Source organism: Pseudostreptobacillus hongkongensis, assembly GCF_001559795.1.
GTDB classification, from domain to species: domain Bacteria; phylum Fusobacteriota; class Fusobacteriia; order Fusobacteriales; family Leptotrichiaceae; genus Pseudostreptobacillus; species Pseudostreptobacillus hongkongensis.
In genome coordinates, this window is record NZ_LOHY01000143.1 from 1 (window position 1) to 45,023 (window position 45,023).

General features: G+C 25.2%; 41 protein-coding genes, 1 other RNA gene, 1 pseudogene and 1 riboswitch. Of the genes and pseudogenes, 35 read left to right on the forward strand and 8 right to left on the reverse strand.

All coding sequences use genetic code 11. The annotated features are described in order from the left end of the window. The first annotated feature begins 120 nt into the window (after positions 1-120). From AYC59_RS06740 to AYC59_RS06760, 5 genes are all read left to right on the forward strand, one after another. The gene (locus AYC59_RS06740; protein ID WP_066896738.1) at positions 121-744 is read left to right on the forward strand and encodes an MGDG synthase family glycosyltransferase; all 624 of its coding nucleotides are present in this window, start codon (positions 121-123) and stop codon (positions 742-744) included. Then, positions 726-1,214, forward strand: a complete 489-nt coding sequence (locus AYC59_RS06745; RefSeq protein ID WP_066896741.1) for a glycosyltransferase — start codon at positions 726-728, stop codon at positions 1,212-1,214. The genes AYC59_RS06740 and AYC59_RS06745 overlap by 19 nt, the downstream gene beginning before the upstream one ends. A 39-nt stretch (positions 1,215-1,253) precedes the next feature. Beyond that, an RNA gene (ffs, locus tag AYC59_RS06750) (signal recognition particle sRNA large type) lies at positions 1,254-1,517 on the forward strand. A gap of 46 nt (positions 1,518-1,563) precedes the next feature. Next, positions 1,564-2,790, forward strand: a complete 1,227-nt coding sequence (locus AYC59_RS06755; RefSeq protein WP_066896743.1) for a GNAT family N-acetyltransferase — start codon at positions 1,564-1,566, stop codon at positions 2,788-2,790. A 9-nt stretch (positions 2,791-2,799) separates the two neighbouring features. Continuing rightward, positions 2,800-4,971 carry a peptidase U32 family protein gene (locus tag AYC59_RS06760; protein ID WP_066896746.1) on the forward strand — a complete coding sequence of 724 codons (2,172 nt, stop codon included), beginning with the start codon at positions 2,800-2,802 and terminating at the stop codon, positions 4,969-4,971. Positions 4,972-5,169: 198 nt separating this feature from the next. On the opposite strand, the gene AYC59_RS06765 is transcribed toward AYC59_RS06760, so the two are convergent. The 5 genes and pseudogenes from AYC59_RS06765 to AYC59_RS06785 form a co-directional block, all read right to left on the reverse strand. Beyond that, the gene (locus AYC59_RS06765) at positions 5,170-5,907 is read right to left on the reverse strand and encodes an ABC transporter ATP-binding protein (RefSeq protein WP_066896749.1); all 738 of its coding nucleotides are present in this window, start codon (positions 5,905-5,907) and stop codon (positions 5,170-5,172) included. Position 5,908: 1 nt separating this feature from the next. After that, positions 5,909-6,892 carry an ABC transporter substrate-binding protein gene (locus tag AYC59_RS06770; protein WP_082752738.1) on the reverse strand — a complete coding sequence of 328 codons (984 nt, stop codon included), beginning with the start codon at positions 6,890-6,892 and terminating at the stop codon, positions 5,909-5,911. After that, positions 6,889-7,638 carry an ABC transporter permease gene (locus AYC59_RS06775; protein WP_066896753.1) on the reverse strand — a complete coding sequence of 250 codons (750 nt, stop codon included), beginning with the start codon at positions 7,636-7,638 and terminating at the stop codon, positions 6,889-6,891. Before AYC59_RS06775 ends, AYC59_RS06770 begins: the two co-directional genes overlap by 4 nt. A gap of 37 nt (positions 7,639-7,675) precedes the next feature. After that, a riboswitch (TPP riboswitch) is annotated at positions 7,676-7,765 on the reverse strand. A 1-nt stretch (position 7,766) separates the two neighbouring features. Then, a complete protein-coding gene (locus AYC59_RS06780; RefSeq protein ID WP_066896755.1) occupies positions 7,767-8,666 on the reverse strand; it encodes a LysR family transcriptional regulator in 900 nt (299 codons plus the stop codon). Positions 8,667-8,976: 310 nt separating this feature from the next. After that, a pseudogene (locus tag AYC59_RS06785) lies at positions 8,977-9,174 on the reverse strand (PTS transporter subunit EIIC); the annotation flags it as partial. Positions 9,175-9,361: 187 nt separating this feature from the next. Between AYC59_RS06785 and efp the strand changes: the two are divergent. The 10 genes from efp to AYC59_RS06835 are packed head-to-tail and all read left to right on the forward strand — an operon-like array spanning position 9,362 to position 19,384. After that, the gene (gene efp / locus AYC59_RS06790; RefSeq protein WP_066896759.1) at positions 9,362-9,934 is read left to right on the forward strand and encodes an elongation factor P; all 573 of its coding nucleotides are present in this window, start codon (positions 9,362-9,364) and stop codon (positions 9,932-9,934) included. Positions 9,935-9,954: 20 nt separating this feature from the next. Then, positions 9,955-10,782, forward strand: a complete 828-nt coding sequence (locus AYC59_RS06795; protein ID WP_066896761.1) for an endonuclease/exonuclease/phosphatase family protein — start codon at positions 9,955-9,957, stop codon at positions 10,780-10,782. Then, the gene (locus AYC59_RS06800; RefSeq protein ID WP_066896763.1) at positions 10,775-12,115 is read left to right on the forward strand and encodes an MATE family efflux transporter; all 1,341 of its coding nucleotides are present in this window, start codon (positions 10,775-10,777) and stop codon (positions 12,113-12,115) included. Before AYC59_RS06795 ends, AYC59_RS06800 begins: the two co-directional genes overlap by 8 nt. A gap of 16 nt (positions 12,116-12,131) precedes the next feature. After that, complete coding sequence (locus tag AYC59_RS06805; RefSeq protein ID WP_066896775.1) at positions 12,132-13,658, forward strand: deoxyguanosinetriphosphate triphosphohydrolase; 1,527 nt, start codon at positions 12,132-12,134, stop codon at positions 13,656-13,658. After that, positions 13,658-14,287, forward strand: coding sequence for a TrmB family transcriptional regulator (locus tag AYC59_RS06810; protein WP_066896778.1), 630 nt, complete (start codon positions 13,658-13,660; stop codon positions 14,285-14,287). Before AYC59_RS06805 ends, AYC59_RS06810 begins: the two co-directional genes overlap by 1 nt. Beyond that, positions 14,287-15,072 (forward strand): site-2 protease family protein, encoded by a 786-nt coding sequence (locus AYC59_RS06815; protein ID WP_066896781.1) that lies wholly within the window; start codon positions 14,287-14,289, stop codon positions 15,070-15,072. Before AYC59_RS06810 ends, AYC59_RS06815 begins: the two co-directional genes overlap by 1 nt. Before the next feature lie 9 nt (positions 15,073-15,081). Continuing rightward, the gene (locus AYC59_RS06820) at positions 15,082-15,600 is read left to right on the forward strand and encodes a tRNA (cytidine(34)-2'-O)-methyltransferase (RefSeq protein ID WP_066896784.1); all 519 of its coding nucleotides are present in this window, start codon (positions 15,082-15,084) and stop codon (positions 15,598-15,600) included. A gap of 59 nt (positions 15,601-15,659) precedes the next feature. Further along, positions 15,660-17,543, forward strand: a complete 1,884-nt coding sequence (gene metG, locus AYC59_RS06825) for a methionine--tRNA ligase (protein ID WP_066896788.1) — start codon at positions 15,660-15,662, stop codon at positions 17,541-17,543. 9 nt (positions 17,544-17,552) lie between these two features. Further along, a complete protein-coding gene (locus AYC59_RS06830) occupies positions 17,553-18,908 on the forward strand; it encodes a tetratricopeptide repeat protein (protein WP_066896791.1) in 1,356 nt (451 codons plus the stop codon). Positions 18,909-18,916: 8 nt separating this feature from the next. Beyond that, entirely contained in the window at positions 18,917-19,384 is a 468-nt protein-coding gene (locus AYC59_RS06835; protein ID WP_066896793.1) for a TlpA family protein disulfide reductase, read from the forward strand. A 173-nt stretch (positions 19,385-19,557) separates the two neighbouring features. On the opposite strand, the gene AYC59_RS06840 is transcribed toward AYC59_RS06835, so the two are convergent. From AYC59_RS06840 to AYC59_RS06850, 3 genes are read right to left on the reverse strand one after another with little or no spacing between them, the layout of a single operon-like run. Beyond that, positions 19,558-19,938 (reverse strand): hypothetical protein, encoded by a 381-nt coding sequence (locus AYC59_RS06840; protein ID WP_066896796.1) that lies wholly within the window; start codon positions 19,936-19,938, stop codon positions 19,558-19,560. Between the two features lie 7 nt (positions 19,939-19,945). Next, complete coding sequence (locus tag AYC59_RS06845; protein ID WP_066896798.1) at positions 19,946-20,860, reverse strand: pseudouridine-5'-phosphate glycosidase; 915 nt, start codon at positions 20,858-20,860, stop codon at positions 19,946-19,948. A gap of 11 nt (positions 20,861-20,871) precedes the next feature. Beyond that, the gene (locus tag AYC59_RS06850; protein ID WP_066896800.1) at positions 20,872-21,792 is read right to left on the reverse strand and encodes a carbohydrate kinase family protein; all 921 of its coding nucleotides are present in this window, start codon (positions 21,790-21,792) and stop codon (positions 20,872-20,874) included. A gap of 313 nt (positions 21,793-22,105) precedes the next feature. On the opposite strand from AYC59_RS06850, the gene AYC59_RS06855 reads away from it, so the two are divergent. The 20 genes from AYC59_RS06855 (at position 22,106) to AYC59_RS06950 (ending at position 44,790) form a co-directional block, all read left to right on the forward strand. Continuing rightward, positions 22,106-22,750, forward strand: coding sequence for an O-methyltransferase (locus AYC59_RS06855; protein WP_066896802.1), 645 nt, complete (start codon positions 22,106-22,108; stop codon positions 22,748-22,750). 9 nt (positions 22,751-22,759) lie between these two features. Next, entirely contained in the window at positions 22,760-24,085 is a 1,326-nt protein-coding gene (locus AYC59_RS06860; RefSeq protein ID WP_066896804.1) for a glycoside hydrolase family 10-like protein, read from the forward strand. Between the two features lie 8 nt (positions 24,086-24,093). Then, positions 24,094-26,067 carry an excinuclease ABC subunit UvrB gene (gene uvrB, locus AYC59_RS06865; protein WP_066896806.1) on the forward strand — a complete coding sequence of 658 codons (1,974 nt, stop codon included), beginning with the start codon at positions 24,094-24,096 and terminating at the stop codon, positions 26,065-26,067. Next, positions 26,068-26,421, forward strand: a complete 354-nt coding sequence (locus tag AYC59_RS06870) for a Spx/MgsR family RNA polymerase-binding regulatory protein (RefSeq protein WP_066896808.1) — start codon at positions 26,068-26,070, stop codon at positions 26,419-26,421. Between the two features lie 7 nt (positions 26,422-26,428). Then, positions 26,429-27,757: an exodeoxyribonuclease VII large subunit gene (gene xseA, locus AYC59_RS06875; protein WP_066896810.1), complete on the forward strand. Its 1,329-nt coding sequence runs from the start codon at positions 26,429-26,431 to the stop codon at positions 27,755-27,757. Between the two features lie 11 nt (positions 27,758-27,768). Next, complete coding sequence (locus AYC59_RS06880) at positions 27,769-28,248, forward strand: deoxycytidylate deaminase (RefSeq protein ID WP_066896812.1); 480 nt, start codon at positions 27,769-27,771, stop codon at positions 28,246-28,248. Between the two features lie 11 nt (positions 28,249-28,259). Then, positions 28,260-31,799: a chromosome segregation protein SMC gene (smc, locus tag AYC59_RS06885; protein WP_066896814.1), complete on the forward strand. Its 3,540-nt coding sequence runs from the start codon at positions 28,260-28,262 to the stop codon at positions 31,797-31,799. A 27-nt stretch (positions 31,800-31,826) separates the two neighbouring features. Continuing rightward, a complete protein-coding gene (locus tag AYC59_RS06890; RefSeq protein ID WP_066896816.1) occupies positions 31,827-33,149 on the forward strand; it encodes a L,D-transpeptidase family protein in 1,323 nt (440 codons plus the stop codon). A 133-nt stretch (positions 33,150-33,282) separates the two neighbouring features. Continuing rightward, complete coding sequence (locus AYC59_RS06895; protein WP_211260038.1) at positions 33,283-33,990, forward strand: queuosine precursor transporter; 708 nt, start codon at positions 33,283-33,285, stop codon at positions 33,988-33,990. Position 33,991: 1 nt separating this feature from the next. Further along, a complete protein-coding gene (locus AYC59_RS06900; protein ID WP_066896820.1) occupies positions 33,992-34,696 on the forward strand; it encodes a radical SAM protein in 705 nt (234 codons plus the stop codon). A 14-nt stretch (positions 34,697-34,710) separates the two neighbouring features. Beyond that, positions 34,711-35,580 (forward strand): YitT family protein, encoded by an 870-nt coding sequence (locus AYC59_RS06905; RefSeq protein WP_066896822.1) that lies wholly within the window; start codon positions 34,711-34,713, stop codon positions 35,578-35,580. 129 nt (positions 35,581-35,709) lie between these two features. After that, positions 35,710-36,222: a PTS sugar transporter subunit IIA gene (locus AYC59_RS06910; protein ID WP_066896824.1), complete on the forward strand. Its 513-nt coding sequence runs from the start codon at positions 35,710-35,712 to the stop codon at positions 36,220-36,222. Between the two features lie 55 nt (positions 36,223-36,277). Continuing rightward, entirely contained in the window at positions 36,278-37,636 is a 1,359-nt protein-coding gene (locus AYC59_RS06915; RefSeq protein ID WP_066896827.1) for an MATE family efflux transporter, read from the forward strand. Further along, positions 37,629-38,396 (forward strand): SDR family NAD(P)-dependent oxidoreductase, encoded by a 768-nt coding sequence (locus AYC59_RS06920; protein ID WP_066896829.1) that lies wholly within the window; start codon positions 37,629-37,631, stop codon positions 38,394-38,396. The genes AYC59_RS06915 and AYC59_RS06920 overlap by 8 nt, the downstream gene beginning before the upstream one ends. Position 38,397: 1 nt before the next feature. Beyond that, on the forward strand, positions 38,398-39,108 hold the full coding sequence (dapB, locus tag AYC59_RS06925) for a 4-hydroxy-tetrahydrodipicolinate reductase (protein ID WP_066896831.1): 711 nt from the start codon (positions 38,398-38,400) through the stop codon (positions 39,106-39,108). 47 nt (positions 39,109-39,155) lie between these two features. Next, complete coding sequence (dapD, locus tag AYC59_RS06930; protein ID WP_066896833.1) at positions 39,156-39,848, forward strand: 2,3,4,5-tetrahydropyridine-2,6-dicarboxylate N-acetyltransferase; 693 nt, start codon at positions 39,156-39,158, stop codon at positions 39,846-39,848. A 1-nt stretch (position 39,849) separates the two neighbouring features. Next, entirely contained in the window at positions 39,850-41,022 is a 1,173-nt protein-coding gene (locus AYC59_RS06935; protein WP_156445517.1) for a tetratricopeptide repeat protein, read from the forward strand. A 121-nt stretch (positions 41,023-41,143) separates the two neighbouring features. Beyond that, a complete protein-coding gene (locus AYC59_RS06940; protein ID WP_342666621.1) occupies positions 41,144-41,971 on the forward strand; it encodes an epoxyqueuosine reductase QueH in 828 nt (275 codons plus the stop codon). Further along, the gene (locus AYC59_RS06945) at positions 41,965-43,179 is read left to right on the forward strand and encodes a BaiN/RdsA family NAD(P)/FAD-dependent oxidoreductase (RefSeq protein ID WP_066896837.1); all 1,215 of its coding nucleotides are present in this window, start codon (positions 41,965-41,967) and stop codon (positions 43,177-43,179) included. Before AYC59_RS06940 ends, AYC59_RS06945 begins: the two co-directional genes overlap by 7 nt. Positions 43,180-43,194: 15 nt before the next feature. Then, the gene (locus AYC59_RS06950) at positions 43,195-44,790 is read left to right on the forward strand and encodes an NAD(P)/FAD-dependent oxidoreductase (protein WP_066896839.1); all 1,596 of its coding nucleotides are present in this window, start codon (positions 43,195-43,197) and stop codon (positions 44,788-44,790) included. Positions 44,791-45,023: the final 233 nt, after the last annotated feature.

Sequence of the window (45,023 nt, forward strand, 5' to 3'; positions counted from 1 at the left end):
TGTTTTTTTAATATACAAATTTAAATAAAGTTTATTGTAAAAAAAAGTTTAAAATGGTATTATAAAATGAATGAAGTATTTAACTTCTATATTTATAATAATATATTGGGGGAAATATATATGAAAATATTAATATTTACAGCAACAACTGGAGATGGACATAATCAGGCAGCAAGAAATTTAAAATATGAATTAGAAAAAGATGGTAATGAAGTAAAAGTTGTGGACTTATTTAAAGGTAATACTAAAAAAAGTTTTACAAGTTCATTTTTTGATAAGGGGCAAACATTTTTAGTAAAAAATATGCCACAAACATATTCAATGATATATAATACTGCCCATTATAAACTAACTCAGGATATAATGAGAAAGTTAATGGTGTCAAGTAAAAATAGAATACGTGTTATTTTAAAAGAAGAAAATCCTGATTTAATAATATCAACTCATCCATATTCGGTTCCTTTAGTTTTTTCACAAATTAAGAAATATGGAATGAATATACCTTTTGTGCAAGTTGTTACAGATTTTAATGCACATTATATATACATAGACCAAGAAATAGATGCATATATTACTGGAATTGAATTTACAAATAAAACTTTAATAGAAAAGGGGATAGATAAAGAAAAAATATACTTATATGGTATACCTATAAGAAAAATATTTAGTCAGACAAAAAGAAATAATTTAGATAAATTTAGTGTTCTAATTATGGGGGGGGAGGAATGGGACTTGAAGGAATAAAGGACTGTTCTGAAATAATATTAAATTCTAATTTAGATTTATATTTAAATATAGTTTGTGGTAAAAATGAAGAATTAAAATTAGAATTAGAAAATAAGTATGCTAGTGAGATTTCTGAAGGTAAATTAAAAGTTTATGGGTTTATCGATAAAATAAATGAAATAATGGATAATTCAAGTTTAATAATAACAAAACCAGGTGGTCTAACATCAACTGAAGCAATAACAAAAAGATTACCTATGTTATTGCCATTCTATATACCAGGTCAAGAAAAGGAAAATATTGATATTTTAACTGAAGCTGGACTTGCAATAGAAGTAAAAGAATTAGAAGATCTACCAAATATGTTGTTAAATTTATTAAATAATAAAGAAGAGTATAATAAATTAGTAGAAAATATGGATAAATTAGCAAGTAATTATTCTATGGATAAAGTTATTGAATTAATTCATAAATTAAAAAAGAAATAAAACTTGAAAAAAAAGCTTAAAAATGTTAGAATAATTATGCCATACAAATCGGGGGAGTAGCGGGTCCTTGTACCTGAAGTCCGCTTGAGCAGGGATTATATTAATTTTGAGGGCAATTCTGGTGTTTAAGCCTTGTATCATAGGTGTTGAGAAAATAGTCCTATATTGTAAAAATTCAGCGAATCATGTCAGGTCAGGAATGAAGCAGCATTAAGTTGAGATTTTTAGGTTTATAGGGGTGCTATTTTTGAGCTTGTGGTATAAGAAACCGATGTTGGGAAAGTTCGATTAATTAATGTATGGCATTTGCTAGATTTTCTAGCTTTTTTTATTATAAGGAGGAGGGTATATGAAAATAGAAAAAGTAAATTATGAAGATTTATTTGAATTTAAAAAAGTACCTTTAGGGGAATACATATATTATGCTATTTCATTTGAACATAGAATTTTTGGATATTTAGTCTTTTCAAAAGACAAAGATTTAATAGTGGAAGAAATATACATAAAAAAAGAATTTAGAAATACCGGATATGGATCAAGATTACTTAATTATGCTATTTATGACAGTATAAATTCAGATTTTAAAGATGTAATTGTATTGAACCATAAAAGAATAGATAATTTTTTAGAAAAAAATGATTTTATAAAGATTAATAATAAATATGTTAGATTAGATATAAAAGATGAGATAGAACATATTAATGCAACTATACATGTAAATAAAATATCTATATGTATAAATATAGTTTTATCTATATTTAAATTTATTGCAGGGTATATATTTAATGTTAATTCACTAATGGCAGATGCTATTAACTCATTTTCTGATTTTATTAATAATATTTTGATATTAGTAGGTGCAAAAATTGAAAAAGAACCTAGTGATGAAGATCATCCTTTTGGACATGGTAAGGTTGCTTCTATATTTAGTTTAATAATAGGTATAATAATTATCATATCTTCATTTGATGTTTTAAAATCAGGAGTTTTAAATTTAATAAATATTAAAGAAATTAAATTTAGTGATGATTTTGGAGTATTATTGGTTGTATTAATTTCTTTAGTAATATTAAAACTATTGCAGTATGTATATATTAGATCTTTTCATAAAAGATATAAATCATCGCTTTTAACAACTTTACTTGTGGATTATAAAGTGGATATAGTTTTATCTACTTCAGTAATATTAGGTGTAATATCAAGTAAGTATATAAATAATAGTATAGACTCTGTATTATCTATAATAATAACAGGATATTTGATTATACAGGGATATAATATAGTTAAAGAAAATGCTATGATATTAATGGATTCTCAAAATGAAAATTTATTATTAAATGTAAAGTTATTAACTTTAAAGGTTGAAGGTATAGAAAATATTCATGATGTATATATGACAAGAATAGGAGAAAAGATATATATAATAGCAGATATTAGACTTGATTCAAGTTTAACTTTGGAACAAGCTCATGAAATAGCAGAACAGGCAGAGAAAAAAATAAAATATAGATTTTCTAATATAAAAAAGGTTATATATCATATTGAACCTAATTACAAGGAAGACTATAATGATTAGAGGTGTTATATGAAAATTGTTGGTCCAGCAGGAAATTTTGAAAAATTAGATGCAGCTATTAAAGCAGGTGCAGATGAAGTTTTTCTTGGGTTAAAAGGATTTGGAGCTAGAAGAAATAATGATAATTTTGGTATGGAAGAATTAAAAGCTGGTATAGATTATGCACATAAAAAAGGTGTTAAAGTTTTACTTGCTTTAAATACTATCATGAGAGATATGGAAATAAAATCAGTTTATAAAAATTTTAAACCTATATATGAACATGGGGTTGATGCTGTAATAGTTCAAGATATGGGGTTAATCAAATTTTTAAAAGCTAATTTTCCTGATCTTGTATTACATGGAAGTACACAGATGACGGTAGCTAATTATGTAGAAGCAAATTATTTAAAAGAATTAGGATTATCAAGAGTAGTTCTTGCACGTGAACTTTCTTTTGAAGAGATAAAAGAAATAAGAGAAAATACTGATATAGAATTAGAAGTATTTGTTTCTGGATCTATGTGTATATCTTATTCAGGTAATTGTTATGTTTCTAGTTTTATAGGGGGTAGAAGTGGAAATAGAGGTATGTGTGCATACACTTGTAGAAAAAAATTCAAAGATGAAGAAGGAAAACTTTCATATTTTTTATCACCTAATGATCAGTTATTAGAAAAAGAAGAAATAGATAAATTAAAAGCTATAGGAATAAATGCTATTAAGGTTGAAGGAAGAAAAAAACAACCTGAATATATTTATGAAACAGTTTCGTATTATAAAGACATACTAAATGGAATAGATAGAAAAAGTGAAAGTTATAAGTTATTTAATAGAGGTTATTCTAAGGGTTATTTCTATTTAGATGACAAGTTAATGAATCATAAATATTCATCAAATTTTGGATATTTACTGGGTAGAGTTAACAACAATAATACTATAAAATTATTAGATGAATTGGTATTAGGAGATGGTATACAGTTTGTTAATGAATATTTTGAAAAGTTAGATGGAGAATATGTAAATAAGATACTGTTAAATGGTAGTAAGGTAAATAAAGCTAATAAAAATGATACTATAACATTACCTAATATCCCTAAAAATACTAAGTATATTTATAAAAATTATTCTAAAGATATTAATGATAGAATACATAGTGATATAAAAGTTGTTAAAAGATATAAGGGAATAGATTCTAAGGTTTATGCATATTTGAATGAACCTTTAAAAGTGGAATTCTATACTTTAAATAATTTTAAAAAAGAAATAAAAGCTGAATATATTGGTGATGTATTAACTGAAATTTCTAAAAAAGAAATAAGTATAGAAGATATATCTACTAAGTTAAGTGAAATAGGAGATACTGATTTTAAATTAGAAAATATATCTATAGATTATGATGGAAAAGCTTTTATACCATTTAGTCAAATTAAAAAAATTAAAAGAGAACTAATTAATGAACTAGGTGAAAAATTAGTAGATTCATATAAACATGAAGAAAGAGAATTGATAGAGTTTAAATATCCTAAAATAGAAGAGTGTATACAACCTGTGTTTTCAGCATTAGTTAGGACAAAGGAACAAGAAGATGCTTGTATAAGAAATGGTATAACAAAAATATACAGAGAAGGTTTTGATATAACTAAACAAAAAAATATGGATAATAAATTACTAAATCAAAATACTAATTTAGTTTCAAATCTTTATCAATTAATTAAGGGAAAGGAACTAGGTCTTAAAAATCAAAGTATAAATTGGAATTTTAATGTATTTAATAATATGAGCGTTGATGTATATTCGGAATTTCCTAATATAGAGACTGTATTTTTATCTCCTGAATTAAATCATAAGCAGTTAAAACTTATGACTAATAGATCTTTGAAAAGAGGTCTTGTTATATATGGAAATCTTAAAACTATGTATATAGAACATACAATAGATAAGAAAGAGTATAAAGAAATTCAAGGTGAACATTTTGATAGATATAAAGTTGTGAAAAATAAGCTAGATAATTTAGAGCTATATTTAAATAAGCCTATGAATTTAATACCTAAACTTGATTTGATATATTCGCTTAATCTAGATGAATTAAGATTAGATTTTACATTTGAAGATGCAAATGAAGTAGAAAAAATTATTAAATCAATCAAAACAAAATCAGGTAAATACGTACCTTATGCCTTTGAGATGGGGGTAAGTTAAAAAGAAGCGTTTATTTAGAACATATGCAAAAGAAATGTACGCAATAATTTAAAAAATTTTTATAGAGATTGCTTGTTATTTTATAGGGCAATCTCTTTTTATTGAGAATATCTAAAAAAGTCTGTAAATTAGGAAATGATTAAATAATAAAGAGATTACTCAATTAAGCAATCTCTTTAAAGGGTGTTGTTTAGTTTTTTATTCTATATGCATTAAATTTAAAATTTTTCTTTTAATATTATTAAATTCTGGACTAGTATTATCTCTATTTTCTAGATTAATTTCTATTTCTTTACTAAGAGTTGAATATTCTCCATTTGAAGCTAATATAGATATCTTATCAGAAAGATATATAGCTTCGTCTATATCGTGGGTTATAAGTAAAGTGGTTAAATTAAGTTCTTTACGTATATCCATATACCATTTATGTATATTCTTTTTAGTGATAAAATCAAGTGCTGAAAATGGTTCATCAAGTAATATCATATCACTAGAAAACATATATGTTCTAAGTAATGCAGCTCTTTGCCTTTGCCCACCTGATAATTTATTTGGATATTTAAATTCTTGATTTTTTAATCCAAACTTATCTATATAATTATTAATTTTTTTATATGCTTCTTCTTTATTAACTCCTTTTATTAATAAGGGTAGAGCAATATTATCTATAGTAGTTCTAAAAGGTAGAAGTAAGTCTTTTTGTAACATATAGCTTACTTTGCCCTTTTTATTAACTATATTTTCTTTATTTAAGTAGATATTTCCATACTTAGGTGATATAAGTCCGGCAACAGCATTAAATATAGTACTTTTTCCTGTACCAGAAACACCTACTATACTAACTAGTTCGCCTTTATTAACCTTAAGATTTATATCTTTAACTATGACCTTATTTTCAAATTCTATACATAAATTTTCTATTTCTAATTTTAACATACTAATCCTCTAAATATTGATTTGTAAATCCGTAATCTTTATCTATAGATTTTTTAATTATACCATTATTAAACAACCAGCTATAGAAATTATTCCATCTATTAGAATCAAATTTTCCCCAAGGAACATCTTTGTCAACATATTGATTATTTATCCATGTTTGTGATTTAACTAAAAAATCTCTTTCAAGTTCAGGAGCTTGTTTATGTAAAATATCAACAGCTTCATCTACATGCTCTATAGAATATAGGTAACCTTTTTTAATGGCAGATAATACTTTTTTAGTAACCTCAGGATTTTTTTCTGCAAAATCTGAATTAGCTATAAGTACAGGAGTATAGTAATCAAGTTCGGGAACAACTTTAGCTTCCATAAAATTAAATGGAATATTGTTATATTCTAATGATATTCCATCCCATGCATAAAATATCCAAGTAGAATCAGTTTCAGTTTTTAATGCACGAATAACGTCCCAAGAATAAGGGATTACATTAACTTTAGAAAAATCAGCATCTTCTTTACTCATTAAATATTTAAGCATGGCTTGTTCAATAGGATCTTCCCAAGTTGCATAAGTTTTTCCTTCTAAATCTTTAAAACTAGTAATATTTTTTTCTTTAAGTGAAACAAGTCCTGAAGTATTATGTTGAAGAAGAGCAGCAACTGCAATAACTGGAACTTTTTCATCACTACTAAAATAGTTAGCAAGTGTATCTTGGAAACTTATACCAAATTGAGATTTTCCACTTGCAATTAAAGCTGTAGTACTTCCTTCTGGTGCTTGATCTATAGTAACATCAAGTCCTAAATCTTTAAAGAATCCTTTTTCTTGAGCTACAAATAACCCAGTATGATTTGTATTAGGAGTCCAGTCAAGAACTATATGAATTTTTTCTTTAGACTCCTCATTACTTTTTGTTTCATTCTTATTTCCACAACTAAATACTAAGATTAGCATAAAAATAAATGTTAAAAACTTTTTCATTTTTCCTCCCATTTTATTATATATTTTTCTATTTTAGAAACTAAATAAATTAAAACTAAGCTAATAAGTGATATTAAAAAGATACTTGCAAACATTTTATCATATGCAAATGCCCTTTTTGCTCTCATCATATATACTCCTAGACCATTAAAAGCTCCTATCCATTCAGCAACAACGGCAGAAATTATAGAATAAGAAACAGATATTCTAAGTCCTGCAAAAAAACTAGGTAGGGCACTTGGAAATTTTGCATATATATATTCTTGGAATTTACTTGCCCCCATGGATTCAAGTAATATTATATTATCTTTTGATACAGATCTATAACCATCAAGTAAAGAAATTGTTATAGGGAAAAAAGTTGTTAATGTTATTAAAACTATTTTTGAACTCATACCATAACCAAGCCATAATACTAATAGGGGAGCTATTGCTACAGTAGGTATTGTCTGACTTATTACAAGTACAGGCATAGTTGTTTTGAATATAAAATCAAATCTATCCATAATTATAGATAAAATAAATGCTATAATTAATCCTATAACAAGACCTGCTATAGCTTCAAACATTGTATATTTCATATGGTTAGAGATTAAATTAAAATCTACCTTTAAAGCATTTAATATATCAAATGGGGAAGGTAGTAAAAATTTTGGTATTATTTTTGAACTAGATAATAATTGCCAAAAAACTAGTATTATTATAATTAAGTAATAATTTAAAATTTTATCTAAAAATTTTCGCATAAAAAAAACTTCCTTTCTGGGAAGTTAAAATTTAATTTGTATATTAAAAAATACTTCCCTACGACAGCATTATCTGTATCAGGTTAAACGGGTATAATCTCAGCACGTGGCACCCCGATATTTTTTATTTATTTGTTTTTATTTATCAAGCTTTCAAATTCATAATTAATATTATATTCTCTCATAAATTTCAAGAAATTACTTATCCATTCCTTTTTTTCATTTTCTTTTAAGAATGCTATATAGAATTTATCTTCATTAGTTTCAAACGCATGCACAAGATTCATTTTTCCAGCCTTTATTTCTTCGTATACACAGTAGTAGGGTAAAACACTAAGTCCCATATTGTTCATAATAAGATTTTTTATTGTTTCATTACTACCATTTACTATAGTTTTATTTTCAAAATAATGACCTATAATATCTTCGAATTTATCTAAATATTTAATTGCATTAGGTGTATCTTTTTTTAGTACATTTAATTTCTTTATATCTTCAATATCTTTAATATCAGGGGGAGATATTACAACGAAAGGGTACTCTTCAGATTGAATGAATTTTAAACTTCTATCTTCAAAGAGATCATCTTCCATTAAAGCAACATCTATAGTTCCTTCTTTTAAGTATCTGATTAAAGAATTACTATTTTTGATATATATATCAAATTCTATATTAGGATATTGTTTTACATATTCAGTAATAATTTTAGGTAATACAGGTTCACCTATATTATGAGTTGCACCTATTACTATTTTAGATTTTTTACTGTTTATTAGCTTATTCATTTCATTTTCAACTCTTAAAAATTTATCAAAAATTTCTTCAGTTAATTTGTATAATTCTTGTCCTGTATAAGTAAGTTTGAAATTTTTTGAACTTCTTTCAATTAATTGAGTTTGAAGAGAAGTTTCTAGTTTTTTAATTTGTATTGATACAGCAGATTGACTTATATAGAGTTTTTCTGCAGTTCTTGTAAAGCTTTTATTTTTACATACTTCATAAAATATTCTTAAGTGATGGATATCCATAGTGGTCTCCTTGTCCTTTTTATATTATTATATATTAAATAGCTAAAAAAATCAATAAAATGAGAATAAATATGATATTTATTTATAAATTATCTATAAAAATTTCCTTTTGTTTTATACTGTGATATATTCTTAATAAATCATATATTTAAATTGTGTATAAATTAAATTGGATTTTATATAAAAGCAGTTGTTGATTATGAATGTAAATGGAATTGTAAGGGAACTTAAATGTACTTTAATTAATGCAATATTTTTTTCAAATGGAGAAATATTAGTTTTAGACAATGATAATAATTTTATATTTATCTACATTAGAGAATAAAACTAAAACGTAGTTTAATGGTGTTCCAGGTTCTAAAAATGTAAGGTTATATATTTTAATTAGAACTGGATTTGTAAATGATCCACCAACTCCAATTAAGATACCTGCCATAGGTAAAACAGCTATTGGTAACATAAATGCTCTACCTATTTTTTGTGAAACGAAAAAAATTATATCTTTCATTTTTCGTTCTTCTTAAACAATTTATTTTAGTATATTGTACCACAAAAATTTGATAAAAGTAAATAAATGTTACTGATAAGTTTCAAATGCAATATATTATACACTGAATAAAAATTTGAAAAAAATAACTAAATATAGTATAATTTAGGATGTTAAATTACGCTTTAAATTATAAGGAGGAAAATAAATGAAAGCAGCAATGGAATTAAGACAAGGTAGTACTTATGAAAAAGGAGGAGTACCTTATTTAATTTTAAAAGCAGATAGACACCAATCAACATCTGGTAAAAAAGCTCGTGCAGCAGAAATGAAATTTAAGATTAAAGACTTAATTAGTGGAAAAGTACAAGAAATAACAGTATTATCTACAGAAATGATGAATGACATAGTTCTTGATAGATCTCAAATGCAATTCTTATATCAAATGGATGGTGAATTTTACTTTATGAACCAAGAAACATTTGATCAATTAACTTTAACAGAAGAAGATTTAGGAGATGCTGTTGATTTCTTAGTAGATGAAATGGTTATACAAGTTTTATTATATGAAGAACGTCCAGTAGGGGTTGAATTACCTAATACTGTAATACGTGAAATAACATATACAGAACCTGGATTAAAAGGTGATACAATAGGAAGAGCAACTAAACCTGCGACAATAGAAACTGGTTATCAATTACAAGTACCTTTATTCTGTAATATAGGAGATAAAATTAAAATTGATACAAGAACTGGTGAATATATAGAAAGAGCTAATTAATTATGTGAAGGAGGGGTTAAATGAAAAGGTTGTTTATTATGTTTCTTTTTTTAATTTATTCAGAACTTATTTATTCAAAACCTATACTTGTAGGAAGTTATAATACTATGCGTTTGGGTCAAAATGAAAAAGACCTTAGTGCAGTTGCAAAAATTATATCTAAATTTGATATAGTGGCATTACAAGAGGTTATGAATAGAGAAGGACTTGATAGATTAAAAAATGAAATTGAGAAAAAAACTGGTGAAAAATGGGGATATGTGATATCTGAAAAACCAGTTGGAAGTAAAGAATATAAAGAGTATTATTCTTTTATATATAAAAAGGGGAGTATAGATAAAATTGAAAGTTTAGGTCTTTATCAAGATGGTAAATCAAAAGATTTCATAAGAGAACCTTATGCAGTATATGTTAAATCTAATAACTTTGATTTTGTTTTAATAACAGCTCATTCTATATTTGGTAATAGTAAATCAGAACGTGAAATAGAAGCAAGTAGATATCATAAAGTATATAAATACTTTAAAGATAAAACTCATGAAGAAGATATTATCTTATTAGGTGATTTTAATTTACCCGCTAATTCACATGCGTTTAAATATTTTAAAGATGAATATAAGGTAAAAGAAGTTTTAAATCCTAATGTAGATAAAACAACTATATCTGAATCAAGACTTGCAAATTCTTATGATAATATATTTTTTAATAGAAGTAAATTAAGAGAATGGACTAAGAGATATGGAGTTTATGATTATACAAAAGATAATTATAAAGAAATAAGGAAATATGTTTCAGATCACCTTTTAATTTTTATAGAATTTGAAAATGGAAAGGATCTAGATGACTAAAAATAAAGAAATGTATAAAAGAATTTTAAAAATAGGTATTCCTGTTATGCTTGAAAATTTAGTATATAACTTGGTTAACTTTATAGACAATTTTATGGTTGGAAAAGAAAATGTTTCTTTAGGTTTAGGTACTGTTGCTGTAGCAGGTCTTGGAATTGTTAATCAAATATTTTTTGTTTTTATGGTTTCTTTATTTGGGCTTTTTAGTGGGGCTAGTGTTTTATCAGCTCAGTATTATGGTAATAAGGATTATAAAAATTTAAATAAAATATTAGGTTTCCTATTAATAGCTTCACTTTTAATATCAATACCTTTTGTTCTTATAGGGATATTTAATCCTACTTTTTTAATAGGGTTATATACTAATGATACAAACACATTAATTCAAGCAAATAATTACTTTAGAATATCTTGTTTAACTTTCCCACTTGCTGGGCTTGGTATGGCATTTTCTATGCAATTAAGAGTTATAAATGAATCTAAATATGCTTTTTATTCAAGTTTTATAGGTCTTGGCGTAAACTTTATAGGAAATCTTTTACTTATACCTATATTAGGTGTAAAAGGAGCAGCAATAGCGACTGTAATTGCAAGAATTTTTGCTTTGATATATATGATATACATAGTTAAGAAAAATAAATTTCCTATAGCTTCAAAAAATATTGAAATGTTTAATATAGAAATGAATTTAGTTAAATCTATACTTGTAATATCTTTTCCTACTTTTCTACATGAAGTTTTTTGGGTTTTAGCATATAATACTAAAATGATGATATATAGTAAAACTGGTACAGTAGAATTTGCCTCGATTGTAACAGCAGGGACTATAACATCTATACTATTTAGTATGTTTAGTGGTATTTCAAATGCATCAGCTGTCATAATAGGGAATGAATTAGGGGCAAATGATTTAATAAAGGCAAAAAATGCATCAATAGTTTGTATTAAACTTATGGTATTATTAGGCATATTATCATCAATAATATTAAATATTTTAGCTATACCTTTGCTTAACTTGATGCAAGTAAGTTCTATTCTTAATATACTGACAAGAAAAGTAATATTTGTAGAAAGCTTATTTATTTTATTTAAAGCTTTAAACTTACTATTTGTAGTAGGAATATTAAGAGCAGGTGGAGATATTTATTATGGTGTAGCATGTGATATGGTATCTATGTGGATAATAGCTGTACCTTTAGTATTTCTAGCAAGATATTTAAACTTTGATATACCATATATGTATTTATTTAGCTGTATATCTGAGTTTGTAATATTTTTCCCTTTAATACTAAGATATAGAAAAGAAAAATGGTTAAAAAGAATAGTAGATTAATAAAGGAGGATAAAGTTTGAATTGGAAAGAACTATTATCAACAAACACAATAAGAAAGAGAAGTAGAATAAAAGCAAGTGATGTAAGAAATGATTTTGAAAAAGATTATCATAGAATAATATCATCACCTTCATTTAGAAGACTTCAGGATAAAACTCAAGCATTTCCACTTGAAGAAAATGATTTTGTAAGAACAAGACTTACTCATTCTCTTGAGGTATCTTCTTTTGCTAAATCAATAGCTCAATCTATAGGTAAAAGAATAATAGAAGAAAATCTTGATGATGATTTTGGGTATGAAGAATTAAATGCAATTACAAATATATTATCATCAGCATCTCTTATACATGATATAGGTAATCCACCGTTTGGTCATTTTGGAGAAGATTCTATTAGAATATGGTTTAAAGAGAATCTATTTAAAATAGATGTTAAAAATGAAGAAGGTGAAATTAAAAAACTTGGGGAATGGTTAACACCTCATATGTGTTCAGATTTCATTAATTTTGAAGGTAATGCACAAGCAATACGTGTAGTTGAAAAATTACATTTTGTAGTTGATGAAAATGGAATGAATTTAACATTTGCACTTTTAAATACTTTAATAAAATATCCTGTGTCATCACTTGATATAGATAAGAATAGTGGAAATATTAAAGATAAGAAGATGGGATATTTTTATTCAGAAGAAGATATTTTCTATAAAGTTGTTAAATCAACTGGAACTTATGATGAGCAAAAAAATAAGATATATAGACATCCACTTACATTCTTACTTGAAGCAGCAGATGATATAGCTTATGCAACAGCTGATATAGAAGATGGAATTAAAAAGAGATATATAACTTACTATAACCTTATTAATGAATTAGAAAAAGCTGGATTTAATGAAGGGAATATATTTTATGATAGATTAAAGAAATATAGACAAGATGGTAAAAAGAATGAGTATATATCTTCACATAGCTATGCAGCTACAAGATGGATAATATCTATACAAGGATTAATAATAAAAGATGTTGTTAAGAAATTTATAGACAATTATTCTGATATAATGAGTGGAAACTTTAAAGAAGAATTACTTTCAAATGATGATGATTTAGATATAGTTAAGTTTTTAAAAGCTATGTCAAAAAAATATATATTTGATTCAAGAAACAATAATAAAATGGAAATATCTGGTAATATAATTATAGATTTCTTACTTAATAAATTTGTTAATGCAATAATATATTTTGATACTATATATGAAGATGAAAGTTTACTTCATAGAAAGTATAGAATATTATTAAGTGATAATCAAAAACAAATTTATAGTATATATTCTAAAAAGTATGAAGATAAAATGTTAAAAGAATTAAACCTTAAAATTGAACAAGAACAATTAGAAGGAAACCAAAAAGAAAGACTTGAAAAAGAATATAAGGATAAAATATTTAGCTATAAATTGTACTTAAGATTATTATTTGTAACAGACTATATTTCTGGTATGACTGATACATATATTAAAACAACTTATCAAGAATTGATGGGGATTAAATAATGGATGATAAGGATATTTTGAGATTAAAAAAACTAGGTTTTACTGAAATAGAGTCAAAAATATATTTGCATTTATTAAAATTTCCTGGAGAAAATCCAACTCAAATAGCTAAATTTCTTGATATTTCAAGATCAAGTAGCTACAATAGTATAGATAATTTAGAAAAGCAAGGTATAGTAAAATTATTACCAGCAATAGATGATAGGAAAAATTATAAAGTTATCAATCCTATAGTTTTTCTAGAATTAAAAAGAAAAGAATTAAATGATGAAATAGATAATTTAAAAATAACTTTATCATCTATGTATAATGAATATAATTTTGAAGATATATATAATATAGATAGGATAGATAATATTAGATATATTATTATTGAGATATTAAATAATGTAGAAAATAATATTGTAACATTTGGTAATATAAATGATGAAGTAATAAAAAATAAATTAGATTATGTTATACAAGAAAAAGGTATAGAAGTTTTAAAATTTGATTCATCTGAATTTATATTACTTGTAGATGATAAAGATTTAGTTATTATTGAAGAAGATAATATTATGTATACAAAGAATAAAATGATAATTAATCAGATAAATAGAAGAGTTAAAATAGAAATGGAGAAAAAATAATGATAGTAGTTATAACTTTATTGATATTGGGATTAATAATATTTCTACATGAACTAGGGCATTTTGCTACAGCTAAATATTTTGGTATGCCAGTATCAGAATTTTCTATAGGTATGGGTCCTGTGATATTCAAAAAAACTAAAGGATCAACTCAATATAGTTTAAGATTAATACCTATAGGAGGATTTGTTTCTATAGATGGTATGATAGAAGCAAGTCGTGATGATAAAGACTTTGAAAAATTTACAGATGAAGAAATAGAAGAGTATAACAAAAATGGATTTATGAGTCATCCTAAATATCAAAAGATAATAGTACTTTCAGCAGGAGTTATAATGAATTTTGCTACAGCTTTTATAGCTGCTATACTTTATTCACTTTTTATAGGTAAGGGATTTGAATTAGTAGGTAAAATATTTATAGGAGGATTTTATCAAACTCTATTAGGTATAAAGATGCTTTTAACAGGAGCAGCAAAAGCCAACCAACTTGTTGGACCTGTTGGTCTTCCATCTGTTGTAGGACAAATAGTAGATCAAGCTGGATATATGGTTTTATTTAATTTATTTGCAATATTATCTATAAATATAGGTATTTTAAACTTATTACCTATACCTGCACTTGATGGGGGAAGAATAATATTTGTTATACTTGAATATTTTGGAATAAAAGTAAATAAAAAAATTGAAGAATACTTACATATGATAGGTTTAGGATTGTTACTTTTACTTATGGTGTATGTTTTCTATAATGATATATCAAGAATAGTACATAAATATTTTTAGGAGAAGATTATGAATATAGTATTGTATCAACCAGAGATGCCATATAATACTGGTAATATAGGAAGAAGTTGTGTTTTAACTAACACAACTTTACATTTAATTAAGCCCTTAGGTTTTTCTATAGAAGATAAAGATGTTAAAAGGGCTGGTCTTGATTATTGGAAATATGTTAAATTAAAAGTTTGGGAAAGTTTTGAAGAATTTTTAGAAAATAAAGGTGAAGGTAAAATATATTTTGCGACAACTAAAACTGATAAAAAATATACAGATGTTGAGTATTCAGAAAATGACTATATCATGTTTGGACCAGAATCAAGAGGAATACCAGTTGAAATATTAGAAAAATATAAGGAATATAATATAACTATACCTATGTTAAAAATAGGTAGATCTTTAAATTTATCAAATTCTGCAGTTGTTATTCTTTATGAAGCAATGAGACAGTTAAATTTTGAATTTGGTATGAATGATGAAGAAGTTAGTGATATTAGGTATGAATTAACTGTGAAAGGGGCAACAAAAAAATAAATAAAGTAGACAAATGTAGTTTAAAGTGTTAAAATGTATAATTAAAAATTGGAGGAAATATAATGAAAAATTTATATATAACAACGCCTATTTATTATCCTAATGCTAAACCTCATATAGGAACAGCATATACTACAGTAATATGTGATGTTGTATCAAGATATAAAAGACTTAAAGGTTATGATGTTAGATTTATAACTGGAATAGATGAACATGGTCAAAAAATAGAAGAATCAGCTAAGAAAAATAATGTAACTCCTCAACAATGGGTTGATAAAATGAAAGAAGATTTTGTTAATCTTTGGGATAAGCTGAATATAGATTATAATTATTTTGTTAGAACTACTGATTCAAATCATGAATATACTGTTGATACTGTTATACAGAAAGTTTATGATAATGGTAAGATATATAGCGGGGAATATATTGGTAAATATTCAGTGAGTGAGGAAACTTTTGTAACTGAATCTCAATTAGTTGATGGTAAATATATGGGAAAAGAAGTTATAGATATGGCTGAAAAATCATATTTCTTTAAATTATCTGAATATCAAGATAAATTATTAGAATTTTATGAAAATCATCCAGATTTTATAAAACCAGTTTCAAGAAGAAATGAAGTTATTTCTTTTATTAAACAAGGTCTTCAAGATCTTTCAATTTCAAGAACTACTTTTGATTGGGGTATTCCATTAAAACTTGAAAAAGGACATATAGTGTATGTTTGGTTTGATGCATTAAATTCATATTTAACTGCAGCAGGTTATGGAAGTGAATTATTTAATGAATTTTGGAATAATGGAGAAGTTGTACATGTTATAGGTAAAGATATTTTAAGATTCCATGCTATTATTTGGCCAGCTATGTTAATGGCAGCAGGGTATAAGTTACCTGATGTATTGGCAGTACATGGATGGTGGACTATAGATGGAGAAAAGATGTCTAAATCTTTAGGTAATGTTGTTGATCCTTTAGAAGAAATTGAAAAATATGGTTTAGATCAATTTAGATATTTCTTATTAAGAGAAGCAACTTTTGGACAAGATGCAGATTATTCAAAAAAAGCTGTAATTCAAAGAATTAACAGTGATTTAGCTAATGATTTAGGTAATTTATTAAATAGAGTTCTTGGAATGCAGGCAAAATATTTTGATTCAGTTGTATATAAATCTGATGTAAAATCTGAATTAGATAATGAATTAATAGAACTTTGGAAAGAAACTTTATTTACAGTTGATAATATGTATAATGATTATAATTTTTCTGAAATGCTTAAATCTATCTGGAAGTTTATATCAAGACTTAATAAATATATAGATGAATCAGAACCGTGGGCTTTATATAAAGAAGGTAATATTGAAAGATTAAAAGCAGTTTTATATAATCTTATTGAAGGTATTTCTAAAGTTGCCTTATTAGTTTATCCAGTTATGCCTGATTCAAGTCAAAATATTTTATATCAATTAGGACTTGATATTAAAGTAAGTAGTATAAAATTAGGTGATTATACTGAATGGGGAATTTATTCTGATGGAAATAAATTAGGTGAATCTAAAGTGTTATTCCCACGTATAGAAGTTCCTAAAATTGAATTTGAAGAAGAATTAGTTATACAAAATCCAATAGATATTGAAGATTTTAATAAGGTAGAAATTAAAGTTGTTGAAATTAAAAAAGTTTATAAAGTTCCTGAAAGTGATGCTTTATTAAGATTTATAGTTGATACTGGAAAAGAACTTAGACAGATAGTTTCAGGTATTGCAAAACACTATAAAAATGAACAAGAATTAGTTGGAACTAAGGTTATGGCTGTTTTAAACTTAAAATCTATTGAATTAAAAGGGATAGTATCACAAGGAATGTTACTTACAACTACTGAAAAGAAAAAAACAAAATTAGTTGTAATAGATGAAAATGTTAAAGTTTCAACTATTATAAAATAAGGGGATATAATGAATAAAAGTAGAATTTTAAAAGAGATAATAATAGTATTTATTTTATCTATATTAGTTTTACTGATATTTTCTATTAAAACGTATATATATACATCTAAACCTTTTGACTATATAGAAAATGCTATAGTTAGTATGTATGATGAAGACAATAAAAAAACACTTAAAAACTTTGAAAAAGCATATTTAGGAAATGATGTAGATATATATCAAGTTATTAATGGATTAGCTGATGATGAGGTTATTTCATCATTCTATAAAGATAAGGAAGAAAAGTCCAGTGGTTATGCCGAGTATAGAAAAGCTCAGTTTCTTCTTTATTCAAATAAAACAGGAGAAGCTATAGAAGAATTAAAGAAAGCTGCTAATCAAAATAATATTGATGCGCTATATTTCTTAGGTAATTATCTATATTTATCAAAGAGATTTACTGAAGCTTTTGAATATATAGAAAAATCATATAATTTAAAAGATTACAGAGTTGTTGAAAGATATCTTGAAATGAAAAATAGTATAGCTGTTTATGAAAGAATGGAAGAATTAGAATTTAAATATAATAAAAATACTATTACAAAAGAAGAAAAATTAGAATTAGGTAATTTCTATATAGATAAGACATTTATAAACGATGCATACAAGATATTAAAACCATTTATAGAAGAAAATAATAAAGACGCTTTATTTGCTAAGGCAAACTATATAGAACTTGAAGGAGATAATGATAAAGCCTTACAAATTTATAAAGAATTATTCCTAAAATATAAGGAAGCAAGAGTTGCTTTAAAGGTTGTTCAAAATTCTGATATATCAACTAAATCAAACAGAACTAAATTAATTAAATTATTAGATGAAGTAAAAACATATGATAGAAATTTAGATTTTATTAAAGCTAATTTATTATTTGAAAATGATGAATGGAAAGAAGCTAAAGAAATATATGATAGATTAAAAAACTTGAAATTTATACCAGTATATAAAAAGTTAGGTAAATACTATGAAAATATAGGTGATACTATGCAAGCTATAGAAATGTATAAATTAAGTTTTGAAAATGGAGATATAGATAGTGCTGTTAATTTAAATAATCTTGTACAAGATTTACAATCAGTATTTGCTACACCTATAACAGAAGATTATACTAATTATTTAAAACTTGCATCAAAATTAGGAAGTTCAGAAGCAAGCTATAAATTAGCAAATAATTTAACAGATACTTATGAAAAGAAAAAATATGCTATAATTGCTCTTTCTCAAGAAAATGTTAAGGCACTTACTATACTTATAGATTTAGCAGGTAATTCTAAAGATAAAGAAAAAATAAGAGTATATACTAATATATTAATAAATAATAAGTAGAGGGTAAAATGAAAAAAATATTGGCAGTATTTACAATGTTAATGTTTTGTTTATCATGTTCTAGTAGTTCGTATAAATATATAAATGATGAACAAGTATATAATAATATAATAACAAAAACTAAAGCTGGAATAGTTGTTTATGGTACAACTTGGTGTCCAAATTGTAAACAATATATTGAACAGTTAAAAGAAATTAAAGATGATTTAAGAGGAGAAGTGGATATATATTTAATTGAATTTCCATATGCTCCATCTGATGGAGAATTTCTAGATTATGAAAAAGAAACTTATGAATTTTTAAAAAAATCTAATTATCCATTTGAAATATATATAGATAAAGATGGAATAGTATTTAATAAGTTTAAAATCAAATCAGTTCCATCAATAGGATATATAAAAGATAGTAAATTAATTAATAATATAGAACCAAGAAAATTTGATAAAGAAGAATTATTAAAATTGTTTGGTAAGTAGAAGTAGATATGGTATTCATATCTATTTTTTTTAGGAGAAAAATTGAAGATTGATATAAGAAAAATAAGAGGTATTAAGATACTTTAAAAGTTAGAAATGAAAGTAATAATTTCTAAAATAAAAAAGTCATGCTTGATTAAATCTCACATGACTTATATATATAAATTTTTTTTCTATAACAGTAATATTGTGAATATTGATGTTAGTATAAAGTGAATTGATATACCATAGTTGTAAATAGGAATAAAAGTATCATTTAGTCCTAATGTAGTTATTATAAATACAGTATTTAATAAAAGATAGAAAATACTATATAAAGTTATATGATATATCTGTACACCAAATGTTATAAATTGAACACTAGTTGGTATAATTGCATATAAATTAGGATTTATATAAAATATTAGTATTGTTAATATTTCAAATAAAAGTATAGGTATAGTAGCATTTTCTAATATATTAAAAGGATATTTTAATTTGAAAATTTTACTTATAGATATATAAATTTTTAAATATGCAAATATCATTATTAGAATTATAAATAGATTCTTCATCTATTTCCTATAATCTAACTAATTCTTTAGCAATTTCTGCTGCAAGTTTTACATTGTTAAATACTAATTGTATATTAGCTTCTAATGATTTACCAGCAGTTATTGTCTTAACTTTATCAAGTAAGAATGGAGTAGTATCTTTTCCTTTAATACCTTTTTCTTCAGCTTCTACTATTGCTTCATTTATAGCATTTGTAATAACATCATAATCCATTGCAAATTCTTCAGGAATTGGGTTAGCTATAACAACTCCACCGTTTAATCCTAAATCCCATTTAGTTTTTAAAATGTTTGCAAATTCATTAGGTGTTTCAATTTTATAATCTAAATTAAATCCACTTTTTCTAGTATAGAATGCAGGTAATTCTTTAGTTTTATAACCAAGAACAGGAACACCTTTAGTTTCTAAATATTCAAGAGTTAATTTTAAATCAAGAATTGATTTAGCACCAGCACATATAACGGCAACGTTAGTTTGTCCTAATTCTTCTAAGTCAGCAGAAATATCCATAGTAACTTCAGCATTTCTGTGAACTCCTCCTATTCCTCCTGTTGCAAATATTTTAACACCAGCTAAAGCTGAAATTAACATAGTTGTTGCAACTGTAGTGGCACCATTTAATTTATTACTTACAACATAAGCTAAATCTCTTCTACTTACTTTAGGAACTTTTAACCCTTCACGTCCTAATAAGTTTATTTCATCTTCAGTTAAACCAACTTTTAATTTACCGTTTATTATACCTATAGTTGCAGGGACAACACCATTTTCACGAGCAAGTCTTTCAACTTCTAACGCAACTTCAACATTTTTAGGATAAGGCATTCCATGAGATATTATAGTTGATTCTAAAGCAACTACCGGTTTGTTATTTTCTAAAGCTTCCTTAACTATTGGATTAATTTCTAGATATTGTTTCATTTTGTTTCCTCCTATAATTCTATATTAAAATAATTTTTTAGTGTGTTATTAAGTTTGTTTTCATCTAAACCTTCAAAACATGTCCCTATATTTGATATATTTAAAAGAGACATTGACATTGATACTTTAGCACTTTTTTCTATATCATACCCTTTTAAAATAGAGTAGGCTATCCCACTTGTAAATGAATCACCAGCTCCAGTTATATCTACTGGTTTTACAGGTGGATTAGGAATAAATTCATTTTTATCTTTATTCATATAGAAAACACCATTTTTTCCAAGAGTAATGTATACATTATTTACCCCTTGGTCAATTAATATTTTAGCTGCTTTTTTCATACTTTTGTTATCTGTAATTTTAACTCCAGTAAGTATTTCTACTTCGATTTTGTTAGGTTTAATTGAATGGAAATTTCCAACAAATTCTTTTACCTTAACAGCTTTTGCAGTAGATACTAAGTCTATTATAACTTTATCGTGTATACTTGATAAGTATTCAATTACATCTTGATTTAAATTAGTGTCAAGTACTAAAACATCAGCTTTTTTTATTAAATCTTCTTTAGATTTAATGAAATTTAGATCAAATTTTTCTAGTATTTGCATACTTGCTATAGCAAGTACCATTTCATTATCGCTATTAAGTATTGATAAATATGTAGATAAATTTTCATCTTTGATATAAAGACAATGAGACATATCTGCATTTTTAGAATTCATATAACTAACTAATGATTTTGAAAATTCATCATCACCAACTGGAGCCATAAAAATAGGTTTTTGATTAAGTAGAGCAAGATTTTCAGCTATGTTTCTTGCAACACCACCAAATCCTTTTTCTATTTTTCCTGGATTTGAATCATTAAAGACAATTTCATTATTAGAGAATCCTTGTATATCAATATTAGCACCGCCAATTACACAAATCATCGAATCACCTCTATAAAAAGTTTAACAAAAAAAAATAAAAAAGTCAAAGAAAAAATTTGCAAAAAAGAAAATTTTTTGATATAATATAGTTTAAGATTTATATGAGAAATCAAAAATTAAAAAACATACACTTTTTTTTAATTTCTATAATTATATTTCCTTATATCTGTACGAGATGGTTAATACTAACTATCTTTTTTTAATATCTAAAGTTTTATTAGAATTATCTTTAAAACATTTCTTTTATTGTCTGTTTGCTAGTATTTTTATTGTATTTATGGTAAAATAAATATAATTATGAAAGGAAATAATTATGATAAATGATTTTTTAAAAGCAACAAAATATGTACAAGATTTAAATGTGTTCGATAATGAGTTATTGGATGAATTTGAAAAAGAAGCACTAGAGAATAATATTCCTATAATTACTCGTGATGTTTTAAAATTTTTACTATTTACCGCTGATAATATTTCAGCTTCAAATATACTTGAAATAGGTACAGCTGTAGGGTATTCTGGAGTTTTTCTTGCAGAAATTTCTAGAAAATATAAAGGAAAGCTAACAACTATAGAAATAGATGAAGATAGATATATTAGAGCAAAACATAACTTTTCTAAATTTAATTTAGAAGATAATGTAGAGCAAATATTAGGAGATGGACTAAAAGTTTTACCTGAACTAGTTAGTAATAATAGAAGGTATGATTTAATATTTATAGATGCGTCAAAATCAAAATACATTGATTTCTTTAATTTAAGCTATGGCATGTTAAATAAGGGAGGATATATATTTATAGATAATTTGATGTTTAGAGGTTTAGTTGCTGAAAATGAGTTTCCTAAGAAATATAGAACTATACTAAATAATTTGGATAAATTTATAAACTATTTAAATGAAGAATATAATTTTGTTCTACTGCCTTTTGGAGATGGAGTAGGATTAGTATATAAAAAATAAGGAGAATATATGAGAAGAAGAGTTTTAACACTTGCTACGATTTTAGCATTTATAATTTCTTGTTCTACAACACAAGAAGTTAAGGAAGATTTATATAAAGATTATAAACCTAAATATGAATTAGGAGATAAAAAAGAAACAGAAAAAGAAGATAAACTAATAGTAGATTCAAGTGCAACAAATGATGAGATATTATCAAATGAAAATTTAAAATCTGTAGTTTTTGATAGAAGCGATAGACAAGTAAATAAAGATTTAAAAGGAGTATGGGTAGCATCAGTATTGAACTTAGATTTCCCTAAAACTCGTGGAACAGAAAATCAAAAAAGAGAAATAGATAATATGATGGATAATATTAAAAATTGGGGGCTAAATGCAGTTTTCTTCCACGTTAGACCAGCAGCAGATGCGCTTTATAAATCTGAAAATGAACCTTGGTCTATATATTTAACAGGAGTTCAAGATCAAGATCCTGGATATGATCCTTTAGCGTATGCAATAGAAGCGGCACACAAAAGAGGACTTGAATTACATGCATGGATTAATCCTTATAGAGCTTCTATGAATTTAGATAGAAGTAAATTATCAGATAGAAGTGTTGTAAAGAAACATCCAGAATGGATATTTGAATATGATGGTAAGTATTATATGAATCCAGGTAATCCTGATGTAGTTAGATATGTATCAAATGAAATAGAATATATAGTTAGAAATTATGATATAGATGGTATGCATTTAGATGATTACTTTTATCCATATCCATCATCAACATTAAACTTATCAGATAGTTTTGATGATGCAGAATATGAAAAAAACACAAAAGGATTTACTGATAGAAAGGAATGGAGAAGAGATAATGTAGATAAAATGATACAAAATCTTTCAGTTTCTGTTCATAAAATTAAACCAAAACTTTCATTTGGAGTAAGTCCATTTGGTATATGGAGAAATGTAAGTTCTGATCCAAGTGGTTCAAATACAAAAGGATTACAAGCATATGATTCACTTTATGCAGATAGTGTTAAGTGGATGCGTGAAGGTTGGGTAGATTACATAGCTCCACAAATTTATTGGAATATAGGATTTGATAAAGCAGATTATACAGAACTTGTAAGATGGTGGTCTTCTGTTTCAGAAAAGACTAATACTCCATTTTATGTAGGACAAGGTACATATAAGGCAAGTGATTGGAAAAATTCTGATGAGACAGCTAGACAATTAGAATTAAATAAAAATTATAAGGCTGTTAATGGGGTAATATTCTTTAGATATGAAACTTTATTAAATAATCCAAATAATGTTAGAGAACAAATTAAGAATAATTTAGAAAAATAGGGGTGAAAATGTTTAAACTTCATTCAAACTATAACCCAACTGGTGATCAACCACAAGCTATAGATAAGATAGTAAATAATATACAAAATGGTATAAGTGATCAGATATTATTAGGGGTAACAGGTAGTGGAAAAACTTTTACAATTGCAAATATTATTAAAGAGCTGGGAAGACCAGCTCTTATTATGGCACCTAATAAGATTTTAGCTGCGCAATTGTATAATGAATATAAACAGTTTTTTCCAGAAAATGCTGTAGAATATTTTGTTTCTTATTATGATTATTATCAACCAGAAGCATATATTCAATCAACAGATACATATATAGAAAAAGATTCATCTATAAATGAAGAAATAGATAAGTTAACGCATGCGGCAACTGCAGCTCTTTTAAATAGAAAAGATGTTATAGTTGTGGCTTCTGTTTCTGCTATTTATGGACTAGGTTCACCTAATTCGTATTCTGATAGAAGTATGTATATTGATATAGATTTAGGTGGTATAACTAGATCAAAATTAATAAGATCTTTATTGGGATTAAGATATGAAAGAAATGATATGGTAGTTGAAAGAGGTAAATTTAGAGTTAAAGGTGATATTATAGATGTTTATCCTATTTATCAAGATACAGTTTATAGATTTGAATTTTTTGATGAAGATTTGGAAAAAATATCAGAATTAGAAACTTTGACTTTAAAAAAAATTAGAGATGTAAAAAGATTAAATCTTATGCCAGCTACACACTATTTATCAGAAATAGACACAAAAACTTTAGTAGATGAAATAAAAAAAGATTTAGAAATTAGAATAGAAGAATTTGAAAAAGATGGTAAAATATTAGAAGCTCAAAGAATAAAACAAAGAACAGAATATGATATAGAGATGATAAAGGAAATAGGTTATTGTAAGGGAATGGAAAATTATTCGAGATATTTAACAGGTAAAAAAACTGGAGAAGCCCCTTATACTCTTTTAGACTATTTCCCAGAAGATCCTATAGTTTTCTTAGATGAATCACATATTATGGTTCCACAAATAGGTGGAATGTATAATGGGGATAGAAGTAGAAAAGAAATGTTAGTAAATCACGGTTTTAGATTGCCTAGTGCCTTGGATAATAGACCTTTAAGAAAAGAAGAATTCTTTGCAAAAGTTAGCCAGGTTGTTTATGTTTCAGCTACTCCGAGTGATTATGAATTAGAAGAATCAGGAGATGAAATAGTAGAACTATTAGTTAGACCAACTGGTATAGTTGAGCCTAGTATAGAAATTAGACCTACTAAAAATCAAGTAGATAATTTAATGGATGATATAAAAGATAGAGTTTCAAGAGGAGAAAGAATATTAGTTACGACTCTTACTAAAAAGATGGCTGAAGAGTTAACTGAATATTATTTAGATTATGGTATAAAAGTTAAATATATGCATTCTGAAATTTCAACTATAGAAAGGGTTGAAATAGTAAAAGGACTTAGAAATGGTGAATTTGATGTTTTGGTTGGTATAAATCTTTTAAGGGAAGGGCTAGATTTACCTGAGGTATCTTTAGTTGCCATACTTGAAGCTGATAAAGAAGGATTTTTACGTTCAAGAAGATCTTTAATACAAACTATGGGTCGTGCAGCAAGAAATGTTAATGGACATGTAATATTATATGCTGATAAAATAACTAAGTCTATGAAAGAAGCTATGGATGAAGTTGAAAGAAGACGTATAGTTCAACAAAGGTATAACGAAGATAATAATATTATTCCTCAAAATGTAAAGGCACATTTAACAGAGTCTTTACTTGAATATGAAGAAGATGAAAGTGAAACTAATATAACACAAGTAAAGTTTAAAAATACTAAAGAAATAGAAAAAGAAATTAAGAAACTTGAATCAGAAATGAAAGAGTTTGCTAAAAATTATCAATATGAAGAAGCTATTGATAGAAGAAACAAAGTTAATGAATTAAAAAAGATATTAATGGAGTTGATGTAAATGAAAAATATATTTATAGGTTATCCTAAATGTTCAACTTGTAAAAATGCATATTCTAAACTTAAAGAATTAGGCATAGAATTAGAATATAGGGATATAGCTAATGATAAACTTAATTATGATGAATTAAAACATATTTATGAAAAATCAGGTTTAGATATTAAAAAATTCTTTAATACAAGTGGTCAAGTTTATAGATCAGAAAATATTAAGGATAAATTAGATAAGATGTCTATTGATGAAAAGTTACAGCTTTTATCAACTAATGGAATGTTAGTTAAACGTCCTATATTAATATACAATGACAAAATATTAATAGGATATAAAGAAAAAGAATATTTAGAATTAAAATAGAGGAAATATGGGTAGAAATTATACAGTTAGTGAAATTGCATTGCAAATAGAAAAGGTAATATTTTCAAGTGATCTAAAAAATGTATCAATTACAGGTGAGCTTTCTAATGTTACTTATCAAAAATCAGGACATTTATATTTCTCCTTAAAAGATGATACTAGTGTTATAAAATGTGCTATTTTTAATCATGCTTTTAAAGGCATAAATTTTACTTTAAAAGAAGGTAATAAAGTAAGAGTTATAGCAGATATTAATTATTATAAACCAAATGGTTCAATTAATTTTATAGTATCAGATATAGAAAAACTTGAAACAAGAGGTTTACTTTATGAAAAACTTGAAAAATTAAAAGAAGAATATTCAAAAAAAGGATATTTTGATGAAACTATTAAAAAAGTTAAACCAAAACTTGTTAAAAGATTAGGGGTTATAACTTCAGGAACAGGTGCAGCAATAGAGGATATTATTAGAACTACACATAATAGAGATAAATATGTAGATATATATCTTTATCCAGTAAAAGTACAAGGTGAAGGTTCAAGTACTGAGATTGCAAATGCTATTAGATATTTTAATGAAAATAATGATAAATATATGCTAGATGCACTTATTGTTGGTAGAGGTGGAGGAAGTATAGAAGATTTATGGGCTTTCAATGAAAAAGAAGTAATAGAAGCTATTTATTCTTCAGATATATTTGTTGTTTCTGCTGTAGGGCATGAAACAGATATTCTTTTATCTGATTTTGTAGCAGATTTAAGAGCTTCTACACCTACTCAGGCAGTTGAACAAATTATACAAGAATATGATAAAATTTCAGATGGTCTTAATGTATATAAAGCAAAGATATTAAATATTATAGAAAATAGATACGAGCATTCGTTAAAAGATTTTGAAAATATTAAAAATTCATATGTTTTAAATAATTTTGAAAATAGAATAATACAGTATAGATATGATATGGAATATCTAGAAAATAGTATGTATAAAAGTCTTAATATACATTTTAACAATAATAGAACAAATTTTGATAATTTAAAATTGAAATTAAGTTTATCAAGTATTTATTCTAAATTTGAAAATGCTAATTTAGAATTAAATAATTTAAAAGAAAAAGTTGAAATGTTAATAACTAATCATATTAATAAAAGTAAAAATGAAATAGAAACACTTAAATTAAAAGTATCTAAACATTCAAATGATGATATTTTGAAAAAAGGATATAGTATAACTACAATTAATGGTAAAATTGTTAAAAATGTTGAAGATTTAAAATCAAAAGACACAATAAAGACAAGATTTCATAATGGTAGTATAGAAAGTATAGTTAAGTAGGTGGTGTGTATATGAAAAGAGAAAACTTTTTATCTTGGGATGAATATTTTATGGGAATAGCTTTTTTATCGGCTAAAAGAAGTAAAGACCCAGCAACACAAGTTGGAGCTTGTATTGTTAAAGATAAAAAAATTATAGGTATAGGATATAACGGGTTTACCAATGGGAGTGACGATGATATTATGCCTTGGGGAAAAGTAGGTAGTTTTCTTGAAACAAAATATGCATATGTTGTTCATGCTGAATTGAATGCAATATTAAATAGTCAAATTAATGTTAAAGATTCAACTATTTATGTTACACATTTTCCATGTAATGAATGTGCAAAAGCTATAATACAATCAGGTATATCAAAGGTTATATATTTTTCTGATAAACATAAAGATAAAGATAGTACTAAGGCATCAAAAATAATGCTAGAAAATGCCAAAGTTGAAGTGGCAAAAATTGAACTAAGTATAAATGAATTAAATATTAAATTTGAAGAATAGGAAGGGGTATAATGTATTTAAAAGCATTGGAACTAGATGGATTTAAATCTTTTTCTAATAGAACTGTTATAGAGTTTACTAAGGGTATTACATCTATTGTTGGTCCTAATGGAAGTGGTAAAAGTAATATACTTGATGCAATTTTATGGGTTCTAGGTGAACAAAGCTATAAAAGTATAAGGGCATCTATGAGCAGTGATGTAATATTTTCTGGTGGTAAAAATAAACGTGCTGCAAATAGTGCTGAGGTATCCCTTATAATCGAAAATTCAGATAGATATTTAGATATAGAATCAGATGAGGTTAAAATAACTAGAAGAATCTATAAAAATGGTGATGGAGAATACCTTATAAATAACAAGAAGGCAAGACTTAAAGATATACATAATATTTTTATGGATACAGGAATAGGTAAACAGGCTTATTCTATAATCGGTCAAGGAAGAGTTGAAAGGATAATAAGTTCTAATCCCAAAGAGATAAGAGAAATATTAGAAGAAGCAGCTGGAACTAAAAGAGCCAAAGTTGAAAAAGAAGAGGCTATAAAAAGATTAAATAATGTAAGTCAAGAACTTGAAAAAATTAGTTTTGTTGAAAAAGAATTGTCTCTTAGAGTTAAAAGATTAAAAGATGAATCTGAAAAAGCTAGTTTTTATCAAAATATAGTTAACCAAATATTAGTTAAAAGTTTTATGCTATATGAGTATAATACGGATAAAATTAATGTTGAACAAGAAAAGTTATCTTTGGATAAAAAAAATATTGAAAAAGAAATAGAGGATATTTCTAATAATTTAGAATTAGAAAATGAAAGATTAAAAGATTTTATAGAAAATAGAAATAGAGTTAGTGAATTATTAGATAATTTAAAATTAGAAACTAATAATATATTTATAGAATTTAATAATGAAAAAGAAAAATTATCTAAAATTGAGCTAGATAAATCTAATTTTGAAGTTAAATTAAATGAAAAATTACAAATTAAAGATAAATTATTAGTTGACAAGAATAAGAATATAGAAAAATTAAAAGACTATGAAATACAGATAAATACTTTAACAAAAGATGTAGTAAAAAAAGAAGAAAAGAAGAAAGAATTAACTTATAAAATTGAAGAAATTACATCAAAAACTGATGAATTAAATAAAAAGATAGAAATTAAGGATAATGAATCTAAGGAAATAGAATTACTAAATTATAGAATTAAAATTGAAAATGAAGAATTAGAAAGAAAAGTTAAATTATCTGAAAATAATATATTAAATCTTGAAAAAGAGCGTAAGGAAATTCTTTTAGCTAAAGATAAAATAGAGCTTGAAATAGCTAAATTAAATAATGAATATGAAGATCAAGTACAATTTAATAAGGATATATCAAATAAATACAGTGATATAAGTAAAGAACTTGAAGATTTAAAAAATAGAAGAAAAGAAATAGTTGAAATAAAAAATAGAAAGTTATTAGATTATGATCAAAAAAATAATCAATATGCATCTATCCAGAAAACTTTAGAAGATAACTATTTCTTATCAACAGCTTCAAAATATATACTTAAAACATTTAAAAATGATGATAATATAATAGATTCCGTTTCTAATATTTTAAGTATAAAAGAAGAATATCTTGTAGCAATATCTGGACTTATTGGCTTTTCTTTAAATGATATAGTTGTAAAAAATACAGATAAAACAACAGTATATATAGATGATTTAAAGAAAAATAAAGTTGGGACAGTATCGTTTTTACCTTTAGATAATATAAAGACATCTTCTAAGTTAGATAGATTACCTAATGTTGAAGGAGTTGTTGATTTTGCTAGAAATTTAGTCTCTTCAAATATAGATATTAATTTAGATAAACTAATATTACATTTATTTTCAAATGCCATAGTTGTTAAAGATATAAATGCAGCAACTAAAGTATTGAAAATAGGTTTTTCTGATAGAATAATTACGATTGAAGGAGATATATTTTCAAGTCGTGGTAGATTAACTGGAGGATATAAGAAAAATAAAGTTGATTTAACTTTACAAAAAAAAGATGAATTAACTTCTAAAGAAAAAGAATTAAACACACTAAAAGAAGAAATAAAAAATCTTGATAGTAAATATGATAAAATTAATTTAGAAATTGATAATTTAAGTAACAACATAGATACAAATGCCATGTCAGAAGCAAATGATAAATTTAATGCTATAAAAAAGAATTTAGAATATAAGAAAACTGATATGAATTCTATTGAAAGAAAATTATTAACTATAAATTATGAAATAGATGATACTAAAGGATTAATTGTAGAAAATAAAAATAGAATAGATAAAAATTCTAAATTAAGTATGGAAAATATAGAAAAATTAGATGAAATATTCGATAAAAGACAAGATTTAGAAATAGAAATTGCTAAGTTAGAAAGTGTAGAAAAATATCAAAAGAAATTAAATGAAGTTTCTATAGACTATGCAGTCTTAAATGAAAAACTTACAAATATTAAAAATATAAATGATGAATTAACCTTAGATCATCGTAATCTTGAAAAAGATTTAAATGATATAGAAAAATTTGAACATAATAAAGATGAGCTATTTTTATCATTTAATCAGGAAATTGAGCTATATACTAAGAATATAGAAACTTTAAATATTACTAGATTAAATAATCTTGATAATATTTCTAAATATGAAAATGAAGTAAAAGATATAGAAAAAAATGAAACTGATTCAGTTAATAGAAGAAATGACATGGAAAAAGAAATATTAAAAAAATCAAGTATTTCAGAAAAAATAGCAGAAAATATAGTTAGAAATGAAAAAGAATTAGAAAATTTAGAAGAAAAAATAAATGAAATAAATGATAAAAAATCAGATGTTAAACTAGATGAGATTTATTATAAACTAGAAGATGATAACTTAGTAGATATAAAACAAGAAATAAGTAAGTTAGAGTCTAAAAAGAATAATATAGGAAGTGTCAACTTAGCTTCTATTGAAGAATATAATAGTGAATTTGAAAGACATCAAGTACTTGTTAATCAAAGAGATGATTTAATAAATAGTTCTAATTCTATTAATGATTTAATATCTAAAATAGATAAAGATATTACAGAAAAATTCACATATGCATTTAATGAAATAAAAGAAAACTTTAAATACATGTGCTCAGAAATATTCTACGGTGCCCGTGGAGATATTAAATTAACAGACCCAAGTAATATATTAACTACAGGACTTGAATTAAGTGTTAAATATAAGAATAAACCAGAACAAACATTAATGTTACTATCGGGTGGAGAAAAATCTATGCTAGCTGTTTCATTCATAATGGCAATATTTATGTTTAAACCTTCACCATTTACATTCTTTGATGAAATAGAAGCAGCACTTGATGAAAGAAATACAAAAAAAATAATAGAGCTATTAAGAAGATTTATTGAAAAATCACAATTTATTTTAATAACTCATAATAAAGAAACTATGAAAGGTTCAGATAGATTATATGGAGTTTCTATGAATAAAGAAGTTGGAGAATCGAGAATAGTTTCTGTTGACATTTAGAGAAGAATTATACACAAGGAGAAGAAAATGAGAAAACCTTTTTTAGTACTACTTTTAATATTAGCTAGTTTTTCTTATTCAGATGGAATAGAAGATAAGGCAAAAAATGAAGCTATAAATATTGAAAAAGTAGAAATTGAGAAAGAAAATAAAGTAAATGAAGAAATAAAAAAATCTGAAACTAAGAAAAGTGAAGTAAAACCATATACATATATAGAAAATTATGTTAAAGAAAATCCTAATTATACATTAGATGTTAAAATGAAAAAACATTTTAATGAAGAACTTAATTACCATATATATATTAGACAAGCTGTTAATCTAAGAAAAAATCCTAATATTAAAGATAAGGCTTTAAAAAAATTACCTATTGGATATAAAATAGGGACAACAGGACTTGTAAAAGCTAAAGATGGAAGTAAATGGTATGAAGTTATATATAACAAAGAAAAATATTTTATACCTTCAACTGCTGGTATAAAGAGAGCTTTTAATTGGCAAAGAGCTGTTGAAAAAGCAGATAAAATAAATATGTTTATTAGCGATGCTTTAAATAGTAATAAAGATATATATTATGTAGATTCATATATTTCTTTAAATACAGGAACTGAAGGTAAAAAAGATAAGTTTGGAAATGCTGCAAATCAAAGTATAAAAGCTTATTATAACAATAATAAAGACTATATTAATTTACCTGATAGAGCCTTATTTACAATAGTTGGGTCAGATTCTAAATATATAAGCATAAAGACAATGTCTTATGGTGATGAGATATATAAGATACCAGTTGCATTTAAAAGTAGAATAAAAAAATCTAATATTAAGTCATTTGTTAATAAGTTTATATACATAGATAGACACAGTCAAACAGAAGTAGTTATAGAAAAAAATAAAAAAACAGGAATATTTAATGTAAATACTGTAGGATATGTAACTACTGGAATTAATAAAGGAGTTGGGTTTGTAACTCCTTATGGAGACTTTTTAGTTGCATATACAAAACCTGTTATGGCATATGCATCAGATACTGAAACTGAAGAAATATTAAATTCAAAGGGTGAAGTTATTGGTAAAAGACCTATAGTTATAGGAGATGCTAGAAATGCAATAAGATTTTCTGGTGGGGGATATATCCATGGGATACCATCAACTTTTGAACCAAAAGATAATAGAGAAAAAAGAAAAAAAATTACAGAGTCTAAGTTAGGAAGTATTCCTTTATCTCATAAATGTGTAAGAAATGATGATGAAATAATTAAGTATATATATGATTGGGTAAATGGAGGAAATAAAATACAAAAAAATGGATTTACATATCCTGCTGAAAATGTAATTGTAATAGTTGAATAAATGATCGGAATTATTATTCCGATTTTTTGTTGTAAAATTTTATATAAAATGTTAAAATTAATAGGTTAAATCTAAAAGATTTAACAAATATATTTATAGAGTTCATAGGTGGCAGCGTTGAACAAAGAGGAGGATTATGCATAGCATTTTTACTGTGAATGAAGCCATCTGGCTTTTATATCTTTTAATTAATTTTTCGTTTGTATTATTAGCCTATAAATTATGGGGTAAAATAGGGGTTATGGCATTTACACCTATTTCAATAATACTTGCAAACATTCAAGTTTCAAAACTTGTAGTATTATTTGGAGTTGAGACAACTTTAGGGAATATTGCTTATAGTAGTATATTTTTAATTTCTGATATTATTACAGAAAATTATGGTAGAAAAGAAGCACAAAAAGTTGTTGGACTTGGGTTTTTAACTATGATATTTACAACACTTGTTATGAATATTGTTATATTATTAACGCCTTCTGTAAATGATATGAATCAAGTTCATATTCAAGCTTTATTTACACCATTTATTAGATTAACTGTAGCATCACTTACAGCTTATGTAATATCATCTAATTGTGATATTTATTTATACCAATTTATTAAGAAATTATTACCGAGCTTTAAGAACTTATGGATTAGAAATAATGGAAGTACTTTAATAAGTCAAGTAATAGATAATGTAATCTTTACATTAATAGCATTTTATGGTGTTTATGATAACTCAACTGTTATATCTATAATGTTTTCGACATATTTCTTAAAAATAATCACATCACTTTGTGATACACCATTTGTATATATTGCAACTTATTGGAAAAATAAGGGTATGATAAAGGAATAAAATGATAAGATATAGTAAAGTTCTAGAAAAAAATATAAGAGAAATAGTTCTTTTAAAAAGTTTTCCTTGTGATTATAGCAAATGTGCTTTTTGCAACTATATTTTAGATAATTCTAATGATGAAGATGAAATAAATAGTGTTAATTTTGAAGTTTTAGAAAATATAACAGGTGAATTCGGAGTATTACAAGTAATAAACTCTGGCTCAATATTTGAAATACCTAAAAAAACTCTTGAAAGAATAAAAGAGATTATAATAGAAAAAAATATTAAAATACTTTATTGTGAAGCATATTTTGGATATGTTAAAAGATTAAATGAAATAAGAGAGTTTTTTGACATTGTAGAAGTAAGATTTATGATAGGTATAGAAACATTTGACAATAAATATAGAATTCAAGTTTTAAAAAAGAATTTTTATTTAACAGATAGAATATTTAAAAAAATAAAAGAAGAGTATACTAATGCACTTCTGATGATATGTACACAAGGACAAACAAAGGAACAAATATTAGATGATATAAAGATGGGGCTTGATAATTTTAAAGAAGTAACAATATCTGTGTTTGTAGATAACGGGACAGCAGTTAAAAGAGATCAAAATCTTGTGGATTGGTTTGTAAAAGATGTATATAACAATATAAAAGATTTAAAAAATGTAGAAATACTTATAGATAATAAAGATCTTGGAGTTTATGTACAATAAGAAAAGAGGTGGATATGAAATATAAAGAATTATACCATAAATATAAAGGATATATATTTGCAATTATAATGATAACTGTATCATCATTTGTACAAGCATATTCTATTGAAGTATTTATAAAACCTTCAAAATTAATAACAGGTGGTTTTACGGGACTTGCATTATTATTTAATATGATATTTGAAGAATTTAATATGAATGTATCAGTACAGTTTTTATTAGTAGCATTAAATTTACCAGTAGCTTTACTTTGTGTAAGAGAAATAAGTAAAAAATTTGTATTTCTATCTATTTTACAAATAGTTATGAGTTCTTTATTCTTGCAAACTTTTACTTTTAAACCAATCTTTAGTACTATAGGATTAAATATTACTATAGGTGCTGTAATATATGGAATGCAATTAGTTCTTGCATTAAAAGTAGGAGGATCTACCGGAGGAACAGATTTTATAGCTCTATATATTTCAAATAGAATAAATAGAAGTATATGGTTATATGTATTCTTATTTAATATGATGATAATATTAATATTTGGATATAGATTTGGTTGGGATGGTGCAGGTTATTCTATAGTATTTCAGTTTATAACTACTAAAATAGTTGATACTTTTTATAATAGATATCATAGAATCACCATACATATAATAACTAAAAAAGGTGATCAAGTAATAAAACATTATTTTGAAAACCATAGACATGGTATGACTAAACTAAGTGGTTTAGGAGCATACTCAGGTGAAAATGTAGATTTATTATATACAGTAGTTTCGGTTTATGAGGTTGGAGATGTGGTAAGTACTATACTTGAAATAGATAATCATGCTATAATAAATACATTTAAAACAGAACATTTTTATGGTAAATTCTATATACCACCAATTTGATTAAGAAGACAATTGTCTTCTTTTTATTTTACTGTAAATATATATTGAAACTATATAATTATTAATTTGTAAATTGTTTTAAACTATGGTATACTTAATTTAAATAAAGTTTATAAATAGGAGGAAAATATGGGATTTTTTGATTCATTATTTGGAAAGAAAAAAGAAGTAGAAAAAAGATCTGTTATAAAGGTGGTTGCACCAGTTGACGGTAATGTTATACCTTTAAGTCAAGTACCTGATGAAACATTTGCACAAGGATTACTTGGATTAGGAGTAGGAATTGAACCCTTAGAAAGCGGATATGTTAAAGCACCAGTAGCAGGTACAATAATACAATTATTTGAAACTAAACATGCTTTTGTTGTTGAAACTCCAGAAGGATTAAATGTATTAACTCATTTTGGATTAAACACAGTTAAGTTAAAAGGTGAAGGATTTGAAGCAGTAGCAAAAGAAGGAGATAAGGTAAATGCTGGAGACCCTATAGTTAAATTTGATTTAGAATTCTTAAAAGCTAATGCAGATTCAGTAGTTACTCCAGTAGTAGTTTTAGAATCTGATGATTATCCTAATGTTAAAGCTTTATTTGAAGGAAAAGGAACAGCAGGAGTTACTGAAATAATATCTGCAGAAAAATAAGTTTAAATATTAAAAGCATGTGTTTTACACGTGCTTTTACATTAGTGGAGAATTTATGAGAAAAATATTTAATAAAAATTTAGATGAACGTAGAGAAATGATACTAAATGGAAATATAATTTCTACTATGATTTTTTTAACAATTCCTACTTTTATGATGGCTATAGTTCAAACTTTGATACCTTTTTCAGATAGCTTATTTCTAAATATTAAATTAGGTAATAATGTTGCAGCTGCAGTATCTTATGTACAACCTGCGATAAATATGATAATTGCATTATCTCAAGGTTTTGGAGTAGTTGCATTATCAATGATAGGACAGTTAAATGGAAAAAATGATGAAAATGGTGTAAGAAATGTATCGTTACAAATATTGATTTTCTCATTTATAACAGGAATTATTTTAATGCCTGTAGCACTACTTAGTGCAAGATTTTTTGTCCCTGATAATCCTGTTTTAAAACAAGATGCATTAATATATTTTTCTCTTTATTCGTTAATAATACCATTTCAATTTATGGCAGCAATATTTAATTCAATAAAAAGTGCAACAGGTGAGCCAGAAGCTACTTTTTATAGAATGTTTGTCTTATTAGTACTTAAATTAATATTTAATAGTATTTATTTATTAGTATTTAATATGGGAATTTATGGAGCAATATATGCATCACTAAGTGCATATATATTAACAAGTATATGGATGTATTATGATTTATTTATAAAAAAATATAAATTTAAATTAAATTTGAGAGAATATAAGTTTGATATTGTAGTTATAAAAGAGCTAATTAAGCTAGCTATACCATCTATGTTAACATATATGGGTATAAATTTAGGATTTTTTTTAATAAATAAAGAAGTTGTCGTTTATGGTTCTGATGTTTTAGCAGGTCTTGCTATAGCAACTCAAGTTACTAATATTTGTTTTACAATGCCAACTTGTGTTGCAACAACGGTAACTACTATGATAAGTATAAATATAGGTGTTGAAAATGTTGAAAAATCAAAAAAAATATTTAATAAAGGTGTATTGATAGGTAATATAGTTGCATTAATATTAGTTGTATTAGTTTTACCAACTTCAAAATATATAGTTGCACTATTTAAACCTACAGATCAAATTGCAAATATTGCTATAGAATCTTTAAAAATATATATTTATTCGGTATTTCCATATTCTGTATTTATGATGAGCCAAGCGGTATATAATGCCTTAGGAAGAACTATCTACCCACTAATAATGAGTTTTTTAAGAATATGGTTTTTAAGATATTTCTTTATACTATTAACAAGTTCATTTTTAGGCTATTATTCAGTGTTTTATGGTAATTTAGTTTCAAACTTTATAGCAGGTTTAATTTTCTATATTATGGTTAAAAAAAGTAGTTGGAGGTCAAATATAAATTATGAGTAATGAATATGTTTTAATAACAGGAGCAAGTTCAGGAATAGGTTTAGAACTTGCTAAGAAGTACGCTAAACAAGGTGAAAAATTAATTCTTGTTGCAAGAAGAAAAGATATTTTAGAAGGATTTAAAGAAGTATACCCAGATACAGTAATATTTGATTATGATTTATCTAATGTTGATAATGCTAAAGCCTTATATCAAAGTACAAAAGAAATGAATTTAGAGGTTAAGTTTTTAATTAATAATGCAGGTTTTGGTGAATTTGGTGAATTCATAGAAACTGATATGGAAAAAGAAATTAATATGATTAATTTAAATATTACAACTTTAATGGTATTAACAAAACTTTATTTAAAGGATATGGTTGAAAAAAATAAAGGAAGAATTTTAAATGTAGCATCTATTGCAAGTTATGTTCCAGGACCTAGAATGAGTGTTTATTATGCTACTAAAGCTTTTGTGAAATCATTTACTGAAGCGGTTAGATATGAAGTTAGAAAAACAGATGTTGAAATTTCAATATTATGTCCTGGACCAACTGAGACAGGATTTATTAAATCTTCAAACTTAGATGATGTTAAATTATTTGGTAAAAATGCATTGTATACTGCAGAAGGTGTTGCAGATTATACAATTAAACATATAGATAAAGGAATAATAATTCCTGGATTTTTAAATAGATTAGGAGTATTTTTGTCTAAAATAATACCTAATTTTATATTACTATTTTTAATTAATATAATTCAAAGTAGAAAGGAAGATTAATTTGAAAATACTGGTTATTGGTGCAGGAGTTATGTCAGATTTCGTTTTAGATTCTATAAAATCTAGTAATCATACTTGTATAGGAAGATTAGATTTATTAGGTAATGGAGAATTTAATAGTTTTGATGAAATAAATGAAGATTTTGATATGATAATAGATTTTTCTCATCATAGTATGACAAAAGTATTATTAGATTATGCACTAGAAAATAATAAAAATATACTTATAGCTACAACAGGACATACAGAAGAAGAATTGAAACTTATAGAAGAAGCAAGTAAAAAAATAGCAATAATTAAAGCTACAAATACTTCATTTGGAGTAAATGCATTAAATAAAATTGTTTCATATGCTACAAGTATTTTAAATGATTTTGATATAGAGATTATAGAAAAACATCATAATAGAAAAATTGATGCCCCTAGTGGTACTGCCAATACTTTAATTGATGTTATAACTAAAGCAAAAGAACAAAAAATGAAAATAGTATATGGAAGACATGATGAGAAAAGATCAGAAAATGAAATTGGAGTACATTCTATAAGAGCTGGTGCAATAGTGGGTGAACATAGTGTTCTTTATTCTAAAGGTGATGAAATTATAGAAATCAAACATACAGCATTATCAAGAAAAATATTTTCTGACGGTGCAGTAAAAGCCTGTGAAAGATTAATTTCAAAAGACAAAGGATTATATAATATAATTGATTGATTAAACAAAATATAGTATGATAATATTTATTTAAATGGAGGTAATAAATGACTGAATTAGAAAGATCTAAAGAAATAATAAGTTTTATTGCAAATTCAACTAGGAAAACACCAGTAAAACTTTATACTGATGAAGAAATTAAAGGCGAATATGATTGTAAAATAATAGGTAAAGATTTTAAAATTATTATAGGTGATTGGACTGAAATAGAAAGAATAATAAAAGAAAATGATTTGAAAAATTATCATCTTGAAAATGATAGAAGAAATTCAGCTGTTCCTATGCTTGATATTAAAAATATAGATGCAAGAATTGAACCAGGTGCTATAATAAGAGATAAAGTAATAATAGAACCGCGTGCAGTAATTATGATGGGTGCTGTTATAAATATAGGAGCTAAAATTGGTGAAGGAACTATGATAGACATGAATGTTGTACTAGGTGGTCGTGCAACTGTAGGTAAAAATTGTCATATAGGTGCTGGAACAGTTTTAGCTGGAGTTATTGAACCGCCTTCAGCAGATCCTGTTGTAATAGAGGATAATGTTGTAATAGGAGCAAATGCGGTTGTTTTAGAAGGTGTTAGAGTTGGTGCAAATTCTGTAGTAGCAGCAGGAGCCGTAGTTACTGAAAATGTTCCAAGTGGAGTAATGGTAGCAGGTATGCCAGCTAGAATAATTAAAACAATAGATGATAAAACTAAATCTAAAACAGAATTAGTAGAGGAATTAAGAAAATAAAATGCGAAAATTGTTTATATCATTTTTACTTTTGTTATCTTTTAACATTTATGCTAGTATTGAAACTGATTTTAAAAAAGCTATAAAATATATATCAGAAAATAAATTAGAAAAAGCTCAGATTGAATTAGAAAATATAGTAAATAAAAAACCGGTTAATATTTATGAAAAAAATATTATAGATAAATCAAACTATAATTTAGCATTGATATATAATGCAAATGGAAATGATGAAAAAGCTAAAAAATATTTTAGTTATGTTTCTTCTAATGTTGATTCAAGAACAAGAGAAGCTATAAACTCTAATCAAAAATTATTAAATTATGCTATGAATAGTGGAAATTATAAAGAAGCAATAATTCAAGCTGAAATTTTAAATAAAAGAACTATGTATTTAGAATTACCTTTTTTAGCTGATTTAATATATTTATATGAAGTTAATAACTATACTAAAGAGTTAGAAAAAATAAATATAAATGTAGTTTCTAGTTTACAGGAAAAAGAAAAGGGTAAATTATATAATTTGATAGCTAATATATATTTACATCTTGATAAATTTGATGATGCAAAAAGATATTTTAATAATTTAATATCATCAAACTATAATGAGAATAAACAGTTAGGATATATAGGACTAGCAAATATAGCTTATTTAAATAAAGATGAAAAAACATCTCTATTAAATGCTGAAAAAGCCTTGAATATAAGTAAAAAAAATACAGCAATACTAGAACAAATTCAAATAATATTTGCAAATAATTCAAATTATGAAAAGTCATATGAAGTTTTAAAAGATAGATTAAAATTAGAAAAGAATCCAAGTATTTTGGTTGAGGCTTTAAGATATGCTGATTATTTATCAATGATATATGATGAAGATATGTATATTAAAGAACTTGAAAAATTAACAAATTCTAATTATGATCTAGGTCTTACATTTATGGTATATAAAGTATACGATATGGCTGAGAAATATTTATTAAAAGCCATAGATGATGGAGAAAGTAAAGCTTATGATAAACTACTTACTCTTTATTTTGGAACAAAATCAACAAGTAAAATAATAGGACTTGTAGATCTTATGGTTAAAAATAAGGTTATAGATTCTAATAAAAGAGAAACATTAATTAAAGAATATGACCAATATATAGAATATACAAAAATGAAAGAATAATACACTTTAATAGGATTGATTTCTAAAAACTATGGAATCAATCCTTTTTATATTACCCTATTGCAAATATTAATATATATAATGTATAATAAGGAATAAAGTATAAATTTAAAGGAATTTTATGGATACGAGAAAAGAAGAATTAAAAAAAATATATGATCAATTAAAGCAGGAAATGAAATCAAAAAATGCTGAAAATGGAAAGCTATATGATTTGATTAAAGATAATACATTCATAGACGAATTAGAATTTGATAATGCATTATCTATCTTATCTTCTATGAATCAAAATCAAGTTATTAATTATCATACGATACTTGAAAAATTAATAAAGCGTTGGAATGGTAGTAGACCTAAAGTATTATTACATAGTTGCTGTGCTCCTTGTAGTACATATACATTGGAATTTATGTGTAAGCATGCTGATGTAACTATACTTTTTGCTAATTCTAATATACACCCTAAAAGTGAATATATTAAAAGAGCAGAAGTACAAAGAAAGTTTATAGAAGATTTTAATAAAAATACAGGAAATAGTGTAGGATTTATTGAAGATGAGTATAATCCTAAGCATTTTTTAGAAACTGTTAAGGGTCTTGAAAAAGAACCAGAAGGTGGGAAAAGATGTACAACTTGTTTTCAAATGAGACTTGATATAGTTGCACGTTATGCAAAAAGATTAGAATTTGATTATTTTGGATCTGCACTTACATTATCACCTAAAAAGAATTCAAAATTGATTAATGAACTTGGTTTTGAAGTTCAAGAAATATATGATGTAAAATATTTACCTTCAGATTTTAAAAAGAATAATGGATATAAAAGAAGTATAGATATGTGTAATGAATATGAAGTATATAGACAATGTTATTGTGGATGTATATTTGCATTACAAGATCAAATTAGAATGAAAAAAGAAAGAGAAGAAAGAGAGAAGGAAAAGTGCTAATTGGTATAGTAGGTGCGGGTGCATCTGGGGTATTGTGTGCAATTTTTGCTGCTAGTCGTGGGCATGATGTAGTTATTTTTGAAAGAAAAGATAGAATATTAAAGAAAGTTTTAGTTACAGGAAATGGAACTTGTAATTACACAAATATTAATGCAAATTATTTAAATTATTTTTCAATAGAAGATAAAATTGATGAATATATATTTAAAAATTATGGTCCAAATGATGTAATAGAGTTTTTTAAGACTATAGGTATTGAGCCAAGTGTTGAAGAAAGAGGGAAAGTATATCCTATATCTTTTCAAGCATCTAGTTTAGTTGATGCTTTAAGATTTAAATTAGAAAGTTTTAAAAATATAGATATTAAACTAGATTTTGATGTAAAAAAAATTAGAAAGAAAAATAGTAAATTTAATATAACTAGTCAAAATGATGAAACTATTTCAGTTGATAAGTTAGTTCTTGCAAGTGGAGGTAATTCTTATCAAGAGTTAGGATCTAATGGTTCAGGATATGAACTGGCATCTAAAATGGGACATAGTATTAGTAAAATATACCCAATACTTGTGCAACTTAAATCAGATAAGAAGTATATAAAAGGGCTTGAAGGTGTTAAGATGAAAGTTGTTTTATCTGTTTATAACAAAAAGGAATTTTTAAGATCTGATAGTAATGAATTATTATTTACACCATATGGAATTTCAGGACCAACAGTTTTCAATTTATCATATTTAACAGCATTATATAATATTGAAGATCTTAATTTTTATGTTGATTTCATGCCTAAATATGATGAAAAAACTTTAAAAGAGATGTTAATATATAGAAAAAATAATATGAAGTATATGAGTGCAGAATATTTCTTAAACGGTTTGGTTAATAAAAAATTAGGTCAATTTTTACTTAAATATGTAGGACTTGAAAAATTAAATATGAGTATAGATAAGATTGATGATAAAATTATAGATAAATTAGTTACTATTCTTAAAAATTATCATATTAAAGTATTTGATACTACAGGATATTCAAATGCTCAAGTAACAGCAGGGGGAATATTGGTTAAAGAAATTAATAATAAGACCTTTGAGTCTAAAATGGTTAAAGATATGTATATTATAGGTGAAGTGTTAGATGTATTTGGTGATTGTGGAGGATATAATTTAACTTGGTGCTTCATAACAGGTATGCATGTTGGAAAAAATATATAAAGAGGTATAATTCAAATGTTAAGAATGACAAATATTAAGGTTAATATAGAACATAATATAGATGATGTTTTATTTCAAATAAAAAAATTTTTAAATCTTAAAGATATAGAAAAATATAGAATTACAGGAAGAGCTATAGATGCAAGAAATAAGAATGCAATAAAATATGTATATAGTATAGATTTTGAAGCACCTAAGCATATTTATGATAATGTGGAAGAATATAAAAATTTACAAGTAGTTGAAGAATATGTGTATCCTCAAAAATATGTTAATGATTATAAAGGTTTAAGACCGGTAGTTATAGGAACAGGTCCTGCTGGTATGTTTGCTGGTTTAATACTAGCTATAGCAGGTTTAAGACCGATAATATTAGAGCGTGGAAAAGCTGTTAAAGAAAGAGTTGATGATGTATATAACTTTTTTAATAATGGAACTTTAAATGAAGAATCGAATGTTCAATATGGTGAAGGTGGAGCAGGAACTTTTTCAGATGGTAAATTAACAACTAATACGCACAATATTAGAATAAAAAAAGTTATAGAAGAATTAATAGATTCCGGAGCTAATAAAGAAATTGAATATATTTCTAAACCACATTTAGGAACAGATGAACTTATTAAAATTGTAGAAAATATTAGAAAAAAAGTTATAAAATTAGGTGGAGAATATTTATTTGAAACTAAATTTATAGACTTTGAAGAAGAAAATAATATTCTTAAGTCTATACTTGTAGAAAATTTAAAAACTAAAGAAAAATATACTATAGAAACTGATAATGCAATACTTGCCATAGGTCATAGTGCAAGAGATACGTTTGAAATGCTATATAATAATAAACTAGATATATCTAAAAAACCATTTTCTGTTGGAGTTAGAATAGAACATAAACAAGAAATGATTAATAAGTCTCAATATGGAAAATATTTTGATAAATTGCCACCTGCAGAATATAAATTACATGTTAGAAATGAAAATAGTCGTGGAGTTTATACTTTTTGTATGTGTCCTGGTGGTGTAGTTGTTCCATCTTCTAGTGAGAAAAATAGATTAGTTGTAAATGGAATGAGTTATAGTAAAAGAGATCTTGAAAATGCAAATTCAGCTTTACTTGTAAATGTTATGCCTGAAGATTTAGGAGAACATGTTTTATCAGGTATGTATTTTCAAAGAGAATTAGAAGAAAAAGCCTTTATAATGGGTGGATCTAATTATAAAGCTCCAGTCCAACTTGTTGTTGATTTTATAAATAATAGAAAATCAACAAGAATAGGAAATGTTAAACCTAGTTATTCTATAGGCTATACATTATCTAATATGAATGAACTGTTTCCAGACTTTATATCTCAAGCATTAAGAGATGGACTTCCAAAATTTGATAATAAACTTAAAGGTTTTGCTTCAAAAGATGCTATAATTACTGGAGTTGAAAGTAGAAGTTCATCCCCTATTAGAATAAATAGAGATGATGATTTAAATTCGAGTGTTAAAGGACTTATCCCTTCTGGAGAAGGAGCGGGTTATGCTGGAGGAATAATGAGTGCTGCTGTTGATGGAATAAGATGTGCAGAACAAGTTATAGAAAATATTTTAAATTTAAAAGGTGAGTAAGATGGCATTATAAAAGATAACATTAAAACCAACTTTTTAATGCATGTTATAAGAGTTTTATTACTTTTATTTACTATGTTTTTCTTCATTATTTCATACTATTACAAAGGTTATTTAATATTTTCTTTAATATTATTTACATTTTTTATTATTACAATAATCAAAAAGCATGGAAATATAGAATTATTAAAATATCTAGTTGAAAATAAAGGGAATTAAAAGGGGCTGTTGCA

Coding starts and splice junctions, on each gene's coding strand:
- AYC59_RS06740 (WP_066896738.1), top strand. CDS start 121: ATGAAAATATTAATATTTACAGCAACAACTGGAGATGGACATAATCAG.
- AYC59_RS06745 (WP_066896741.1), top strand. CDS start 726: ATGGGACTTGAAGGAATAAAGGACTGTTCTGAAATAATATTAAATTCT.
- AYC59_RS06755 (WP_066896743.1), top strand. CDS start 1,564: ATGAAAATAGAAAAAGTAAATTATGAAGATTTATTTGAATTTAAAAAA.
- AYC59_RS06760 (WP_066896746.1), top strand. CDS start 2,800: ATGAAAATTGTTGGTCCAGCAGGAAATTTTGAAAAATTAGATGCAGCT.
- AYC59_RS06765 (WP_066896749.1), bottom strand. CDS start 5,907: ATGTTAAAATTAGAAATAGAAAATTTATGTATAGAATTTGAAAATAAG.
- AYC59_RS06770 (WP_082752738.1), bottom strand. CDS start 6,892: ATGAAAAAGTTTTTAACATTTATTTTTATGCTAATCTTAGTATTTAGT.
- AYC59_RS06775 (WP_066896753.1), bottom strand. CDS start 7,638: ATGCGAAAATTTTTAGATAAAATTTTAAATTATTACTTAATTATAATA.
- AYC59_RS06780 (WP_066896755.1), bottom strand. CDS start 8,666: ATGGATATCCATCACTTAAGAATATTTTATGAAGTATGTAAAAATAAA.
- efp (WP_066896759.1), top strand. CDS start 9,362: ATGAAAGCAGCAATGGAATTAAGACAAGGTAGTACTTATGAAAAAGGA.
- AYC59_RS06795 (WP_066896761.1), top strand. CDS start 9,955: ATGAAAAGGTTGTTTATTATGTTTCTTTTTTTAATTTATTCAGAACTT.
- AYC59_RS06800 (WP_066896763.1), top strand. CDS start 10,775: ATGACTAAAAATAAAGAAATGTATAAAAGAATTTTAAAAATAGGTATT.
- AYC59_RS06810 (WP_066896778.1), top strand. CDS start 13,658: ATGGATGATAAGGATATTTTGAGATTAAAAAAACTAGGTTTTACTGAA.
- AYC59_RS06815 (WP_066896781.1), top strand. CDS start 14,287: ATGATAGTAGTTATAACTTTATTGATATTGGGATTAATAATATTTCTA.
- AYC59_RS06820 (WP_066896784.1), top strand. CDS start 15,082: ATGAATATAGTATTGTATCAACCAGAGATGCCATATAATACTGGTAAT.
- AYC59_RS06830 (WP_066896791.1), top strand. CDS start 17,553: ATGAATAAAAGTAGAATTTTAAAAGAGATAATAATAGTATTTATTTTA.
- AYC59_RS06835 (WP_066896793.1), top strand. CDS start 18,917: ATGAAAAAAATATTGGCAGTATTTACAATGTTAATGTTTTGTTTATCA.
- AYC59_RS06840 (WP_066896796.1), bottom strand. CDS start 19,938: ATGAAGAATCTATTTATAATTCTAATAATGATATTTGCATATTTAAAA.
- AYC59_RS06845 (WP_066896798.1), bottom strand. CDS start 20,860: ATGAAACAATATCTAGAAATTAATCCAATAGTTAAGGAAGCTTTAGAA.
- AYC59_RS06850 (WP_066896800.1), bottom strand. CDS start 21,792: ATGATTTGTGTAATTGGCGGTGCTAATATTGATATACAAGGATTCTCT.
- AYC59_RS06855 (WP_066896802.1), top strand. CDS start 22,106: ATGATAAATGATTTTTTAAAAGCAACAAAATATGTACAAGATTTAAAT.
- AYC59_RS06860 (WP_066896804.1), top strand. CDS start 22,760: ATGAGAAGAAGAGTTTTAACACTTGCTACGATTTTAGCATTTATAATT.
- uvrB (WP_066896806.1), top strand. CDS start 24,094: ATGTTTAAACTTCATTCAAACTATAACCCAACTGGTGATCAACCACAA.
- AYC59_RS06870 (WP_066896808.1), top strand. CDS start 26,068: ATGAAAAATATATTTATAGGTTATCCTAAATGTTCAACTTGTAAAAAT.
- xseA (WP_066896810.1), top strand. CDS start 26,429: ATGGGTAGAAATTATACAGTTAGTGAAATTGCATTGCAAATAGAAAAG.
- AYC59_RS06880 (WP_066896812.1), top strand. CDS start 27,769: ATGAAAAGAGAAAACTTTTTATCTTGGGATGAATATTTTATGGGAATA.
- smc (WP_066896814.1), top strand. CDS start 28,260: ATGTATTTAAAAGCATTGGAACTAGATGGATTTAAATCTTTTTCTAAT.
- AYC59_RS06890 (WP_066896816.1), top strand. CDS start 31,827: ATGAGAAAACCTTTTTTAGTACTACTTTTAATATTAGCTAGTTTTTCT.
- AYC59_RS06900 (WP_066896820.1), top strand. CDS start 33,992: ATGATAAGATATAGTAAAGTTCTAGAAAAAAATATAAGAGAAATAGTT.
- AYC59_RS06905 (WP_066896822.1), top strand. CDS start 34,711: ATGAAATATAAAGAATTATACCATAAATATAAAGGATATATATTTGCA.
- AYC59_RS06910 (WP_066896824.1), top strand. CDS start 35,710: ATGGGATTTTTTGATTCATTATTTGGAAAGAAAAAAGAAGTAGAAAAA.
- AYC59_RS06915 (WP_066896827.1), top strand. CDS start 36,278: ATGAGAAAAATATTTAATAAAAATTTAGATGAACGTAGAGAAATGATA.
- AYC59_RS06920 (WP_066896829.1), top strand. CDS start 37,629: ATGAGTAATGAATATGTTTTAATAACAGGAGCAAGTTCAGGAATAGGT.
- dapD (WP_066896833.1), top strand. CDS start 39,156: ATGACTGAATTAGAAAGATCTAAAGAAATAATAAGTTTTATTGCAAAT.
- AYC59_RS06935 (WP_156445517.1), top strand. CDS start 39,850: ATGCGAAAATTGTTTATATCATTTTTACTTTTGTTATCTTTTAACATT.
- AYC59_RS06940 (WP_342666621.1), top strand. CDS start 41,144: ATGGATACGAGAAAAGAAGAATTAAAAAAAATATATGATCAATTAAAG.
- AYC59_RS06950 (WP_066896839.1), top strand. CDS start 43,195: ATGTTAAGAATGACAAATATTAAGGTTAATATAGAACATAATATAGAT.